Below are 56,374 nucleotides of genomic sequence, written 5' to 3' on the forward strand. Positions count from 1 at the left end.
CGGCTCCACGTGGCCAGCCACGCGTCCTGCGGCCGGCCGATCAGCAGCAGCACCGGCGGCGCGCTGAAGACCTCGTCCTTGATCTGCCGGCACAGCCCCATGCCGCCCATGGGCACGGCCTCGCCGTCCAGGACGGCGACGTCGATCCCGCCCTTGTCCAGCTCGCTCACCACCGCCGCAGGCGTAGCGCACTCCACGAACTCGACCAACGGCACATCGGGAGCCGGTCGCCTGCCGGAGGCGAGCCGCACCTGCTCGCGGGTGCCTGCGTCATCGCTGTAGACCAGCACCGTGGCGGTCGCCTGCATCGTTCCTCCGCGCGTCATTGGTCGGGTACCGATGCGGCGGATGCTACCCCCTTGAACACGCCGTCAACACCCGCTTGAACACCCCTGCGATGGGCCATCCGGGCAGTACACACGTGCCGAACACTCCGAACGGCACCCCCCGGAGTGAGGGCGGGATAAGCGACCGACATAATGTCGGTCGTGGCGACAGCAACGACAGTAGAAACCGGGCACGCGCACCCGTCGGTCAACCGGCCGAACCTCACCAGCGTCGGAACCATCATCTGGCTGAGTTCCGAGCTGATGTTCTTCGCGGCCCTCTTCGCGATGTACTTCACCCTCCGATCGGTGACCGGTCCCGACTTCTGGAAGGAGAAGGCAGACCTTCTGAACTTCCCCTTCTCGGCGACCAACACCACGATCCTGGTGCTCTCCTCCCTCACCTGCCAGCTCGGCGTGTTCGCCGCCGAGCGCGGTGATGTGAAGAAGCTCCGGATGTGGTTCATCGTCACGTTCGTGATGGGTGCGATCTTCATCGGCGGGCAGGTGTACGAGTACACCGAGCTGGTCAAGAAGGACGGGCTCTCGCTCTCCTCCGACCCGTACGGCTCGGTCTTCTACCTGACCACCGGCTTCCACGGCCTGCACGTGACGGGTGGCCTCATCGCCTTCCTGTTCGTCCTCGGTCGCACGTACGCGGCCAAGAGGTTCACTCACGAGCAGGCGACCGCCGCCATCGTCGTGTCCTACTACTGGCACTTCGTCGATGTCGTCTGGATCGGCCTCTTCGCCACGATCTACATGATCAAGTAGCCGGGCCCGCTCCCGACATTCCAGAAGCATCGACGCAGAAGATCCTGACACCGGGGTAATCCGTGAAAAAGCTCTCCGCACGACGACGCCATCCGCTGGCGGCGGTCGTCGTCCTACTCCTCGCGCTGGCGTGCACGGGGGGGCTGTACGCCGTGTTCGCGCCCGCGGACAAGGCGCAGGCCGATGAAACAGCCCAGTCCCTGACCATCGACGAGGGCAAGAAGCTCTACGCCGTGGGCTGCGCCAGCTGCCACGGCACCGGTGGGCAGGGCACCACCGACGGCCCGAGCCTCGTGGGTGTGGGCGCCGCCGCCGTCGACTTCCAGGTCGGCACCGGCCGTATGCCGGCCCAGCAGCCCGGCGCGCAGGTCCCGCGCAAGAAGGTCATCTACACGCAGGCCGAGATCGACCAGCTCGCCGCGTACATCTCCTCGCTGGGTGCCGGTCCGGCCGTCCCGACGAAGAACGAGTACAGCCCGGAGGGCGCGGACATCGCCAAGGGCGGCGAGCTGTTCCGCACCAACTGCGCGCAGTGCCACAACTTCACCGGCAAGGGCGGTGCGCTGACGCACGGCAAGTTCGCGCCGACGCTCGAGGGTGTCGACCCGAAGCACATCTACGAGGCCATGCAGACCGGCCCGCAGAACATGCCTTCGTTCCCCGACACCACGCTGTCGGAGCAGAACAAGAAGGACATCATCGCGTACCTCGACGCGGTCAACGGTGACGACACCGAGAGCCCCGGCGGTCTTGAGCTGGGCGGTCTCGGTCCGGTCAGCGAGGGCCTGTTCGCCTGGATCTTCGGACTCGGCGCGCTGATCGCGGTCGCCGTCTGGGTCGCCGCTCGGACCGCAAAGGCCAAGAAGTCATGAGTAGCCAAGACATTCCAGAAGAGAACCTGCCCGCTGAGCAGGACGCCCACGGTGCGGTAAGCGTCGCGGACGACAAGGATCCCTTCGCCGATCCCGGTCTGCCGCCCCACGAGCACCGTGTCCAGGACATCGACGAGCGGGCCGCCAGGCGGTCCGAGCGTGCGGTCGCCATGCTGTTCACGCTGTCGATGCTGGCCACGGTCGCCTTCATCGCCTCGTACGTGGCGATCCCGCACGACAAGTCGATCTACGTCTTCACGATCGGTCACATCAACGCGCTGAACTTCGCGCTGGGCCTGACGCTCGGCGTCGCGCTCTTCGCGATCGGCGCGGGCGCGGTCCACTGGGCCCGCACCCTGATGTCCGACGAGGAGATCGCCGACGAGCGTCACCCGATCGAGGCGTCGCCCGAGGTCCGTGCGAAGGTCCACGCGGACTTCAAGCAGGGCGCCAAGGAGTCCGCGATCGGCCGTCGCAAGCTGATCCGCAACACGATGCTGGGCGCGCTCACCCTGGTGCCGCTCTCCGGCGTCGTGCTCCTGCGCGACCTCGGTCCGCTGCCGGGCACCAAGCTCCGCCACACCATGTGGAAGAAGGGGCTGATGCTCGTCAACATGAACACCAACGAGCCGCTGCGCCCCTCGGACGTCGCGGTCGGGTCGCTCACCTTCGCCAAGCCCGAGGGCCTGGAGGAGCACGACCACGAGTTCCAGACCGAGATCGCCAAGGCCGCCCTGATGATCGTCCGCATCCAGCCGGACAACATCAAGGACAAGCGCGAGCTCGAGTGGTCGCACGAGGGCATCGTCGCGTACTCGAAGATCTGCACCCACGTCGGTTGCCCGATCTCCCTGTACGAGCAGCAGACGCACCACGTGCTCTGCCCCTGCCACCAGTCCACCTTCGACCTCTCCGACGGCGCCCGGGTGATCTTCGGCCCCGCCGGTCACGCCCTGCCGCAGCTGCGCATCGGTGTGAACGAGGAGGGCTACCTCGAGGCGCTCGGCGACTTCGAAGAGCCCGTCGGTCCTGCCTTCTGGGAGCGCGGATGAGCACCAACGAGACAGCCGCGAGCACTGAGCAGCGGCGCGGAAAAGCCCCGGCCGGTGAGCGCGTCGCCGACTGGGCCGACGGCCGGCTGGGGATCTACTCCCTGGCCAAGGCCAACATGCGCAAGATCTTCCCCGACCACTGGTCGTTCATGCTGGGTGAGATCTGCCTGTACAGCTTCATCATCATCATCCTCACGGGTGTGTATCTGACGCTGTTCTTCCACCCGTCGATGAACGAGGTGGAGTACCACGGCAGTTACGTCCCGCTGCAGGGACAGCTGATGTCCGAGGCGTTCAACTCGACCATGCACATCTCCTTCGATGTGCGCGGTGGTCTGCTGATCCGGCAGATCCACCACTGGGCGGCGCTGATCTTCCTCGCCGGCATGTTCGTGCACATGATGCGTGTGTTCTTCACGGGTGCGTTCCGCAAGCCGCGTGAGGTCAACTGGCTGTTCGGTTTCCTGCTGTTCGTCCTGGGCATGTTCACCGGCTTCACCGGCTACTCGCTCCCGGACGACCTGCTCTCCGGCACCGGTGTGCGCTTCATGGAGGGCGCGGTGCTGTCCGTGCCGATCGTCGGCACGTACCTGTCGTTCTTCCTGTTCGGCGGCGAGTTCCCCGGCGGCGACTTCGTGGCCCGGTTCTACTCGGTCCACATCCTGCTGCTGCCGGGCATCATGCTCGGCCTGGTGGTGGCCCACCTGATCCTGGTCTTCTACCACAAGCACACGCAGTTCGCGGGCCCCGGAAAGACCAACAACAACGTGGTCGGCATGCCGCTGCTGCCGGTCTACATGGCCAAGGCCGGAGGCTTCTTCTTCCTGGTCTTCGGTGTCATCGCGGCCATCTCGGCGATCGCCTCGATCAACCCGATCTGGTCCATGGGCCCCTACCGTCCGGACCAGGTGTCCACGGGCGCCCAGCCCGACTGGTACATGGGCTTCTCCGAGGGCCTGATCCGTGTCATGCCGGGCTGGGAGATCGACTTCTGGGGTCACACGCTCGTCCTGGGTGTGTTCATCCCGCTGATGATCTTCCCGCTGGTCCTGGTCGCGATCGCGGTCTACCCGTTCATCGAGGCCTGGGTCACCGGCGACAAGCGCGAGCACCACATCCTGGACCGCCCGCGCAACGCCCCGACGCGCACCGCCTTCGGTGTCGCGTGGATCACCTGGTACATGGTGCTGCTCATCGGTGGTGGCAACGACCTCTGGGCCACGCACTTCCACCTGTCGATCAACGCCATCACCTGGTTCGTCCGGATCGCGTTCTTCGTCGCCCCGGTCCTCGCGTTCATCGTCACCAAGCGGATCTGCCTCGGCCTCCAGCGCCGTGACAAGGACAAGGTGCTGCACGGCCGCGAGTCCGGCATCATCAAGCGCCTGCCGCACGGTGAGTTCATCGAGGTGCACGAGCCGCTCAGCCAGGACGCGCTGCACACGCTCACCGCGCACGAGCAGTACGAGCCGGTCGCGATCGGCGCCACGGTCGACGAGAACGGCGTCGAGCGCAAGGTGAAGGGTTCCGAGAAGCTGCGCGCCAAGCTGAGCAAGGCGTACTACGGCGAGGACTCCCAGATCCCCAAGCCGACCGTCGAGGAGTACAAGGAGATCACGAGCGGCCACGGCCACCACTGATCGCTGCGCTCGCCACGCGCGGAGCAAGGGCCCCCGTCCGGTCTTCGGACGGGGGCCCTTCTTCATGCCCTGAGCTGGATAGGGTGGGCTGCACGCCCTTGTGCGAACACACACCTTCTACGACACCCAGGAGCGGCCTTATGAGCGCTGTGACCCCCGCTGGAGGCGACACCGCGGCGGGCCGTTCCTGGCCCGAGGTGCTGAACGCCCTGCTGTACGGCCGGGACCAGAGCGCGGACGCCACGGCCTGGGCGATGGACCAGATCATGCGCGGCGAGGCGACCGACGCGCAGATCGCCGGGTTCGTGGTGGCGCTGCGGGCCAAGGGCGAGACCGTGGAGGAGATCACCGGCCTGGTCCGGGCGATGTACGAGCACGCCAATGTGATCGAGGTGTCCGGTCGGACCGTCGACATCGTCGGCACGGGCGGCGACGGCGCCAAGACGGTGAACATCTCCACGATGTCCTCCCTCGTGGTGGCCGGCACCGGCGCGAAGGTCGTCAAGCACGGCAACCGCGCGGCCTCGTCCGCGTCCGGTTCCTCGGACGTCCTGGAGAAGCTCGGCGTCAACCTCGACCTGACCCCGAAGCGGGTCGCCGAGGTGGCCGAGGAGGCGGGGATCACCTTCTGCTTCGCCATCAAGTTCCACCCGGCACTGCGTCACGCGGGCGCCGCCCGCGGCCAGTTGGGCATCCGCACGGTGTTCAACGCCCTCGGCCCGCTCACCAACCCGGCGAAGGTGAAGGCCCAGGCGGTGGGCGTGGCCGATCCGCTGATGGCGCCGATCGTCGCCGGTGTCTTCGCCGAGCGCGGCAACTCCTCCCTCGTCTTCCGCGGTGACGACGGCCTCGACGAGCTGACGACGACGGCCACCTCCCACGTCTGGATCGTCCGGGACGGCAAGGTCACCGAGGAGACCTTCGACCCGCGGGACGTCGGCATCGAGCTGGTTCCGGTGGAGGCACTGCGGGGCGGCGACCCGGCGCACAACGCGGAGGTCGCCCGGCGGCTGCTCGACGGTGAGACGGGCCCGGTCCGGGACGCCGTCGTCCTGAACTCGGCGGCCGCCCTCGTCGCCCTGGACCCGACCGGTGCCCCGCTCGCCGAGCAGATCCGCGCCGGCATGGCCAAGGCGGCGGAGTCGATCGACTCGGGCGCCGCCAAGCGGACGCTGGAGCGCTGGGTGGCGGCCAGCAACGCCTGAGGTCCACCGAGCGTCGTCCCGCGATCCGGACACGGGTTGCGGGACGACGATCACCTCACGTACGTTCCTGTACCAGGTCATGAGTGACAGTCATGAGGCCCCGGCCGACTGTCCGGCAACCCTCCGTCCGTGGCGGGGTGCCCCGGGTGAAGACCAGGCCGTAGGCAGCGAGGTCTACGGCAAGCGCGGGCCCCTCTCGAAACCAGGGGTCCTGGTCGTTCGAGGGAGTCTTCCGTGAGCAAGCGAATGCGATAGGGCTGCCGAGCCCCGCCTCCGCGCACCCTTTTCTCCTCTTTTCTCTTCACTGCATGCCCCTGCTTCGGCGTGCCCTCTCACGGGAGTTCCCCATGTCTGTCGCCACGTCTGTCTCCACCGCTGCCGCCGCCCAGACCATTTGTGCCCAGCTGCCCGTTCTCGGCCGGGATGTCACCGTCCCGCTCGTGACGGGCGGCGAGGTCACCTACGCGGCCCTCGACTACGCGGCCAGCGCCCCGGCTCTCCAGCGCGTCTGGGACGACGTGGCGGCGTACGCGCCGTACTACGGGAGCGTGCACCGCGGTGCCGGCTACCTCTCCCAGCTCTCCACGGACCTCTTCGAGAACGCCCGCAGGACGGTCGCGGAGTTCCTGGACTGCCGCGCCGACGACCAGCTGGTCTTCACCCGGTCGACCACGGACTCCCTGAACCTGCTGGCCCGGGCCCTCCCCGCCGACTGCCAGGTCTTCGTCTTCGAGACCGAGCACCACGCCTCGCTGCTGCCCTGGAAGGACGCCCGGGTCACCTACCTGAACGCCCCGCGCACCCCGCGGCAGGCCGTCGAGACCCTGGAGAAGGCCCTCGCCGACCGGGACCCCTATGGCCCGGCCCTCGTCTGCGTGACCGGCGCCTCCAACGTCACCGGCGAGCTGTGGCCGGTGCGCGAGCTGGCCGCCGCCGCCCACGCGCACGGCGCCCGGATCGTCCTCGACGCCGCCCAGCTGGCCCCGCACCACCCGGTGTCCGTCCAGGACCTCGACGTCGACTGGGTCGCCTTCTCCGGGCACAAGCTGTACGCGCCCTTCGGCTCCGGCGTCCTCGTGGGCCGCGCCGACTGGCTGCAGGCCGCGGACCCCTACCTCGCGGGCGGCGGCGCCAGCCGCAAGGTCACCCGGCGCGAGGACGGCGGGGTGGACGTGGAGTGGCACGAGAGCGCGGCCCGCCACGAGGCCGGCTCCCCGAACGTGATCGGCGCCTACTCCATCGCCTCGGCCTGCAAGGCGCTGACCGAGGCCGGCTTCGACACCCTGGTCGCCCGCGAGCAGCACCTGATCGAGACGGTCAAGGCCGGTCTCGCCGAGGTCCCCGAGGTCCGGATCCTCTCCCTGTTCGGCGACGACGCCCCGCGCGTCGGCGTGATCTCCTTCGTCGTCGAGGGCTGGAACAGCTCCCACTTCGCCGCCGCCCTCTCCGCCGAGTACGGCATCGGCGTCCGCGACGGCCTCTTCTGCGCCCACCCCCTCGTCCGCACCCTCCTCGGCAGCGACCCGCAGACCCAGGGCGAATGCGGTGCCCCCGAGGCCGCGCCCGGCGAGAAGTCCCTCAACGCGATCCGGGTGAGCTTCGGCGCGGGCACGCCCGACGAGCACGTCGAACGTTTCGTGACCGCCGTCAAGGAGCTGGTGCGGGACGGGGCGAAGTGGACGTACCGCACGGAGGACGGCCGCTGCGTCCCGGCGGTCTGACCTGCTGACAGCGCTGCGTATACCCTGCCTCCTCGAGAGAGTGTGCTGGACGGGGGAGCAGGAAGTGCAGGCGCTGCGCACGACGGACCCACGCAGGGTCGGCCCGTACGAGGTACGGGGCCGGCTCGGCTCGGGCGGCATGGGCGAGGTCTACCTCGCCGAGTCACGGACCGGGCTGCGGCTGGCGGTGAAGGTCGTACGGGCCGAGTACGCCCAGGACCGCACCTTCCGCGCCCGGTTCCGGCAGGAGGTGCGGGCGGCCCAGACCGTCGGCGGGGCGGGCACGTACACCGCGCGTGTGGTGGATGCCGATCCCGAGGGCGAACATCCGTGGATGGCCACGGAGTTCGTGGACGGGCCGAACCTGCGGGACGCCGTCCTCGACGGCGGGCCCCTGCCCGAACCCGCGGTACGGGTGCTGGGGGCCGCGCTCGGGGAGGCCCTGGGCGCGATCCACGCCCGCGGCATGGTCCACCGGGACCTGAAGCCCTCCAACATCCTGCTGGCGCCGGACGGTCCTCGGGTCATCGACTTCGGGATCGTACGGGCCCTCGAGGCGACGGCGATGACCCGCACCGGCGCGATCGTGGGCTCGGTCGGCTATGTCTCGCCCGAGCAGATCCGCAACGGCGGCAAGGTCGGACCGCCGAGCGACGTCTTCTCCCTGGGGGCCGTCCTCGCCTACGCGGCCAGCGGCCGCGAGCCCTTCGGCGAGGGCCAGGACTCGGTGATCCTGCTGCGCATCCTGACCCGGGACTTCGACCTGACGGGCGTACCGAAGGAACTGCTGCCGCTGGTGGAGGCCTGCCTCAGGGAGGAGCCGGGACAGCGGCCGATGCCGAAGGACGTCGTCCAAGCCGTGGGGGGTTTCCCGCGCGGCGGTCTGCGTCCGGGCTGGTACACCGCTGCCGGGCCGGGTCCCGATGCCTCTCAGGGTGGCGAGCTCTGGCTTCCGGAGCGGGAGTCGGGGGAGCGGGAGAGCCGGGTCGAGTACGTGGCGCCGGTGGCGGTGACGGAGACGGTGGTGCCCGAGGTGCTGTCGCCTCCGGTGCGGCCGTCGCGGCGCGGGCTGCTGCGCCTCGCCGTGGGCGGGGCCGTGGTCGCCGGTGCCGGGGGAGTGGGCGGCTGGTGGTGGCTCGGGGGGCCGGGCACCGAGGCCGACGCGGGGGACTCCCAGGTTCGGGGCGGGAGCGCGAGCACGCCGGGGGGCGTCGCGCGGAAGGCGTCCGTGGGCTGGACGTACGAGGACGGCGGCCCGCCGAGGGTGGCCGGGGGTGCCCTCGGGGCGCTGTCCGCCGACGGCCGGACGCTGTACTTCGCCGGGGCGGACGGGGTCCTGTGCGCCCTGGGCAGCGACGGCAAGGAGCGCTGGAAGGCGACCGTCTTCAAGGGGGCGTCCTTCGTCACCCGGCCGGTCGTCACGGCGGACGGGATCTTCATCGCCGCGGTCAACGAGGCCGCGGGCGAAACGGGCCGGCTCATCGCGGTGAGCGCCGACGGCAAGGAGATGTGGACGCAGGATCTGCCGAGCCCGTTCTTCCGTCAGCCAGCGGTGCTCGGGGGCAATGTCGTCGTAGGGTCCGCGAAAGGCACGTTCGACGGTCCGGGTGTCGTGCAGGCGTACGACGGCCGGGGCAAGGTGCGCTGGGACGCCGCGGTGGGCGGTGCGCCGTCCGAGGAACTCGTCGTGGCCGACGGCGTCCTCTATGTGCCCTGCTACGACAACCACCTCTACGCCATCGCCGACGAGGGCGCCGCCGTGCCGTTCAAGGCCGAACTGGACGGTGACGTCGGCCGTCCCGCGGTAAGCGGCGACACCGTGGTCGTCAGCACCGGGAACCAGGCGAACGAGCTGTTCGGGCTGGATCTCGCGGGCCGCCTGAAGTGGCGGGAGGCGGGCCTCGCCGGTTCCTATGTCCCGGCGAAGACGGACTCCTTCGCCTTCCTGGGGGTGACCAACGCGGGGGCCGTGCTCAAGGCCATCACGGAGGACAGGGACGTGGTCTGGAGCTACGGCGAGGGCGGGGCCTTCTCCGACCCGGTGCTGGTGGACTCCACGGTCTATGTGCGCACCGACACCGAGGTCCACGCCCTCGACCTGCGGGGCGAGCTGCTCTGGAAGGCCGAGGTGGGCCCCGACCCGGGCGTCCTGGTGACCCCTGTCGTCCACGGCCGCCGTGTCTACGCCGGCACGGACGAGGGCATCGCCGCCCTCGACGTCAGCGGTTAGTTGTCGAGGCCGATCGCGAACGCCGCCTCCAGGTCGTGCTGGGAGTACGTGCGGAACGCGACGTGGGTGTCGGTCGCCTCCACGCCCGGGATCTTGCTGATGCTGCCCGGGATGACCTCGGCGAGGTCCTCGTGCTGCCGGACCCGGACCATGGCGATCAGGTCGTAGGTGCCGGTGACGGAGAAGACCTCGCTCACGGAGTCCAGGGCCGCGATCGACTCGGCGATCTCGGGGATCCGGTCCACGCTGGTCTTGATGAGGACGATCGCGGTGATCACGGCTGTTTCTCTCCCTCGGGGGCCGCTGCTGGGGCGGCCTTCACTCTAGTCGTATGGGCGAAGCGCACCCAGGCGAAGAGGAAGCCCAGGCCGAAGCCCACCAGGTGGGCCAGATACGCCACCCCCGGGCCGTGCGAGGCCCGTCCCGCCGCCAGCCACTGCAGCGCCGCCCAGCACGGCAGGACCACCCAGGCCGGGAAGCGCAGCGGGAGGAAGAAGAGGAACGGCAGCAGGCTTGTGATCCGGGCGTCCGGGAACAGGTACAGGAACGCTCCGAGGACCGCCGAGATCGCCCCGGACGCGCCGACCAGGGACTGCTCGGAGTCGGCGTTGGCCGCCGCGTAGCCGAGCAGGGCCAGATAGCCGCAGCCCAGGTAGAAGAGCAGGAACTGCAGGCGGCCCATCCGTTCCTCGGTCAGCGCGCCGAAGACGTACAGGAAGAGCATGTTGCCGAGGAGATGGATCCAGCTGCCGTGGACGAAGAGGGCCGTGGCGGGGGTCAGGGTGGCTCTGGCGGAGCCTTCGAACAGTTCTGCGGGGACCACGCCCCAGCGGTGGAAGTAGGCGCGCTGGGCGGCGAGCAGCGCGTCGCCGGAGCCGTACGCCGGATTGAGGCCCGCCGCGGGGCCGATCAGGAAGAGCGCGCAGCACAGAGTGATGAGGCCGTAGGTCACCGGTGCCGAGGTCCACAGGGACCTGCTCGTCCGTACGGCTGCCGCGCTCCAGTTGCCGATCATGAACACAGAGCATGGCGTAAGGGGACGCAACCGGGCAGACCGCCTCGCCGCCGTGGATGCCCGAGCGACGAGTACCCGCCAGGCCGTAGGGTTACGAGCCAACACGCGCCCGGCGCGTCGCGGACAATGGAAGACCTAGAAGGAAAGAGCACAGGCACGATGACGGTTCCCCTGCCGACCGACTCGACGCGGTGGCGCTGCACCCTCTGCGGCAATCTCACGCGCTTCGACGTGACCCGCTCCTCGAAGGTCGTCGAGTACGTCCACCTCGACCTGGCCGGTGAGCCGAAGGTCGAGGAGCGCGAGGTGGTCAGTGAGACCATCGAGTCGGTGCGCTGCCGCTGGTGCAACGCGGTGGATCAGGTGGAACTCGTGGACAGGCCGGGCGCCGGCTCCTGAGGGAGCGGGGTCCGCACAGCTAGTGGGGTGTGACGGATGGTGGAGAGCGCGAGCGGGGGGCCGGGCGACGGCGCCGCCGAGGTGCTCGACCGTCCGCTGCCCGACGGTGTGCGGCGACGGGTCGTGCAGATCGTCTCCGACGGGTTCGGCGGGCTGACCGTAGGTGAACTGCCCGCACAGCTCAGACAGTACGCCCGCTTCGCACCCAACCGGCGGGCCAAGTTCGCCGGCAACGCGATGGCCGCCGCGCTGGAGACCGACCCGCTGTTCCGGCAACGGATCGGGGAGAAGTTCAGAGAGACGCAGCCGGAGCTCTCCGGCGCCCTCGACTCCGGCTCGCCGCCCCCGGCCGCGGATCCGCTCGACGTGGCGGCCGCGGCCTATGTGCTGCGCCCCACGGGCTGGGTGAAGCTCGTGACGGCGGCCGGTGAGGAGGCCCAGCGGGCCGACGCCGAGCGCGCCGACGAGGAGAGCCGCGCCGAACTGGAGCGGCTGCGCGAGGAGCTCGCCCACGCGCGTGAGCACACCCGGGCCGAGACCGAGCGGCTGCGCGTCGAGCTGGAGTCGGCGAAGAAGGAAGCCGAATCGCTTCACCGCAAGCTGCGTGCCGCGCTCAGTGACGTCAAGCGCGGCGAGGCCGCCCTGCGCAAGCTGCAGGCCGAGATGGACGCCGTGCGCACCGAGGGGCAGACGCAGGTCTCCGCAGCCGAAGTCGAGTCCCGGCGGCTCAAGGCCCGCCTGGGCGAGGCCGAGGCCGCCCTGGAGGCCACCCGGCGGGCGGCCCGCGAGGGGCGCAGCGTCGAGGACATGCGGGTGCGGCTGCTCCTGGACACCGTGCTCGACGCGGCCCAGGGGCTGCGCCGCGAACTGGCGTTGCCGCCGGTCTCCGTGCGCCCGGCCGAGACCGTCGACGCGGTCGAACCGGGACGAATGACCCCGAAGGACATCGCCGCCCGGGCCCTGTCCGAGCACGACCCCGCGATCCTGGACCAGCTGCTCGCCCTGCCCCAGGCGCACTTGGTGGTCGACGGATACAACGTCACCAAGACCGGCTATCCCCAGATGCCCCTGGAGAAGCAGCGGCTGAGGCTGCTCGGCCAGCTCTCGCAGCTCGCCGCACAGACCGGGGCAGAGGTGACCTGTGTCTTCGACGGGGCCGAGCTCGCCGCGCCGGTGCTGCTCGCGCCGCCGCGCGGGGTGCGGGTGCTGTTCTCCAAGCCGGGCGTCACGGCTGACGAGTTGATCCGCCAGCTGGTGCGCGCCGAGCCGCCGGGCCGGCCCGTCATCGTCGCCTCCACCGACCGCGAGGTCGCCGACGGGGTCGCCAAGGCGGGTGCCCGGCCTGTCGCTTCCGCGATGCTTCTCAAGCGCCTGTCCTAAACATCGAACTTCCAGGTTCGATGCCCGAATTGACGGGATCGTCACGCAACGTAGCGTCAATCGAGCATTACGGCACGTGAGTTGTGTGTAAAGAATGCATTCCGTGAGCGGTTTTTTCGCTTGAGGATTTGAATGATCACAAGAAGGTCACTAGGGTCTGGGCTCGAACCTCCGAACGGGTGATCACTCACAAGAAGGAGCTCACCTCCGTGGCGTCCCACCGTCGACCCAAGCAGCCGAGCCGCACGCGTGTGACCGTGCTGACCACCGCTGCTGCCGCTGCAGTCGCTCTGAGCGCCAACGCCGCCAACGCTGCGCCGAGCGAGAAGCCCAGCAAGGACGAGGTCAAGTCCAAGGTCGACAAGCTCTACGAAGAGGCCGAGCACGCCACCGAGGAGCTCAACGGGGCCAAGGAGAAGCAGGAGAAGCTCCAGAAGGAGATCTCCACCATCCAGGACAACGTCGCCCGCGGCCAGGAGGAGCTCAACGAGCTGCGCGAGTCCATGGGCCTGGCGGCCGCCGCCCAGTACCGCACGGGCAGCATCGACTCCTCCCTCCAGCTCTTCCTGTCGTCCGACCCGGACGACTACCTGGACAAGGCCTCCACGGCCGACCAGTTGAGCGCCCAGCAGGTCGAGGCGCTGAAGAAGATCCAGAAGAAGCAGCGCGAGCTCGCCCAGGATCGCTCCGAGGCCTCCGAGAAGCTCAAGGACCTCTCCACCACCCGTGCCCAGCTGGCCAAGAACAAGAAGGAAGTCCAGGCCAAGCTCGCCGAGGCGCAGAAGCTCCTCAACACGCTGACGGCCGCCGAGAAGGCCGCCCTCGCCGCCGAGGACGCCCGCGCCAGTCGCTCGGCCGCCGACCGTGTGGAACTCGGCAACACCGCGCCCGCCTCCGGCCGTGCCCTCGCCGCCTTCCAGGCCGCCCAGGGCAAGATCGGCTCGCCGTACGTCTACGGCGCCTCCGGCCCCTCCTCCTTCGACTGCTCGGGCCTGACCTCCTGGGCCTTCGCCCAGGCCGGTGTCTCCATACCCCGCACCTCCCAGGCCCAGGCCAGCGCCGGCACCCGCATCTACTCGCAGAGCGACCTCAAGGTCGGCGACCTGGTCATCTTCTACGCCGACCTGCACCACGTCGGCTTCTACGCGGGCAACGGCCAGATCCTGCACGCCCCGCGCACCGGCACGGTCGTCCGCTACGAGTCGATCAACAACATGCCGTTCCAGTTCGGCGTCCGGATCTGAGCCTCGTACGGCTTCAAGATCGCGACACCGTGCCGCCCGTTCGGGCGAATCGACACGACGTGAACTGACCCCACGCCCCGCCACTGACCTGCATCGGTGGCGGGGAGTCACGTTATGTGTCCGCGGAGGTCTTTGGTGGGCCCCCCGTCACGGAGCTACTGTCTGCCGCGTTTCCCCATGAGCCGTCGGCTCGCCGGGGAAGGTCCTTGTCCGCCAGCGGAAGGAGTGCGGCTTCCCGTGAGGTCCCATCGCCGCCTTGTACCGTCCGGGTTCGACCGGGGCGCGTCCGCCGCGCTCTGCGTCCTGTCAGCCACAGCCGCGATCCTCGGAGCCGTACCGGCCTCGGCCGCGCCGCACGACGACACCCGTGCCGAGGTGGACCGCCTCTACGAGGAGGCCGAGAAGGCCACCGAGGCCTACAACAAGGCCGACGAACGCGCCGACACCCTCCGCAAGGAGGTCTCCACCGCGCAGGACGGGATCGCCCGGCAGCAGGAGCGCATCAACTCCATGCGGGAAGAGCTCGGTTCGCTGGCCGGGGCCCAGTACCGCGCGGGCGGCCTCGATCCGTCCCTGGCGCTGCTGTTCTCCGAGGACCCGGACGACTACCTCGACAAGGCCGCCGCCCTGGACCGGATCAGCGCCCGCCAGGCCGGTGAGCTGAGGGACCTCCAGGAGGCGATGCGCGAGCTCACCCAGGAGCGGGTGGAGGCGGCCGGGAAACTCTCCGAGCTGGAGAAGAGCCGCAAGGCCGTCGCGACCCACAAGCGGACCGTGGAGAGGAAGCTCGCCAAGGCGCGCGAGCTGCTCAACTCCCTGCCGTCCGAGGAGCGCGCCGCCTACGACCGGGCTTCCCGCGCCGGCCGCGAGGAGATGCCCGACCTCGGGAGCGCGATGCCGCCCAACGCCCGGGCCGGTGCCGCGGTCGCCGCCGCCCGTGCCGCGGTCGGCAAGCCGTACGTCTGGGGCGCCATCGGCCCCTCCGGCTTCGACTGTTCGGGCCTGATGGTGTGGTCGTACCGCCAGGCCGGGGTCTCCCTGCCGCGCACCTCGCAGGGGCAGCGGTACGCCGGCCGGCAGGTGCCGCTCTCCCAGGCGCAGCCCGGTGACCTGGTCACCTACCGCTCCGACTCCAGCCATGTCGGGATGTACGTGGGCAACGGCCAGGTGATCCACGCGCCCTATCCCGGCGCGCCCGTGCGCTACGACCCGGTGGGCATGATGCCGGGGGCGACGGTCACCAGGGTCTGACCAACGCCTCCTCCCCGCCGTACGATCGTGAAATGGCTGGTCGAAGGCGGGCGTCGCGGCACGGCGTCATAGCGTTGCTGTGCCTGCTGCTCGCCTCCCTCGTGGCCTGCGGTGGCCGGTCCGCCTCCGACACCGCCGCGGCCGATGTCCAGCGGCTCCTGGACCGCAGGTCCGCCGCCGTGCTCGACCGGGACGCGGCGGCCTTCCGGGAGACCGGTGACCTGGACTGGTTCGAGAACGCCCGGGGCGTGCCCTTCGCGGACTGGGCGTACCGGCTGACCGACCTGCGGCGCGACGGCGCCACGGCGACCGCCGAGGCCGAGCTCAGCTACCGCATCCTGGGCTACGACAACGCCCCGGTCACCGTCGGCAGGACCCTCACCCTCGGCCTGGACGCGGGCGGGCAGTGGTACGTGGACACCGAGAAGCCCGCCGACAAGTCCGCCGAGCAGCTGTGGGACCAGGGCGCGGTGACCGTCGTGCGCGGCAGGCACAGCCTCGTCCTGGGCGCCGGGCAGCCGAGCGAGAAGCTGCACGCCTACGCCGACCTCGCGGACCGTGCCGTGCCGGCCGTGTCGGCGGCATGGGGCGGCGACTGGTCCGGGCATGTCGTGGTGCTCGTACCGACGTCCCTGGAGGGCATGGCGGGTCTGCTCGCGTCGCCCGCCTCCTCGTACCGCGGGATCGCCGCCGTCACCACCGGCGAGACGGGCGCCCCGGCGAGCGCGCCCGCGGACCGGATCATCGTCAACCCCGATGCGTACGGCGTGCTCGGGAGCGTCGGCAAACAGGTCGTGCTCACCCACGAGGCCACCCATGTCGCCACCCGCGCCCACACCACGGCCGCCACGCCGCTGTGGCTGTCCGAGGGGTACGCGGACTTCGTCGGCTATCTCGGTTCCGGCCGTACGCCCGGACAGGCGGCGCCCGAGCTGTCGGCGGCGGTGAGCGAGGGGCGGGTGCCGGAGGGGCTGCCCGGGGACGGGGACTTCGGCTTCAGCGGGAGCGCGGCCAAGCTCGCGCAGGCCTACGAGAGCGGCTGGATGGCCTGCCGGATGGTCGCGGAGCGGTGGGGCGAGGAGAAGCTGCGGGAGTTCTACAAGGCGGTGGGCGCGCACCGGCAGCGGGCCGGGGCGGTCGAGGACGCGCTGGAGCGGGTGCTGGGCACGGACCTGGACGACTTCACCGCCCAGTGGCGGGACCATCTCCGGGATCAGCTCGGCTGAGCCGCTCTATGGCTTCTTCGAGCCAGGTGCGCTCCGCCTCGCCGGTCGCGCGGGCGACCCGCAGCATGCCCGCCCGGAACAGGTCGTCCGTCTCCTCCGCACGGACCGGCTCGCCCCCGTCGTAGAAGAAGCTCGTGGGGGTGTTCAGGAACTCCAGGCGGCGGCGGAGCACGGCGGCCTGCTCGTCCGGGTCCGGCAGGTGGCGCAGGAACGACAGGACCGTGTTGAAGCGGACCTGGTCGGTGATCTCGGCCTGTCTGGGGTGGCGCAGGCGTTCCAGCAGGTCCTCGCGGCCCTCGGCGGTGAGGGAGAGGATGCGGCGGGGGGCGGCGCTCGCGCCGGGTTCCTCGTGCTGGTCGAGCTTGCCGGACTTGATGAGACGGGTGATCGCCGGGTAGAGGGCGCCGTCGCTGACCGGGCGGACATGGCCGCTGAGGGCCTTGATGCGTTCCTTCAACTCGTAGCCGTGCAGGGGCTCTTCGGCCAGGAAGCCCAGGATCGACAGCTCCAGCACTCCGGTTTCCTCCTTGTTCCCCTTGCGGGCGTCGTGAGGACATGCTATCTCTTATCGAGCTACCTCGTTTCGATGTAGCTCTGATCGAGGTAGCTCGAGTCGAGGGGGTCGCTCGTGTGTGCGGACAGTCATCGTCGGCGGCTCATAGCCCTCGCCCACCCCGTGTACTTCTCGCTCCTCGCCTCCGTCGCCGCCGGGATCATCAACACCGTCTGGGTCTCCCGGCTCGGCGGCCCGGCCGTGGCCGCCGTCGCGGTGGCGACCAACACAGAGAACGTGCTCCTCGGCGTGGCGCTGGTCTTCGGCTCCGGTACGACCGTGCTGGTCGCGCACGCCCGGGGCGCCCGGGACCCGGGGGCGCTACGGGCTGCCGTACGCGGGGGCTGGGCGGTGTTCGGGGCGGTCACGCCGGTGGTGGTCGCCGCCGGGTTCCTGCTGCGGGAGCCGCTCGCCCGGCTGGTCCTCGGCGGGGGCGCGGCGCTGCCGCTCGCCGTGGGGTACTTCGCGATCTCGATGCCTGGCATCGCCGTGTTCTTCGCCCAGCAGCTGGTCGACGGCATCCTCAAGGGCGCCGGGGACACGAGGACCCCGATGCGGCTCGCCCTCCTCGCCAACGGCCTGATCCTGGTCTGCGACCCGTTCCTCATCCACCTCTACGGCGTCCGGGGTGCCGCCGCCTCGACGGTGCTGTGCCGGTGCGTGGCGCTGGGGGCGGGTCTGGTGGCGCTGCGGCGCAACGCCCTGCTGCGCAGCGCCGCCGGGCCCGGGGTCGCCTTCTGGCGTACGCTGCGCACCGGGCTGCCCATGGCCGCCGACTTCACCGTGCGGCAGGGCGGGGCGCTGGTCCTGGTCGCGATCGTGGCGCGGCTCGGGGTGACGGCGGTGGCGGCGTACTCGATCGCGTACAAGGTCATGTACGTGGCCACGATGGGCTTCTACGCCGTCCGGCAGGCCGCTTCCATCCACACCGCGCATCTGCTGGGCGCCGGACGCGACGAGCGGCGGGCGATCGGGCGGCAGGCGGTGCTGGTCTCCGGAGGGTTCGGACTTGCGGCGGCTGTCCTGCTGGCCGCGGCCGCCCCCTGGATCATGGCCGCCTTCGGCGCCGGACCCGGCGTCGCCCACGACGGCGTGCTCTTCCTGCGCTGTGTCGGGCCCTACCTGCTGCTCATGGCCTGCTTCATCGCCCTCGGCGGGGTCTTCGAGGGCAGCGGGGGAGCACCGGTGCTGCTGCGGGTGACGCTGCTCGGGACGGCGCTCCAGCTGCCGCTGGCGTACGGGCTGTCGGGGCTGGGGCTGCCGGGGGTGTGCCTGGCGCTGGCGCTGGCCATGGCGGTGCAGTGCGCGGTGGTCGGTGCGGTGTTTCTCAGAGCCAGGCGTCAGGAGGAGACCGAGGACTTGGTGGCGCGGGCTTCGGTCTGAGGGGCGGCGATGTCCCGGGCCGGGGCGGCGCCGTCGAACGCCGTTTCCGCGGGGCGCCCGGTGGGTTTCCTGCGGCGGGCTCCGTCGGAGGGGGCGCCGGGGAGGAGGCCGCAGCCGCCGGCTCAGGGGCCGTGGGCCGGGGCCCGCGTCCAGTAGCGGCGGCGGCCGGAACCTCGCGCGTCACGGGGCCGCGGCCGTCGGACAGGCGGGTCACGTCCGCCGCGCGGACCGGGACTTCGCGGGGCCTCGGAGGGGCGGCCCTCGTGGCGGGGCGGGTTGCGCCGGCGAGAAGCGGCCCGCGTCAGGAGGAGACCGAGGTCTCCTCATCGGCGGTGAGGTTGGTCTGGACGGGCAGCGGCTTCTCCGGCTCGGCGGTCACCGTCGAGCGCCAGAGGTTCACCGCCGCCAGGACGGTCGCCGCGACCAGCAGGCCGTTGCGGAGGAAGAGCAGGGTGACGCCGAGGCCGTCGCTCGCGACGACGTTGCCGAAGTAGATCGGGAACTCCAGGACCGTCACGAAGGAGGCGACCAGGACGATCAGGGCGGGTCCTGTCATTCGCCCGGCGCGGAAGCACAGGCAGACAGCGGCCAGGCCGATCAGCCAGACCATGTACTGAGGGCTGATCACGCGGCTGGTGGTGGTGAACAGGAGGACCGCCACGAAGGCCGCGTCGGCGGCGGTGTGCGCCTGGAACCTCGTCGCCCTCAGCCGCCACAGCAGCAGCCAGCCGAAGGCGATGCCGGTGAGGGCGAGGGCGGCCGTGCTGACGATGTTCACCCAGGGGCCGAGGAACTCCACCGACCCGTAGTTGAGCAGCACCTGGCCGTCCCAGCCGTACTGCCGGGCGACATGGAAGACGAGCGAGCCCAGCGACTCCACCTCGGTGCCCCGGTCCGCCTGGAAGGTCAGGAAGGCGAACGCGCCGGGCATGGTCACCGCGAACAGGGCCGCGAGGCCGGCCGCCGTCACCGCCGCCGCCATCCAGGTGCTCCTCCTGCGGACGGCGACCAGGAGCAGCACCGGCCACACCTTGAGCATCGCCCCGAAGCCGATGAGGGTGCCCGCCACCCGGGGGTGGCGTGCGCCGGCGAGGAGGGCGGCCACCGCGACGGCGGTCACCATCACGTCGTAGCGGGCGTACACGGTCGGTCCCAGCAGCGGGACGCCCACCACCCACACCCAGGCGCCGCGCAGCGAGCTGCCGGGGCGCAGGCCCGTGTACAGGAGCATGCAGAGGACGGCCAGGTCGGCGAGGAAGGCGAGGACGAAGAAGGCGGTCGCGTACTGCAGGAACGACAGCAGCGCGGGGGAGAGGATCGCGAGGGCGGCGGCCGGCGGGTACTGCCAGGTGACGTCGTCCTGCGGGAACGTTCCGGTGCGCAGGACGTCGTACCAGCCCTGGTAGATCACCGAGACGTCGCTCGTGACGTCCGGGCCCGGGAAGACGAACACCTTCAGGACGAACAGGAGCAGCAGCAGCCTCGTCAGACCCCAGGCCACCAGCAGTCCGGCCGGAGACCGCCTCGCACCCGCAATGTCCACCGGAGCCCCTGTTCGCGTGTTGCTGTCTTTGCCGACTTTGAGATGGCCATGATGTCCCGGCCTGCTGTGAGGTTGCCATAAACGCGGCCGCGACCGGCTGTGCGGGGGTCGTGGAGCAGCGGCGGGCCCGGCTTTGGATAGGGTCGGCGGCGATGCGCACGACGATGTCCAAGACCCTGATCGTCACGAACGACTTCCCGCCCAGGCCAGGCGGTATTCAGGCGTTCCTGCACAACATGGCCCTGCGCCTGGATCCCGAGCGGCTCGTGGTCTATGCGTCGACCTGGAAGCGGGGCCGGGAGGGCGTAGAAGCCACGGCCGCCTTCGACGCCGAGCAGCCCTTCACCGTCGTACGCGACCGTACGACGATGCTGCTGCCGACGCCGGGCGTGACGCGTACGGCCACCGGACTGCTGCGGGAGCACGGCTGTACGTCGGTGTGGTTCGGGGCGGCCGCGCCGCTGGGGCTGATGGCGCCCGCCCTCAGGAAGGCGGGGGCCGAGCGGCTGGTGGCCACCACCCATGGGCACGAGACGGGGTGGGCCCAGCTGCCCGCCGCCCGGCAGTTGCTGCGGCGGATCGGGGAGGGCACGGACACCATCACCTACCTCGGTGAGTACACGCGCTCGCGGATCGCGGGCGCGCTGACGCCGGAGGCGGCCTCGCGGATGGTGCAGCTGCCGCCGGGGGTGGACGAGAAGACCTTCCATCCCGGGTCGGGCGGCGATGTCGTGCGGGCCCGGCTCGGGCTGACCGACCGGCCGGTGGTCGTCTGTGTCTCGCGGCTCGTGCCGCGCAAGGGGCAGGACACGCTCATCCTGGCGATGCCGAGGATCCTGGCCGCTCAGCCGGACGCCGTGCTGCTGATCGTCGGCGGCGGTCCGTACGAGAAGGAGCTGCGGAAGCTGGCCCAGGAGACCCGGGTCGCGGACTCCGTGCGCTTCACCGGTTCCGTCCCCTGGTCCGAGCTGCCCGCGCACTACGGCGCCGGGGACGTCTTCGCCATGCCGTGCCGGACCCGGCGGGGCGGGCTGGATGTCGAGGGGCTCGGGATCGTGTACCTGGAGGCCTCGGCGACCGGGCTGCCGGTCGTCTCCGGTGACTCGGGCGGGGCGCCCGACGCCGTCCTGGACGGTGAGACCGGGTGGGTCGTGCGGGGCGGTTCGCCGGAGGAGGCGGCCGAGCGGATCGTCGTACTCCTCGGGGACCCGGAACTGCGGAGCCGGATGGGGCAGCGGGGGCGGGAGTGGGTCGAGGAGAAGTGGCGGTGGGACCTGTTGGCGGAAAAGTTGAAGACGCTGCTATAGCCGGACGCGGATAATCCGCCGATGCTGCGTCCATGACAGCACAACTGATGCAGCGTCAGCTGACGAGACGTCAAATCCTGGGCATGGTCGCCCTCCAGACGGCCGCCGCCTCGGGTCTCACCCGCATCGGTCTACAGTCGGCACAGGCCGTGGAACCGGCCGCCGTCGACAACGCGCCCGCCATCGTGGTCGGTTCGGGCTACGGCGCCGCCGTCGCCGCCCTCCGGCTCGGTCAGGCCGGCATTCGCACGATCATGATCGAGATGGGCCGGCTCTGGAACACCCCCGGCTCCGACGGCAAGATCTTCTGCTCCACCGCCAACCCGGACCAGCGCTCCATGTGGTTCCGCACCCGCACCGAGGCGCCGCTGGCCACCTTCCTGTGGCTGGACGTCGTCAACAGGGACATCAGCCTGTATCCAGGGGTTCTGGACCGGGTGCGGTTCGCCAACATGTCGGTGTTCGTGGGGCGGGGCGTCGGTGGCGGCTCCCTGGTGAACGGCTGTATGGCGGTCACGCCGTTGAAGTCGTACTTCGCCGAGCAGTTCCCGACCGTCGACGCGAACGAGATGTACGCGACGTACTTCCCGCGCGCCAACTCCATGCTCGGCGTCAACACCGTCGACCCCGCCTGGTTCGAGTCGACGGAGTGGTACCGCTTCTCGCGGATCTCCCGCAAGCACGCCCAGAAGACCGGTCTGAGGACCACGTTCGTGCCCAGCACCTACGACTTCGCCTACATGCAGAAGGAGGCCGCGGGGACGGCCACCAAGTCGGCGCTCGCGCAGGAGGTCATCTACGGCAACAACCACGGCAAGAGGAGCCTCGACAAGACCTACCTCGCCGCCGCGCTCGGCACCGGCAACGTCACCATCAACACGATGGAGCGGGTCAGGGCCATCAGCCGGGCCGGCGACGGCTCGTACATCCTGACCGCCGACCGGATCAACGACGCCGGCACGGTCGTCGAGACCAAGCAGTACAGCTGCACCTACCTGTTCCTCGGCGGCGGCAGCCTCGGCACCACCGAACTCCTCGTCCGGGCACGGGAGACGGGCACCCTTCCCGCCCTCGACGCGAGCGTCGGCGTCGGCTGGGGGCCCAACGGCAACACCATGCTCGGCCGGGCCAACCACCTGTGGGACACGGTCGGGGCGAACCAGTCGACCATGCCGGTCATGGGCATCGACGACTGGGCCAACACCGCCAACCCGGTCTTCGCCGAGATCGCTCCTTTACCCACGGGACTGGAGCACTGGGTCAGCCTCTATCTGGCGATCACCAAGAACCCGCAGCGGGCCGCGTTCACGTACGACAGCGCCACCGACGGCGTGAAGCTCGGCTGGACCGCCGCCCAGAGCGCGGTGTCGTCGGGCATGGCCAAGAAGCTGTTCGACCGGATCAACTCGGCGAACACGACCATCTACCGGACCGATCTGTTCGGCACGCCCAGCAGGACCTTCGCCGACGACTTCACCTACCACCCGCTCGGCGGCTGTGTGCTGGGCAGGGCGACCGACAACTACGGCCGGGTGAAGGGGTATTCGAAGCTGTACGTCACCGACGGCTCGCTCGTGCCCGGCTCGATCGGGGTGAACCCGTTCGTGACGATCACGGCGCTCGCGGAAAGGACGATGGCGCGGGTCCTCGTGGAGGACACCGCGCCATGACGCTGTTTCAGAAGGCCTGCTACTTCTGGTAGATCGCCTCGATCTCGTCCGCGTAGTCCTTCGCCACCACGTTGCGCTTGAGCTTCAGGGACGGCGTCAGGTGGCCCGAGTCCTCCGTGAACTGGGAGGAGAGAATGCGGAACTTCCGCACCGATTCCGCCTTCGACACCGCGGCGTTGCCGTCGTCGATCGCCGCCTGGACCGCCGCGTTCAGGTCCGGATCGTCGACCAGCGACGCCGCGGTGACACCCTCGGGCTTGCCGTGCTCGGCGGCCCAGCGGCCCAGGAACTCCTCGTCGATGGTGACCAGCGCGCCCACGAACGGCCGCCCGTCGCCCACCACCATGCACTCCGCGACCAGCGCGTGGGCGCGGATACGGTCCTCGATCACGGCCGGGGCGACGTTCTTGCCGCCCGCGGTGACGATGATCTCCTTCTTGCGGCCGGTGATCCGCAGGTAGCCGTCCTCGTCGAGGGTGCCGATGTCACCCGTGTGGAACCAGCCGTCGGCCAGCGCCTCCTCGGTCGCGCCCGGGTTGTTCCAGTAGCCGGTGAACAGGTGCTCGCCGTGCAGCAGGACCTCGCCGTCGTCGGCGATGCGGACCACCGAGCCGGGCAGCGGCTGGCCGACCGTGCCGATCTTCTGCCGGTCCCAGGGGTTGAAGGCCGTGGCCGCACAGGACTCGGTCAGGCCGTAGCCCTCCAGGACCGTGAAGCCGATGCCGCGGAAGAAGTGACCGAGCCGCTCACCCAGCGGGGCGCCGCCGGAGATGGCGTACTCGCCCTTGCCGCCGAGGACCGCGCGCAGCTTGCTGTAGACCAGCTTGTCGAAGGCCTTGTGCTTGATCTTCAGACCGAGCGACGGGCCCGACGGGGTGTCCAGCGCCTTGCTGTACGCGATCGCGGTGTCCGCGGCCTTGTCGAAGATCTTGCCCTTGCCGTCCGCCTGCGCCTTGGCACGCGCCGAGTTGTAGACCTTCTCGAAGACCCGCGGGACGCCCAGGATCAGGGTCGGGCGGAAGCTCGCGAGCTCGTCGGTGAGGTTCTTGATGTCCGGGACGGTGCCCAGCTTGATCGGCGCCATCATGGGCGCGACCTGCACCAGACGCCCGAAGACATGCGCGAGCGGGAGGAAGAGCAGCACCGAGCACTCACCGGTGCGGAAGAGCGGACGCAGCCGCTCCACGACGTTGCCGCACTCCGCGAAGAAGCTGCGGTGGGTCAGCACACAGCCCTTGGGACGGCCGGTGGTGCCGGAGGTGTAGACGATGGTCGCCGGATCGTCGGCCTTGGCGAGCGAACTGCGCTCCTCGACGGCGGCGTCGGTGACGTCCTGCCCGAGCCTGCCCAGCTCCTCGACACCGCCGCCCTCGATCTGCCAGACGTGCTTCAGGGCGGGCAGCTGCTCGCGCACCGACTCGACGGCGGCCACATGGCCGTCCAGCTCGACGACGATCGCGGTGGCGCCCGAGTCGGAGAGGATCCACTGGACCTGCTCGGCGGAGCTGGTCTCGTACACCGGCACGGTGATCGCGCCCGCGCACCAGATCGCGAAGTCGAGCAGCGTCCACTCGTAGCGGGTGCGCGACATGAGGCCGACGCGGTCGCCGGGCTGGACACCGGAGGCGATGAGCCCCTTGGCGGCGGCGTGCACCTCCGCCAGGAAGGTCGTGGCGGTCACGTCCTGCCAGGCACCGCCCACCTTGCGGGCGATCACGGCGACGTCGGGATGCTGCGCGGCGTTTCTACGGACGATGTCCGTGAGGTTGCCGTCCGCAGGGACCTCGTACATGGCCGGAAGGCTGAACTCGCGCAAGACTGCTGCTCCTCATAGGGCGCCGGCGCCACGACGTTGTGCGATGCGACGGTGCGGTCCAAGGCTCGGGCAGGTGCTCGGGGCTCACGAGTGGTTTGTGGCCACTGGTTGAAATCCTGAGCACGACTGGACTGCCCGGACGTTACCCGCCGGTATGGCGTCTCCGACAGGGGGGTCCGGCGAGATGTTCGCTGCGTCACACGGATTGATGTCTCTTTCCGCGCACAGTAGTCGACCCATTTGATGACTAGCCAGTAACCGCAGGTCCCGTCGGCACTGTTCACGTATGCCGCACACGCCTACCCTTGATCGTCATGGCACCCACATCGGCCGGTAATCGCAGGACGCGCGTCCATGTGGTCAGTGACGTGCACGGCAACGCCCGTGACCTGGCCCGGGCCGGCGATGGCGCGGACGCCCTGATCTGCCTCGGCGACCTGGTGCTCTTCCTCGACTACGCCGACCACTCCCGAGGGATCTTCCCCGACCTCTTCGGGGTCGAGAACGCCGACCGCATCGTCGAGCTGCGCACCGCCCGCCGCTTCGAGGAGGCGAGCGCGTTCGGCGCCCGGCTGTGGGCCGGCATCGGCATGGACCGGGCGGCGGCCATCGAGAAGGCGGTACGCAAGCAGTACGCAGAGATGTTCGCGGCCTTCCCGACACCGACGTACGCCACCTACGGCAATGTCGACATGCCGCCCCTGTGGCCGGAGTACGCCGGACCGGGCACGACCGTCCTGGACGGGGAGCGGGCGGAGATCGGCGGGTGGGTGTTCGGCTTCGTCGGCGGCGGGCTGCGGACGCCGATGCGCACGCCGTACGAGATCAGCGACGAGGAGTACGCGGCGAAGATCGAGGCGGTGGGCGAGGTCGACGTGCTCTGCACGCACATCCCGCCGGAGGTCCCGGAGCTGGTCTACGACACCGTCGCGCGCCGCTTCGAGCGGGGGAGCCGGGCGCTGCTGGACGCGATCCGGCGCACGCGCCCCCGCTACGCGCTGTTCGGTCACGTCCACCAGCCCCTGGTCCGGCGGATGCGGATCGGGGCGACCGAGTGCGTCAACGTGGGGCACTTCGCGGGGAGCGGCAGACCCTGGGCCCTGGAATGGTGAGGTGGGCGGTGAAGTCGGGCGCTCACGTGCGCGGTAGCCTTCACGCTGCACACACGTACGCAAGACCACCTTGTGAGCAGACCTGCTTTACCGGCCCGCATCTGGAGGAGCCACGGCGATGGCGGAACACACCAGCTCGAGCATCACGATCGAGGCGGCACCGGCCGACGTCATGGGGGTGATCGCCGACTTCGCCCGCTACCCGGACTGGACCGGCGAGGTGAAGGAGGCGGAGGTCCTCTCCACCGACGCGTCCGGCCGTGCCGAGCAGGTGCGGCTCGTCATGGACGCCGGGGCGATCAAGGACGACCAGGTTCTGGGATACACGTGGACCGGGGAGAACGAGGTGTCCTGGACCCTCGTCAAGTCCCAGATGCTGCGGTCGCTGGACGGGTCGTACATCCTCAAGCCGACGGGGGCCGGGGCGACCGAGGTCACCTACCTGCTGACCGTGGACGTCAAGATCCCGATGCTGGGGATGATCAAGCGCAAGGCCGAGAAGGTCATCATCGACCGGGCGCTGGCGGGCTTGAAGAAGCGGGTGGAGTCGGGGGCGAAGTAGGGATTCACCGCCTGGGGATCTACCGTTCACTCCCATGCGCACCCTCCTGATCACCGGTCCCGGTGGTGGCGGTCGTACGACCGTTGCCGCCGCCACCGCCCTCGCCGCCGCCCGTGACGGCGTACGCGCTCTCGTCCTGAGCGCCGATCGCACCGACACCCTCGGTGCGGTCCTCGGTGCGGCCACGGGCCCGGTCCCCGTGGAGGTCCGGGACGGGCTCACCGCCTGGCGGCCCGACGCCACCGCCGGTTTCCGGGACGACCTCGCGGGCTTCCAGGAACGTGCCGCCAACGTGCTCGACCTTCTCGGGGCCTCCCGGCTGGACGCCGAGGAGGTGACCCCCCTCCCCGGCGCCGAGGAGCTCACCCTCCTGCGGGCCCTGCGCGACGCGGCACTCTCCGAGCGCCACGACCTCCTCGTCGTGGACCTCCCGCCCACCCCGCAGGCCCTCGCCCTCCTCGCGCTCCCCGAGGAACTGCGCCGCTATCTGCGCCGCCTCCTTCCCCCCGAGCGCCAGGCGGCCCGGGCCCTGCGCCCCGTGCTCGGGCGACTGGCCGGCGTCCCGATGCCCTCGGAATGGCTGTACGAGACCGCCGCGCGCTGGGACATGGAGCTCGGCGCGGTCGAGGCGGTCCTCGCGGACCGGGACACCGTCGTACGGCTGGTCGCCGAGCCCGGTCCGGCCGGTGCCGACGCCGTGCGCGCCGCGGGGCTCGCCCTCGCTCTGCGCGGACTGCGGACCGATGTGCTGGTGGCCAGCCGGGTGCTGCCGGGAGAGGCGGGGGACGGATGGTTCGCCGGGCTGGCCGCACAGCAGCGCAAGGGTCTGGAGGAGTGGCAGGAGACGTACGACGTACGACCGGTCCGGCACCTCGGCCATGACCCGCGCGGCACGGACGACCTCGCCGCCCTCGCCGTTCCCGGTGCCGCCGGCACCACCTCCGTCGTCGAGTGGCCGGTCGAGGACCGCCTCGCCGACGACGGTGTCCTGGTCTGGCGCATCCCCCTGCCCGGGGCCGTACGCGACGAGCTCGACCTCATCCGCCGCGGCGACGAACTCGTCGTCACCGCCGGGCAGTTCCGCCGGATCGTGCCGCTGCCGTCCGCGCTGCGCCGGTGCACCGTCGCCGGGGCCGCGCTGCGGGACGGGGAGCTCGCCATCCGGTTCGCGCCGGACCCGGATCTCTGGCCGCAGACCCCGTGAACCCGGTGCGCCCGTTCGGGTAACGTCGTAGGGACGAACCGTAGTCAGGAGTCCGTCATGAGCGAAGAGCTCCCCCCGTCAGAGGCCGCCGATCGCGAGGCCGGCGACGAGGTGCGGGCGACCGACGCCGACGCCTGGGCGACGGCGTGTGCCGAAGACCTCGCGGCGGAGAAGGCCCGCCGTCGCGCCGAGTACGGCCCGCCCCCGGGCGCGGCCGCCGAGGAACTGCGCAAGCTCGTCGACGCCGTCACCGACAAGCTGTCGTCCCTCCAGTCACCCCTGTTCGGAGCCGTCGCCGGTACGGCCGCCCAGCAGGTGGTGCACCAGGTCGTCCAGCAGGCCAAGGCCGCCGTCGAGCCCGTCATCGAACGCAACCCGGACGTCTTCGACCACCTGGCGGCCGCGGGCAACGAACTGCTCGCCGCCTACCGCTCCGCCGTCCAGGCCCAGGAACAGCGCTGGACCAACCGGAGCACCGATCCGAGGGACCTGGAGGAGCGCCGCCAGGACCGGGGCGATGACCCTGGTCCGGGGGAGCGCATCGACCTCGACTAGAGCCCCCTCGGGTACGGTGGGCCGTAGCGGGGCTCGACCGAAACTGAGGGATTCATGGGACTCACCATCGGCGTCGACATCGGCGGCACGAAGATCGCGGCCGGCGTGGTCGATGAGGAAGGCAACATCCTCTCGACCCACAAGGTGCCGACCCCGGGCACGCCCGAGGGCATCGTGGACGCCATTGCTTCCGCCGTAGAGGGCGCTCGTGCCGGGCACGAGATCGTCGGCGTGGGCATCGGCGCGGCCGGTTACGTCAACCGGCAGCGCTCCGAGGTCTACTTCGCGCCCAACATCCACTGGCGCAACGAGCCGCTGAAGGAGAAGGTCGAGGCCCGCGTGGGCCTCCCGGTCGTCGTCGAGAACGACGCCAACGCGGCCGCGTGGGGCGAGTACAAGTTCGGCGCCGGCAAGGGCCACCGCAACGTCATCTGCATCACGCTCGGCACCGGCCTCGGCGGCGGCATCATCATCGGCAACAAGCTGCGCCGCGGTCACTTCGGCGTCGCCGCCGAGTTCGGCCACATCCGGATGGTCCCGGACGGCCTGCTGTGCGGCTGCGGCTCGCAGGGCTGCTGGGAGCAGTACGCCTCCGGGCGCGCGCTCGTCCGGTACGCCAAGCAGCGCGCCAACGCGACCCCCGAGAACGCCGAGATCCTTCTCGGCCTCGGCGACGGCAGCCCCGACGGCATCGAGGGCAAGCACATCTCCATGGCCGCCCGCCAGGGCGACCCGGTCGCCGTCGACTCCTACCGCGAGCTCGCCCGCTGGGCCGGCGCCGGCCTCGCCGACCTCGCCTCCCTCTTCGACCCCTCCGCGTTCATCGTCGGCGGCGGCCTCTCGGACGAGGGCGAACTGGTCCTCGACCCGATCCGCAAGTCCTACAAGCGCTGGCTGGTGGGCGGCAACTGGCGCCCGGTGGCGGATGTGATCGCGGCCCAGCTGGGTAACAAGGCCGGGCTGGTGGGCGCGGCGGACTTGGCGAGGGAACCCGATCCGATCATGTAACTGAGGCCTGAGGTGTCCTACCCAGGGGCGCGGGGCTGCATCAACATGCGGCTCCGCCGCGTGAGCGCGACAAGCCACAACGCAGCGGCAGTCGCACATGTACCTCGCGCCCCGAGTCATTGGGCGTAAATTACCCGCATGCTGCCCCAGAGTTCAGCCCTCATCCGAGTCCTGAGCTACAACATCCGCTCCATGCGAGACGACACGGATGCGCTGGTCAGGGTGATCCGCGCGTGCGCACCGGACCTTGTACTGGTGCAGGAAGCCCCCCGTTTCTTCCGCTGGCGCAAGAAACTCGCCCGCCTGGCCCGCGCAGCAGACCTCGTCATCCTCACCGGCGGAGCCACAGCCGCAGGACCGGCGATCCTGTGCAACCTCCGCACCACCGTCGAGCGCACGGAAGACGTCCTGCTGCCGCTCACTCCGGGACAGCACAGGCGCGGTTTCGCCACTGCCGTCGTCACTCTCGGCGGCGCCCGCCTCGGCGTGCTGAGCTGCCACCTCAGCCTCCAGAAGGGCGAGCGCTACGAACAGGCCGGCCTGCTCCTCGACCGCGTCGCCGGCATGGGCGTAGAGCACGCCGTCGCAGGCGGCGACCTCAACGAACGCCCCGGCGGCCGCACCTTCACCCGGCTCACGAGCACCCTCCAGGACTGCTGGGCCGTGGCACCCGACGGCGGCGAACACACCTGGACCCGTACCGAACCCCATCAGCGCATCGACGCGATCTTCGCGACGAAGGGCATCGAGGTGCTCGGCTGCGGTGTACCGCTCGACCTCCCCGAGACGGATTTGAGGGCGGCCACGGACCACCTTCCGGTCCTGGCCACCCTCAAGGTCCCCGTCGGCTAGACGACCGCACCCCGCCCGGGGTCGTCGTCCTCGTCCTCGTCCGTCCGCATGCGCGCCACCAGCGTCGCGAACCCGCCCAGGAAGCCGCCGATCCCGAGGGTCGCGAGCCACCAGGTCATGTCCCAGCTGAGCAGCATCGCCAGCAGAAGCAGCAGCGGTCCGCCGAGAACCGCCAGCCACGCGAACTTGGCCGTGGTGTCGGCGGCCGGCAGCGGCGGCGGCTCCGGCGGGACGAAGTGGCCCTCGTCGTCCTCCTCGAAGTCGTCCTCGGACGGCTCCGGCATCGTGTAGTCGCGCGGCCCGACCCCGGGCGCGAAGGAGACCGAGCTGCCCAGCGGCTTCGCCGACGCCGGCTTCTCGTCCTCCTCCTCCTTCTCCTCCTCCTTCTTCTCCTTCTTCTCCTTCGGCTTCTCGTCGTTGGTGTCGGGCTCGAGCAGCGCCAGGTCCTCCACCGACTTGAACGGCTTGGCGCCCGGTGGGTCCTTCGGCTCATCGCCGTACCCGGCGACGATCGCCTCCCAGGCCGCCGCCTCGTCGAAGGGGACGCCCTGCTCTTCCGGTTCGCGGTCCTCGCGATCGGAGTCGTGCTCAGCCACGTGCGGCCGTCCCTTCCTTGCCGATACCGGTCGCGAGCCGGCCGATGAACGCGAAGCTCTCCTCGAAGATCCGCTCCGCGTCATGGTCCAACGTCGCCACGTGGTAGCTCTGTTCCAGCACGATCTCCGTTACGTCCGTGGAGGACACCCGGCTCAGCACGCGCGCGGAGTCGGCCGACGGCACCACATGGTCCTCGGCGCTGCGCAGGAGCAGCAGCGGCTGGGTGACCTGCGGGAGCTCACCGTCGACGAGGCGGAAGAACTGGCGCAGGGAGTGCGCCGAGTGCAGCGGCACCCGGGTGTAGCCGAGCTCATGAGCGCCCTCCTTCTTGATGTCGTCGGCGATCCCCGGCGTCGACCGCAGCAGATGGCGCGCCACCGGAAGGGCGTACGGGGCGAGGCCGTGCATACGGTTCGCCGGGTTGACGACCATCACTCCGCTGATCTCGTCGCCGTGCTTGGCGGCCAGCCGCAGGGCCAGCGCGCCGCCCATGGACAGGCCGGCCACGAACACCTCGGTGCAGCGCTCGCGCAGGGTGCGCAGCTCGCGCTCCACCTCCGCGTACCAGTCCTGCCAGCCCGTGAGTGCCATGTCCTGCCAGCGGGTGCCGTGCCCCGGAAGGAGGGGCAGCGACACCGTCAGACCGCGCTCGGCGAGATGCTCCGCCCAGGGGCGCAGCGACTGCGGGGAACCGGTGAAGCCGTGGCAGAGGAGGACCCCTGTCTCCCCGCCCTCGTGGCGGAACGGCTCGGCTCCGGGGAGGACCGGCACCTTCGGTCTCCTGTTCATGAGAAGGGTGTGAACGAGTCCAGGTGAGGTTCACCGTACGCGACCGCACTGACACCGACCAGGGTCGTCGGGGCCTTTGGCGGTGCTCCGGGTTAAGGTCTGATCGACAGACACAGGAGGCACGGGGTTGTTGTACGGAACGATGAAGGTCGCCATCGGCGGGCCGCTGAAGGTCGCCTTCAGGCCCTGGGTGGAAGGCCTCGAGAACATCCCCGACGAGGGCCCCGCGATCCTGGCGAGCAACCACCTGTCCTTCTCGGACTCGTTCTTCCTGCCCGCGGTCCTCGACCGCAAGGTCACTTTCATCGCCAAGGCGGAGTACTTCACCACACCGGGGCTGAAGGGCCGTCTGACGGCCGCCTTCTTCAAGGGCGCGGGCCAGCTCCCCGTGGACCGCTCCGGCGCGCGCGGCGCGGGTGAGGCGGCCATCAAGGCGGGCATCGAGGTGCTGGAGCGCGGTGAGCTGTTCGGGATCTACCCGGAGGGCACGCGCTCGCCCGACGGCCGCCTCTACCGGGGCAAGCCGGGCGGCCTCGCGCGCGTGGCGCTCGCCACCGGCGCGCCGGTCATCCCGGTCGCGATGATCGACACCGAGAAGATCCAGCCGCCCGGGCAGGTCATGCCCAAGCTGATGCGGCCGGGCATCCGCATCGGCGAACCGCTGGACTTCACCCGGTACCAGGGCATGGAGCACGACCGTTTCGTGCTGCGCGCCGTGACCGACGAGGTCATGTACGAAATCATGAAGCTCTCCGGCCAGGAGTACGTGGACATGTACGCGACCGCCGCCAAGCGGCAGATCGCGGACGCGGCGAAGGCCGAGAAGGAAGCGGAGAAGGCGGCGAAGGCCGCCCTCGCGAAGGCCGAGAAGGAACGCTCCGAGTCCTAGCTGGGGCTTCGGGGGGGGCAGGGAGTGAGCTGGAGGGCGCGGCGGTGCCGAGACCGTGAGCGCGCGGAGGCCCGAAGGGCTGAGCACGGTCACGGTCTCGGCACCGGCTCGGGCGCCCGGAGGCGAACGACCAAAAATAGGGGGTGGGCGCGGGTATGGCCAGGCGTGAGCGTGTGATGAGGATGTCGGTGGAGCTGCCGCTGTGGCGTGCGCTCACCGGCTACCGGGTGCTGACCATGCTGTACGCGGTCGGGCTGTTCGCCACCAACTACGAGAACTACGACCGCGCGGGCATCGCCTACGCCTACTACGCCGTCCTGATCGTCTGGACGCTGGCCACCCTGCCCCGGGTCCAGAACGAGGCCGCCTGCACCAAGCGCTTCCTCGCCATCGACCTCGGCATCGCCCTCACCGGCATCCTCCTGACCCCGCTGGCCGTCAACGAGCACCACATCGACACCGGCGGCGCCACTCTGCCGTCGATATGGACCGCAGGGTCGGTCCTGGCGTACGCCCTCAAGGGCGGCTGGCGCTGGGCCGCGTTCGCCTCCACCCCGGTCGCCGTCGCCAACCTGATCGAACGCGGCCAGCCGGCCCGGGACACCGTCCACAATGTGATCCTCGTCTGGGTCGCCTCCATCGCCATCGGCTACGTCGTCGAGGTCGCCCGCGCCTCCGAGCGCACCCTCGCCCGCGCCCTGGAGATCGAGGCCGCGACCAGGGAACGGGAGCGGCTCGCGCGGGACATCCACGACAGCGTGCTCCAGGTGCTCGCCATGGTGCAGCGCAGGGGCGCGGTCATCGGCGGCGAGGCGGCCGAGCTGGGCCGGATGGCGGGTGAGCAGGAGGTCGCGCTGCGCACGCTGGTCTCCGGAGGACTGACGCGCGTCTCCTGGGCGTCGGAGGACGCGGCACAGGGGGCTGTCGTACGCATCGTGGACGAAGAGGACGAGCCGGAGCCCGAGGGGCCCGTCGATCTCCGCGCGCTGCTCGCCCCGTACGCGGCCGCCAAGGTCAACCTCGCCGAGCCCGGGGCCCCGGTGGAGCTGTCCCCGGCCGCCGCGAAGGAGCTGGCCGCCGCGGTGGGGGCCGCCCTGGACAACGTACGGAAGCATGCGGGGCAGGACGCGCGTGCGTGGATCCTTGTCGAGGACGAGCCCGACGAGGTGATCGTGACCGTGCGGGACGACGGGCCCGGTATCCCCGAGGGGCGCCTCGCGCAGGCCGAGGGGGAGGGGCGGATGGGGGTCGCCCTGTCGATCCGGGGGCGGTTGCGTGAGCTCGGCGGCAGCGCCGAACTGATCTCCGTGCCCGGGCAGGGCACCGAGGTCGAACTGAAGGTACCGAAGGTCTCACGGGGGAAGGCAGGAAAACGATGAGTGAGCAGCAGGGCCCGATCAAGGTGATGGTGGTCGACGACCACCCCATGTGGCGCGACGCGGTCGCCCGCGACCTGGCCGAGTCCGGCCTGGACGTGGTGGCCACCGCGGGCGACGGCGAGCAGGCCGTACGCCGTGCCAAGGCCGCCGGACCCGATGTGCTCGTGCTCGATCTGAACCTGCCGTTGAAGCCGGGGGTGCAGGTCTGCAAGGAACTCGTCGGCCACAACCCGGCGTTGCGGGTGCTCGTGCTGTCGGCGAGCGGCGAGCACGCGGATGTGCTGGAGGCCGTGAAGTCGGGGGCGACCGGCTATCTGCTCAAGTCCGCCTCGACGGAGGAGCTTCTCGACGCGGTGCGGCGCACGGCCGTCGGCGACCCCGTCTTCACACCCGGCCTCGCCGGACTCGTCCTCGGTGAGTACCGGCGCCTCGCCTCCGAGCCCGCGCCCGCCCCGGACACCGACCAGCCCAAGGCGCCCGAGCTCACCGACCGGGAGACCGAGGTGCTGCGGCTGGTGGCCAAGGGGCTGAGCTACAAGCAGATCGCCGAGCGGCTGGTGATCTCGCACCGGACCGTCCAGAACCATGTGCAGAACACTCTCGGCAAGCTGCAACTCCACAACCGCGTGGAACTCGTTCGGTACGCCATAGAGCGTGGGCTTGACGACGAGTAAAGCAATGGGCCGCTGTTTCACCGGAATTGCCCTTCCCGCCCATCCCTGTGTGACCTGGATCACCATTAGCGTGACTCCCACAGGCAACCGCGGCGAAGGGACATTTCCATGCGGGTCGGAGTACTGACCGGAGGCGGCGACTGCCCCGGGCTCAACGCCGTCATCCGGGGCATCGTCCGCAAGGGCGTGCAGGAGTACGGCTATGACTTCGTCGGCTTCCGGGACGGCTGGCGGGGGCCACTGGAGAACGACACCGTCCGTCTCGACATCCCCGCCGTACGCGGCATCCTGCCCCGCGGCGGCACCATCCTCGGCTCCTCGCGGACCAACCCCCTGAAGGCCGAGGGCGGCATCCGGCGCATCAAGGAGAACCTCGCCAAGCAGGAGGTCGAGGCGCTCATCGCCATCGGCGGCGAGGACACCATGGGGGTCGCGGCGCGGCTCACCGACGAGTACGGGGTGCCCGTCGTCGGCGTACCGAAGACCATCGACAACGACCTGTCCGCCACCGACTACACCTTCGGCTTCGACACCGCCGTCGGCATCGCCACGGAGGCCATCGACCGGCTGCACACCACCGCCGAGTCGCACATGCGGGTCCTGGTCTGCGAGGTCATGGGCCGGCACGCAGGCTGGATCGCCCTCCACTCCGGCCTCGCCGGCGGCGCCAACGTCATCCTCATCCCCGAACAGCGCTTCGACGTCGACCAGGTGTGCGCCTGGATCACCTCCCGCTTCAAGGCCTCGTACGCCCCGATCGTGGTCGTCGCCGAGGGGGCCATGCCGAAGGACGGTGACGTGGTCCTCAAGGACGAGTCGCTCGACTCGTTCGGGCACGTCCGGCTGTCCGGCGTCGGCGAGTGGCTGGCCAAGGAGATCGAGAAGCGGACCGGCAAGGAGGCCCGGACGACCGTCCTCGGGCACATCCAGCGCGGCGGCACCCCGAGCGCCTTCGACCGCTGGCTGGCCACCCGGTTCGGTCTGCACGCCATCGAGGCGGTACGGGACGGCGACTTCGGCAAGATGGTCGCGCTGCGCGGCACGGACATCGTGCGGGTGCCGATCGCGGAGGCGACGGCGAAGCTGAAGACGGTCGACCCGAAGCTGTACGAGGAAGTCGGGGTGTTCTTCGGCTGAGGCTTCCTTCGAGGCTTCCCTGGACCGGCGCCGGACCGGCGCGCATGGGTTATGGGCCGTATATTCGGCCCATAACCCACCAGAAGGGGAGCCCTTTCGTGGAGATCCTGGCCTTCGGAGTGCAAGCGGACGAGAAGCCCCTGATCGAGCGGGCCTTCCAGGGCCACCACGAGGTCCGCTGCCTGGACGTCTTCCTCAACGAGGACACCGCCCCCATCGCCGCCGGGTACGAGGCCATCTCCACCAGCGTCAACGCCGAGCTCGGCGCCCGTGTCCTGGAGGTCCTCGCCGCCGGCGGCACGCGGATGATCGCCCAGCGGTCCACCGGGTTCAACAACATCGACCTCAAGGTGGCGGAGCGGCTCGGCATGACGGTCGCCCGGGTCTCGTACTACTCGCCGTACTCCGTCGCCGAGTTCGCCTGGACCCTCGCCATGGCGGTCAACCGCCGTATCGTCCGCGCCGCCATCCGCACCCGCGACTTCGACTTCCGCCTGGACGGCCTGATGGGCCGCGACATGTACGGCCGCACCGTCGGCGTCCTCGGCACCGGCAAGATCGGCGAGGCGTTCACCCGGATCGCCCATGGCTTCGGCATGAAGCTGCTCGGCTGGGACGTCGCCGAGAACCCGGCCTGCAGGGAACTCGGCATGACATACGTTTCCAAGGAGCAGCTTCTCGCCGAGTCCGACCTGGTCACCCTGCACGTCCCGCTGATGCCGGAGACGCAGCACCTCATCGACGCCGACGCCCTGAAGGCCATGAAGGACGACGCGATCCTGGTGAACTCCAGCCGCGGTGGCCTGATCGACACCGCCGCGCTCGTCACCGAACTGCGCGCCGGCCGCTTCACGGGCGTCGGCCTCGACGTCTACGAGGCCGAGGCGGGCCTGTTCTTCCTCGACAAGTCCCTCGAAGCCATCGAGGACGACACCCTGGCCCGCCTGGTCACCTTCCCGAACGTCCTGGTCACGTCCCACCAGGCGTACTACACCGAGGACGCCGTCGGCCAGATCGTCGACGCCACGGTGAAGAACGTTCTCGACTACAGGGCCGGCCGCCGCTCCGAGAACGTGCTCGTCCCCCGCAGCTGACCCATCAACTCCCGTACGACCGCTGCCCCGTTCAGCGACAGCACCGACTCCGGGTGGAACTGCACCCCCGCGAACCCGGCTCCGCGCAGCGCATGCACCTCACCCGACCCGCTCCGGCTCACCTCGACCCCGTGCGCGCCGAGCTCCGCCGCCGTCTCGTCGTCGCAGTACGCCACGAAGCTGTTGTAGAACCCGACCGTCTCCTGGCGCCCGAACAGATCGATCGTCGTCTGCGCCCCCTGGTACGGCACTTCCTTCCGTACGATCTCCAGCCCCAGCTCCGCCGCCACCAGCTCGTGTCCGAGGCAGACCCCGAGCACACCGTGCCGGTTCTCGCGGATGACGTGCGCGGTCAGGTCTCGCAGGAAGCTCATCTTCGGGTCGGTCAGGTCGGAGGGGTCACCCGGGCCGGGGCCCAGGACGACCGGTCCCTCATGCGCGAGGACCGCCTCCCGCAGCCCCGCTTCGTCGTAGCGCCGGACGGTCACCTCAAGGCCGCTCGACCGCAGTACGTGCGCCAGCATCGCCGTGAACGTGTCCTCCCCGTCGACGACCAGCGTGTGCCCGCTCGGCTCCGCGTCCTTCCCGGGGGCTTCCTGCATCCGCAGCCAGAACGGCGCGAGCGACGACCGGCGCCCGTCCAGCGCGGCACGCACGCGTGGGTCGTCGGCGAGACGCACGCGCGCGTGCTCCGCACGGGGCCGGGACGGCCGTACCCCGAGTGCCGCCAGCACCCCCGCCGCCTTCGCGTGGGTCTCGGCCACCTCGCCCGCCGGGTCCGAGCCGCGGACGAGGGTCGCGCCGACCGGCACGCGCAGCCGTCCGTCCGCATCGATGTCCGCCGTACGGATCAGGATGGGGGAGTCCAGTGTCTGCGCCCCGCCGGAATCCCGGCCCAGCAGCGCCAGCGCACCCGCGTAGTACCCCCGCCCCCCGACCTCGTGCCGCTCGATGACCCGGCAGGCGTTCTGCACCGGCGACCCGGTGACGGTCGCCGCGAACATGGTCTCCCGCAGCACCTCCCGCACATCCAGCGAGGACTTGCCGCGCAGCTCGTACTCGGTGTGCGCGAGATGCGCCATCTCCTTCAGCCGCGGCCCGATCACCACCCCGCCCATGTCGCCGACCGTGCACATCATCTTGAGCTCCTCGTCGACGACCATCGACAGCTCCTCGATCTCCTTGGAGTCGGCGAGGAAGTCCAGCAGGTGCTCGGGGGTGGGGCCTTCGGCCGGGTAGCGGTACGTCCCGCTGATCGGGTTCATCACGACCGTGCCGCCGGACATCCGCACGTGCACCTCGGGGCTCGCCCCGACCAGGGTCCGGTCGCCGGTGTGGACGACGAACGTCCAGTACGCACCCCGCTCGCCTTCGAGCAGCCGCCGGAACAGCGCCAGGGCGTCGGCGCGTCCGAACCCCGGGATCGCACCCTCGTACGTCCGCCGGATCACGAAGTTCGCGCCCTCGCCCTGTCCGATCTCCTCGCGCAGGACACGTCCGACGATCTCGGCGTACTCCTCGTCACCGACGTCGAAGCCACCGCCCTCGACACGCACCCCGTGCGCCGGGAGCTGCTCCAGCGCTTCGGCGAGCGGGATGTCGTACGACTCCTCGGGGGTCAGCACCGCGAGGGGTGTGCCGTCGTCGCGGACGTCGAAGCCGCGCTCGCGGATCTGTCGGAAGGGGATCAGGGCGAGGCCCTCGTCGGGCAGGTCGGCGAGGCGGTCGTACGTGGTGACCGGGCCGAGGAGCAGCTCGACGGTCTGCTCGTCATGGCCCGGTGTGCGGCGGCGCAGCAGGGCGAACGGGCGGGGATCGTCGAGCAGGTCGGTCAGATGCATGGGTCCGGTGTCCTTCTCGGTCGGAACTCACTGGGAATTCACTGGGAGGAACGGGCCCCGGAAACGCCGAAGGCCGCCCCTCGGGCGGCCTTCGCGAAGTCTTGCGTACGCGCAGTCAGTGGGCCGCCGGATGAGCGGTCCACCACCAGTTCTGGATCGTGTTCTGGGTCGAAAGCGCGAACATGCGACGCACCCTACCCCATGTCCGCACCGTGTACCCCGTGTCTCATTTGCTGGGCATGCGGCAGGAGCCACGACACGACCCCGTAATGTTGAGGCCGTGACCGTGAACGCTAAGACCAGCGCGAGCGCTGGCAACACCTGGCGAGACCTGCCCGCGGCGCAGCAGCCCGAGTACCCCGACCTTGAGGCTCTGCGCGCAGTCGTTGCGGACCTCGAGTCGTATCCGCCGCTCGTCTTCGCGGGCGAGTGCGACCAGCTGCGCGCCCGGATGGCGGCCGTCGCCAAGGGAGAGGCGTTCCTCCTCCAGGGCGGCGACTGCGCCGAGGCCTTCGACGCGGTGAGCGCCGACCACATCCGCAACAAGCTCAAGACGCTGCTGCAGATGGGCGCGGTGCTGACGTACGCCGCCTCGGTGCCGGTCGTGAAGGTCGGGCGGATCGCCGGCCAGTACTCCAAGCCGCGCTCCAAGCCGACCGAGACCCGCGACGGCGTCACCCTGCCGACCTACCGCGGCGACTCCGTCAACGGCTTCGACTTCACCGAGGCCGCCCGCGTCCCGGACCCCGAGCGGCTGAAGCGGATGTACCACGCGTCCGCCTCCACGCTCAACCTGGTCCGCGCCTTCACCACCGGCGGTTACGCCGACCTGCGCCAGGTGCACGCCTGGAACCAGGACTTCGTGAAGTCGTCCCCGTCCGGCCAGCGCTACGAGCAGCTCGCGCGGGAGATCGACAACGCGCTGAACTTCATGCGGGCCTGCGGCACGGACCCGGAGGAGTTCAAGACGGTCGAGTTCTACGCCTCCCACGAGGCGCTGCTCCTCGACTACGAGTCGGCGCTGACCAGGGTCGACTCCCGTACGGGCCGGCTGTACGACGTCTCGGGCCACATGGTCTGGATCGGTGAGCGCACCCGGCAGCTGGACGGCGCGCACATCGAGTTCGCCTCGAAGATCAGCAACCCGATCGGGATCAAGCTGGGCCCGACGACGACGGCCGAGGACGCGCTGCAGTACATCGAGCGCCTCGACCCGGACCGTGAGCCGGGCCGTCTCACCTTCATCGTGCGGATGGGCGCGGACAAGGTCCGCGACAAGCTGCCCGAGCTGGTCGAGAAGGTCACCGCCTCGGGCGCGACCGTGGCCTGGGTGACGGACCCGATGCACGGCAACACCTTCGAGGCGGCCTCGGGGCACAAGACCCGTCGCTTCGACGACGTGCTCGACGAGGTCAAGGGCTTCTTCGAGGTCCACAAGTCGCTGGGCACCCACCCGGGCGGCATCCACGTGGAGCTCACCGGTGACGATGTCACCGAGTGCGTGGGCGGCGGCGACGAGATCTTCGTCGACGATCTGCACCAGCGCTACGAGACGGCCTGCGACCCCCGGCTCAACCGCAGCCAGTCGCTTGACCTGGCGTTCCTCGTGGCCGAGATGTACAGGGACCAGTAAGGGTTCTGCCCATTACAGGGATATGACGTGGGGCGCGGATCACATACGATCCGCGCCCCACGGCACTTTTGCGGCCCCTTGGCGGCGGGTAAGGTTAGGTTAGCCTCACCGATCATCGGGACGGCACGACTTATCGATCCCGTGGGGAGGTGGACCGCGTGTATGTCTGCAGTTGCTTCGGCATCACCGAGCAGCAGGTCAAGAAACACGCGGCGGACGGCGCCTGCACCCCCCGTCAGATAGCCTCCGCCTGCAAGGCCGGCACCGACTGCGGTTCCTGTGTGCGGCGCATTCAGGCGCTGCTCGGCCGGGGTGCCTGTCCGCGCCGTGAGCTCGCGGACCAGGGGCAGCCGGTCCTCGCCGAGCTGGACGAGGCGGCCTAGCTCTCCGGCTGCTCGATCAGCTGTGCGATGTAGAGCGCCTCGCCGAGCTTCTCCAGAAGCTCCAGCTGGGTGTCGAGGTAGTCGATGTGGTGCTCCTCGTCCTCGAGGATCGACTCGAAGATGTTCGCGGACGTGATGTCGCCCTTGGCGCGCATCACCTCGATACCGCGCTTGAGGCGGTCGATCGCCTCGACCTCGATCTGCCGGTCGGCCTCGAACATCTCCTTGACCGTCTGTCCGACCCGGACATGGAACAGCCGCTGGTAGTTCGGGAGCCCCTCCAGGAACAGGATCCGGTCGGTGAGCACCTCGGCGTGCTTCATCTCGTCGAACGACTCATGGCGCGTGTACTTCGCGAGCTTCGTCCAGCCGAAGTTCTCCTGCATCTTCGCGTGCAGGAAGTACTGGTTGATCGCGGTGAGCTCGCCGGTGAGCTGCTCGTTGAGGAATTCGATGACCTCGGGGTCGCCCTGCATCGCAGAGGCTCCTTCCGATTCGAGGGACTGGCAGGTTGCGCCGCATCCTTGCATCGGCAACGAAGATCGTCCAGTAAGTCTTCACTTAGTAAGTAAGTGCATGCTTAGTCCAATTTGGACCTATTTGGGATCTGGTTGGTCATGTGCACTGCCCCGGGTCTGTCAGGATGGAGTCATGGGTCAGCCGGTGGAACGCGAGTCAGGAGAAGCGGCACACTCCGAGCTTCCGCCGGGGCAGCGAGTGCAGCGCGGCTGGCCGGTCACGCACTACGGCCCGGTCCCCAAGTTCCGCCCCGAACGCTGGGAGTTCCGTGTCTTCGGCGCCACCGCCGACGGTGAGAAGCACTGCTGGAACCACGACGAGTTCACGGCCCTCCCGTACACCACCGTCGAGGCCGATCTGCACTGCGTCACGAAGTTCAGCATGCTCGGCGCGGAGTGGGGCGGCATCCCCGCCCGGACCATCCTGGAGATCGCCCCGCCGGCCCCGGACGTCACCCATGTGATGGTGTGGGCCGAGTACGGATTCAGCTCCAACCTGCGCCTCGCGGACTTCGCCGCCGACCGCACGATCTTCGCCACCCACAAGGACGGCGAGCTGCTGACCGCCGAGCACGGCTTCCCGCTCCGCCTCGTCGTCCCTCATCTGTACGCCTGGAAGGGCCCCAAGTGGGTCCGCGGCGTGGAGTACATGACGGCCGACCGCCGCGGCTTCTGGGAGGAACGCGGCTATCACAACATCGGCGACCCCTGGAAGGAACAGCGCTACTCCTACCAGGAGGGGCCGGGGGACGGACCCGAGCTGTAGCCGCGTGTTCATCGCGTCCGGCCACAGGACGATCATGCCGTTGTCGACCAGTTCCATGGCGGCGATCGACAGGGTGTCCGCGGCCGGCGCCACGACGGTAAGCTCGGGACCTGGTACTACGACAACTGCACGGGGAGCCCTGCATGGCCGTCTTCAACGTGATCTTCTCGGAGGCCGCAGCGCGGGTTCGCGACAGCCTGCCGGACGACCGCCTTGAGGTGCTTCAGCGAGGCCTCGCCATAGTGGCCAAGGACCCCCGTACCAAGATCTCCTCGCCGATCTCCGGTGACGAGAACACGCGCTCCCTGGCGCTGACCCACACCATGGCAGTGGAGTACGTGATCAGCGACGGGCTGCTGATCGTGCTCGTGGTCCACCTGGTCGACACCTCCCACGTGCTGTTCGAGACCGAGGACTGACGTTCCGGAGCCCGCGTCAGCTCGGCCGAAGTTTCTTCAGGCGCTCCACATCCGCCGCATGCCCCTCCTTGCCGCCGGGCGTCTCGATGATCAGCGGTACGCCCTCGGTGGCGGGGTGGGTCATCAGCGCCCGGAACGGATCCTCGCCGATGTGGCCGGCGCCGATGTTCTCGTGCCTGTCCTTGTGGGCGCCGACCACGTCCTTGGAGTCGTTGGCGTGGATCAGCTTCAGCCGGCCCTCGCCGACGGTGTCCACCAGCAGATCGAGGGTCTGGTGCATGCCGGACGGGCCGGTCAGATCGTGGCCCGCCGCGAAGATGTGGCAGGTGTCGAGGCAGATCCCCAGCTTGGGATGGGCGTCCAGAGCCTCGAAGTACGGCCCGAAGTCCCAGGTCCGCGAGCAGAGCGAGGCACCCTGTCCGGCGGTCGACTCCAGGAGCAGGAACGGGTCGTCGTCATGGGTGAGCTCGTCGAGAAGCGGCAGCATGTACTCCCGGACCTGCTTCAACGCCACGGAACGGTCCCGCCCGCCGGTCGCGCTGCCCGTGTGCACGACCACGCCGAGCGCTCCGATCTCCCGCCCGCGCCGCAGCGAGTGCCGCATGCTCTCCACCGACTTCTCCACGGTCGCCTCGGTGTGCGAGCCGAAGTTGATCAGATACGGGGCATGGACGTACGCCGGGATCGACTCCGCCTCGCACGCCGCGCGGAACTCCTCGTCCTGCCGCGGGTTGCCGGCGGGCGTGGCCCAGCCGCGCGGGTTGGCGACGAAGACCTGCACGGTCTCGGCCTTCAGGTCACGGGCGTAGGTCAGGCCGACGGAGTTCAGACCGCCGGCCACGGGGACGTGGCCGCCGACGGGGTTGCGCTGAGTCATCACCCGTTCAGGGTGTCATGCGGCGCGGGGTGCCCCGCCGGCGGATGGCGGTCAGGCCGGTCGGCGGGCTCGGTGGTGCCCGGTCAGCGGATCTCGATGGTGATGGTCGAGCCCTTGGGAGCGGTCTGACCGCCCTCCACGGACTGGCTTTTGACCGTGTCACCGAAGAGCCCGAGGATGCCCCGGTCCTCGTCGACCTCGAAGCCGGCGGCCTCCAGCTCGGCCTTCGCGTCGTCGACCTTGTCGCCGACCACGTCCGGGACCTCGACCATCTCAGGGCCCTTGGAGATCGTCAGCGTCACGGTGTCGCCCTCGGCGGCCTCGCTGCCCTGCTCCGGGGTCTGTGCGGCGACGAGACCCTTGTCGTACTCGGAGTTGACCTGCTCGGTGGCGACCTTCACCTTCAGGCCCGCCTCCTCCAGGTCGGCCTTGGCGTCCTCCAGGCTCTCGCCGGTGACCTCCGGGACGTCCACCGGGCTGCCCTTGCTGACGACCAGGGCGACGGCCGCGCCCGAGCGGAGCGTGGTGCCCGGCTCCGGGTCGGTGCTGATCACCATGCCCTTGATGACGTCGTCGCTGAACTCCCGGGTCACCATGCCCGCCTGGAGGCCGTCGTTCTTGAGCCGCTCCCTCGCCTTGTCGAGCCGCAGGCCCTTCAGGTCGCCCAGCTGCACGGTCTCGGGACCCTTGGAGATGGTCAGGGTCACCGAGTCGTTGGAGCGGATGCGGGTGCCGACGGTCGGGTCCGAGTTGATGACCCGGCCGCGCTTGACGGTGTCGCTGTACTCCCGCTTCACCGTGCCCACTTCGAGGCCGGCCGCCTCCAGCCGGTCCTCGGCCTGTGCCTCCGTCTTTCCGATCAGCGCCGGGACCTTGGTGAACTGACCGGAGTTGATGTACCAGACGCCGGCGCCCACGCCGAGGATCAGCAGGAGGGCGACGACGATCGCGAGCGGCCCGCGCGGGGGGCCCGAACGGCGGCGCCGGGGCGGAGGGGGCGGCGGGGTCTCGAACCGGCTTGTGCGGTTGAGGCCGGGCTCGCCCTCGGGCTCGTTGACCGGCAGCGGCCTCGGCACGGTCAGCGAGCGCGGGATCACGCTCGTGCGGTCCTCGGCGTTGCTGTGCTGGGTGGTCAGCGCCTGCGGCGGGACCATGTCCAGCTGGTCCGCGCCGAGCGCCGCACGCGCCTCGCGGGCCTGGGCGAGCAGCGCCACCGCGTCATGGGGGCGGAGGTCCGGGGCACGGGCGGTCGCCGACGCCACCAGCTCGTCCAGCTCGAACGGCAGCCCCGGCACGATCGCCGAGGGCGGTGGCACGTCCTCGTGGAGATGCTTGTAGAGCACGATCGCGGGGGACTCCCCGTCGTGCGGCTTCTCGCCGGTCAGCATCTCGTACAGCACGACACCGCACGCGTACACGTCGACGCGGGCGTCGGCGGCGCCCGGCTGCTCGATCTGCTCGGGGGCGAGATAGGAGACGGTGCCGAGCACGGCACCGCTGGTGTTGGTGACGGTGTCGACGGACCGGACCAGACCGAAGTCGGCGACCTTGACCCGGCCGTCGTCCCCTATCAGCACGTTCTCCGGCTTCATGTCCCGGTGCACGAACCCCGCGCGGTGCGCGGCGCCGAGCGCGGCCAGGACCGGCTCCAGGATGTCGAGCGCGGCCCGCGGCTGCAGCGCCCCGCGGTCGCGCAGCACGTCCCGCAGGGTGCAGCCGGCCACGTACTCCATGGCGAGATAGACGTACGACCCGTCGGTGCCCTGGTCGAAGACCTGCACCACATTGGGGTGGGCGAGCCGGGCGACGGACTTGGCCTCGCGGATGAACCGGTCGACGAAGGTGCCGTCGGCGGCGAGGCCCGGGTGCATCACCTTCAGCGCGAGCACGCGGTCGAGGCGGGTGTCCACGGCCCGGTAGACCGTGGCCATCCCGCCGACCGCGATCCGCGCGTCCACGCGATAGCGGCCGTCGAGCACCTGCCCGACCAGAGGGTCCTGAAGGGTCGTATCCACGCAGGTGAGTGTACGAGCCGAGACTGACAGGGCCGGGGGTTCGGGCGAGATCGGGGCGGGACTGAAGCCGTCCTGTGACGGACGTCGCAACGACTTTCGGCCTGCCTCGAACGTGCGTTCAGGACGAGACGGGCGAGGCGGACGCGACGGGCGGGCCGGGTCAGAACGCCGGGCGTTCCGGGTCGAGCCGCGCCAATCCCGTGGTGGGGGACGAGGCTTCGGCGAAATGGCGCTTGGGGATGCGCCCCGCCCGGTACGCCAGCCGGCCCGCCTCCACCGCGTGCCGCATGCCGTGCGCCATCAGCTCCGGCTCCTGCGCCCGGGTCACCGCTGAGGCGAGCATCACACCCGCGCACCCCAGCTCCATCGCCAGCGCCGCGTCCGACGCCGTGCCCGCTCCCGCGTCCAGGATCACCGGCACGCGCGCGTGATCGACGATCAGCTGGAAGTTGTGCGGGTTGCGGATGCCGAGCCCGGAGCCGATGGGGGAGCCCAGCGGCATGATCGCCGCGCAGCCCACGTCCTCCAGCTTGCGGGCCAGAACCGGATCGTCGTTGGTGTACGGCAGCACCGTGAAACCGTCGTCGACCAGGGTCTCGGCCGCGTCCAGGAGCTCGATGGGGTCCGGCAGCAGGGTGCGCTCGTCGGCGATGACCTCCAGCTTGACCAGGCCGGTGCCGAGGGCCTCGCGCGCGAGGCGGGCCGTCAGCACGGCCTCCCCGGCGGTGAAACAGCCCGCCGTGTTCGGCAGCACCTGGATGCCCAGCCTGGTCAGCACCGACAGGACGGAACCGTGCACGTTCGGGTCCACGCGCCGCATCGCGACCGTCGTCAGCTCGGTGCCCGAGGCGATCAGCGCCCGCTCCAGCACATCCAGGCTGGGCGCCCCGCCGGTGCCCATGATCAGACGGGACGAGAACGTCGTACCGCCGAGGACGAAGGGATCGTCGGCCATGGGTCAGCCTCCTTGGACGGCGGTGAGGACCTCGACGCGGTCTCCCTCGGTCAGGGACGTCGACGACCACTGTCCGCGCGGGACGACGGTTTCGTTGAGGGCGGCGGCCACTCCGGAGGGCGCCGGGGTGAGGGTGCGTACGACGGTGTCGAGAGCCGTGCCGGGAGCGAACTCCCGCGGCTCCCCGTTGACGGAGATGTTCATGCGGGCTGCTCCGTGAGGTGCGTGGCGAGGCCGGTGGCCCGGCGCCCGGCGGCGAATCGCCTCGGCGTGAACGGGCGGACCTCGTCCGGCAGTTCGCCGGTGGTCAGTACGTCGGCCATCGCGTCGCCGGTGACGGGCGTGAGCAGTACGCCGTTGCGGTAGTGGCCGGTCGCGAGGAGAAGCCCCGGCAGCTCGGTCGGACCGAGCAGCGGCGCGTTGTCCGGGGAGCCGGGGCGCAGTCCCGCGCGGGTCTCCGTGAGCGGCAGCTCGGTGATGCCCGGCACCAGTTCATGGGCGTCGCGCAGCAGCTCGTACACCCCGCCCGCGGTCACCGTGGTGTCCCAGCCCAGCTCCTCGCTGGTCGCGCCGATCACCAGCTCGCCGTTCTCGCGCGGCACCAGGTAGACATGGCTGCCGCGGACCATGGCGCGCACGGTCCGGTTCAGGAAGGGCGCGAACCGCTGCGGCACGGTCAGCCGCAGCACCTGGCCCTTCACGGGGCGCACCGGTGGCAGTACGTCGTCGGGGACCCCGGCGAGACGGCCGCTGAGGCTGCCCGCGGCGAGGACGACCTGGCCGGCGGCCAGCCGGGTGCCGCCGGTCGCCGTGAGGCCGGCGGCCCGGTCCCGTACGAGGTCCAGGCGCTCGGCCCAGAGCCGATGGAAGACCACGCCCGCGTGCTCGCACGCCGCCATGAGGGCCTTGATCAGCCGCCGGGGGTCGATCTGGTGGTCGCCGTCGACCCGCAGCCCGCCGCGCACGCCCGGCGCGAGCATCGGCTCCAGGCGCCGGCACTCCCGCCCGGACAGCCACTCCGACTCCAGGCCCGACTCCCGCTGCAGGGCGTGGAGTTCGCGCAGGTGGGAGCGGTCGTCGGAGTCCAGCGCGACGGCGAGTGTGCCGCAGCGGCGGTAACCGAGGTCCTGGCCGGTCAGCTCGGTCAGTTCCGCTGCGAACTGCGGATAGCGGCGGGCCGAGGCGAGGTTCAGGCCCAGCAGGGTCTGCTCGCCGTAGTGCAGTTCCGTGACGGCGGCCAGCATCCCGGCGGCCACCTGGGCGGCCCCGCCGCCCGGTTCGGGGTCCACGACGGCCGTGGCGAAACCGCGCTGCGCGGCCCGCCAGGCCGTGACGAGGCCGATGATTCCGCCCCCGACGACGAGGACGTCTGACGTACGTGAGGACATGGGCGTCCAGCCCCTCCCTTCGCCGGCATGACCCGGATCAGGTTCGTACGGTCGGAGGCCGCCAGCCTCCCTCTCAGCCCGGTGCGTCCGGGCTCCCGCGAGTGCTCTACGTTGGCCACCCTAGCCCGACGTCGTATGTCTCAGTAAGGGAGCCTCTCTCGGTGGCACGCTCGCTCGACGGTCTCGTCCTCGCCCCCGTCGCCGACCAGGCCCCAGGTCAGGTGGGTACCCGGACCCGGTTCACGTACCACGAGAAGGACGGCGAGATCTGGGCCGAGTACACGGGCGGGGACGTCGTGCGCGGGCATCTCGTGGGTACCCGGACGGGGGACCGGCTCGACTTCCGGTACGTCCAGCTCAAGCACGACGGGACGACCTCGTCCGGGCACTGCGTGTCCACGGTCGTGGAGCTGCCCGACGGCCGGGTCCGGCTCCAGGAGACCTGGGAGTGGGAGTCGCAGAGGGGCAGCGGGACGAGCGTTGTGGAGCAGGTCACGGTGCAGAGCCGCTGACTGACAATTTGTCAGTTGTCTATGGTGATCCGGTGAGCGAGCAGCAGACGACGAGGTCGCAGCGGCGAGTGGTCGTGGTCGGCGCGGGCATGGCCGGCGTACAGACCGCGGTCGCCCTGCGCGAACAGGGCTTCACCGGCACCGTGACGCTGATCGGCGCGGAGCCCCACCAGCCGTACGACCGGCCGCCGCTGTCCAAGGCCGTACTGCTCGGCAAGGCCGAGGGCTCCGCCTTCGACGTCGACTTCGAGGCGCTCGGCATCGAACTGCAACTCGGCCGCGAGGTGCTGGGCGTCCGCTCCGACGCCCATCTGCTCGACACGGTGGACGGGCCCGTCCCGTACGACGTCCTGGTCCTGGCCACCGGCGCCGAACCGATCCGGCTGCCCGGCACGGAGGGCGTCCCCGGCGTCCATCTGCTGCGCACCCTCGACGACGCCGAGCGGCTGCGGCCCGTGCTCGCCCGGCAGCACGACATCGTGGTCGTCGGCGCGGGCTGGATCGGCGCCGAGTTCGCCACCGCCGCGCGCGAGGCGGGCTGCGCGGTGACGGTCGTGGAGGCCGCCGACCGGCCGCTCGCGGGGGCGCTGCCCGCGGACGTGGCCGCGCCGATGACCTCCTGGTACGAGGACGCGGGAGCGGTGCTGCGCACCCACGCGCGCGTGGCGGGCATCGAGCCGGGCTCGGTCGTCCTCGACGACGGCTCGCGACTGCCCGCCGACGCGGTGGTCGTCGGCATCGGGGCCCGCCCCGCCACGTCCTGGCTGACCGGCTCGGGCATCGACTTGGGCGCGCACGGCGAGGTCGTCGCCGACGACCGGCTGCGCACCTCCGCGCCGGACGTCTACGCGGTCGGCGACTGCGCCTCCTTCCCCTCGGGACGGTACGGCGAGCGCCTGCTGGTCCATCACTGGGACAACGCGCTCCAGGGCCCGCGCACGGTGGCGGCGAACATCATCGGCGAGACCCCCGGGATCTACGACCCGGTCCCGTACTTCTGGTCCGAGCAGTTCGGCCGCTTCGTCCAGTACGCCGGCCATCACACGTCCGCCGACACGGTCCTGTGGCGCGGCGACCCGTCCGGCCCGGCCTGGACGGTCTGCTGGCTGCGCGAGAGGCGCCTGGTCGCCCTGCTGGCGGTGGGCCGGCCACGGGATCTGGCCCAGGGGCGGCGGCTGATCGAGGCGGGGACGGAGCTGGACCCGGAGCTTCTCGGGGACCCGGCGAAGCCGCTGAAAGCGGCGGTGGCGTAGGAGGCGGCGTAGGGTTCGGGTCCGGTCGGAACCCCAGGTCGGACGGCCCTGGCTTCCGACTGTCAGTGCGGGATGGCAGGCTTGTTGTCGTGACCGAGATTGACGCAAAGATCGATGCTCTCGTCCCCGCCTGGCTCACCCTCCCCGACATCGCGGAAATCCTCGATGTCGAGGTGACGCGTGTGCGGCAGCTGGTCAAGGAGGGCCAGCTCATCGCCGTACGCCGTGGTGAGAACCGTGCCCTGCACGTCCCCGCCGCCTTCATCGACGGGGCCGAGAAGAAGGTGGTCAAGGGCCTCACCGGAACCCTGACGCTCCTTCGGGACGACGGCTTCACCGACGAAGAGATGCTGGAGTGGCTCTTCACCCCCGACGACAGCCTGCCGGGCACCCCGGCCCAGGCGCTCAGCGAGAACCGCGGCACGGAGGTGAAGCGGCGGGCGCAGGCGCTGGCGGTGTGAGACGGGCCGGGGGCGGGGGCTTGCTGGAGTAGGGGCCGGATTCAGGTTCCGGGCTTGGCCCTTGGGCCTGGGCCTGGGCTTCGGGCCTTGGGCCGCGCGGCCGGGCCCCAGGGCCCGGGTTCTGGTGCTCAGGCTGCGGGCCCTCGACCGCGCGGCGCCCACAACCGGCCTCCCGCACGCGAGATCGCGGGCCTGCGCCTCGATCCGTTCCGCCGCGAGGTCTACCGTGGCTTCGGCCGGGATTCCGGGGCCGGGTGCCGGGCCTTGCGCGGCCGGGCCACGGGGTCGGGGTCTGCCCTCGACTTCGCGCGGATAGCACTGGGGTCGGGATTCATGGGCTCGGCCTGGGGGTCCGGGATCCGGGGCGGACGGGGGCGCGGCTGTGGGGTCGTGGTCGTGGGGCCGCCGAGGCAATTCGCGCCCTGGGTCCGTGGTCCGGGACGCGTGCGGGTGGACCGGGGCCGATGGGCTGGGCCCAGGACTCCGGCCTGTGTGCAGGGTGTGGCCGCGGGGCTGGACTCGTGGGACCGCCGAGGCAATTCGCGGATGTGGCTCCAGGGATCACTCCGGTGACCTGTGGGTTTGCCGGAGAAGCTGGGACGGATCCGTCGATCGCCGCCCCGGGGCCGGGCACGGGCCGTCGGACCGGGCGGCGGCGCCCCCGCCCTTGCCAACCCGCCCTCGCTCCTGCCCCCCGACCCTGGCTCCTGGCACTGGCCCCTGCCCCCGCCCCGCCGCCAGCGCCCGCCGCAGGCCCCTGTCCCTCACCTGTGATTCACTACCGCCCGCCGAGGCCGACCGCACTCGACCCCGGCCCGTACGCCACCGACACCGGGGGACACCGTCATGCCCGACACCGCACGCACCCAGCTCGCCGACGCCCGCGTCTACCTGTGCACGGACGCCCGTAAGCGGCAGGGCGACCTGCCGGAGTTCCTCGACGCCGTGCTGGCCGGCGGGGTCGACATCGTGCAGTTGCGGGACAAGAGCATGGAGGCCGCCGAGGAACTGGAGCATCTGGAGGTCTTCGCCGACGCCTGCGCCCGGCACGGAAAGCTGCTCGCGGTCAACGACCGGGCCGATGTCGCCCACGCCGCCCGCGCCGACGTGCTCCACCTCGGCCAGGGCGACCTGCCCGTCCCCGCCGCCCGTGCGATCCTCGGCGACGACGTCCTCATCGGGCGCTCCACGCACGCCGAGCGGGAAGCCGCCGCGGCGGCCGCCCAGGAGGGCGTCGACTACTTCTGCACCGGTCCGTGCTGGCCGACCCCCACCAAGCCCGGCCGTCACGCACCCGGCCTGGACCTGGTCCGGTACACCGCGGGCCTGGGCACCGACCGCCCCTGGTTCGCCATCGGCGGCATCGATCTGGGCAACCTCGACGAGGTGCTGGAGGCGGGCGCCCGGCGGGTCGTCGTCGTACGGGCCATCACGGAGGCGGACGATCCGGGGGCCGCGGCCGCGGAGTTCGCGAAGCGGCTCCGGAACCGGGCGTGAACCAGGCGTGACGGACCCCGCCTGTCCGATGGGTGGACAACAAATCGACAAAATGGGCAAATTTCCCTGATCTGGTTGGGTGGCCGCCGCCCCCTGGCTAACCTGCGGGTATGGCCCTCGGAACCGCATCCACCAGGACGGACCGCGCACGTACCGTGCGCGACATGCTCGCGACGGGCAAGGCGACGTACTCCTTCGAGTTCTCGGCGCCGAAGACCCCCAAGGGTGAGCGGAACCTGTGGAGTGCGCTCAGGAGGGTCGAGGCGGTCGCCCCGGACTTCGTCTCCGTGACGTACGGAGCCGGCGGTTCCACCCGCGCGGGCACGGTCAAGGAGACCCAGCAGATCGTCGCGGACACCACACTGACGCCGGTCGCCCACCTCACCGCGGTCAACCACTCCATCGCCGAACTGCGCAACATCATCGGCCAGTACGCCGACGCCGGGATCCGCAACATGCTCGCCGTGCGCGGCGACCCGCCCGGTGACCCCATGGGCGACTGGGTCGCGCACCCGAGCGGTCTGACCTACGCCGCCGAACTCGTCCAGCTCATCAAGGAGTCGGGCGACTTCTGCGTAGGTGTCGCGGCCTTCCCGGAGATGCACCCGCGCTCCGCGGACTGGGACACCGACGTGGCGCACTTCGTCGACAAGTGCCGCGCCGGGGCCGACTACGCCATCACGCAGATGTTCTTCCAGCCGGAGTCCTACCTACGGCTGCGTGACCGGGTCGCCGGGGCCGGGTGCGAGACTCCGGTCATTCCCGAGATCATGCCGGTGACCAGCGTGCGGATGCTGGAGCGGCTGCCGCAGCTCAGCAACGCCGCCATCCCCTCCGTCCTGAAAGAGCGGATCGTCACAGCCAAAGACGATCCGGCCGCTGTACGCTCCATTGGCATCGAGTTCGCCACGGAGTTCTGTGCGCGGCTGCTGGCCGAGGGAGTGCCCGGGCTGCACTTCATCACGCTCAACAACTCCACGGCGTCGCTGGAAATCTACGAGAACCTGGGCCTGCACCACCCATCGCAGGCCTAGACCGGCCGCACGGATATACGACACACTGCGTAGCGGTCACTGGGAGAGGGGCGTACATGGGCTGGACGGTCCTCTACATCGCGTTCGGAATCGTCGCGCTGTGGTTGCTCGGCGAGGTGCTGCTGCAGTACAAGGCGCGGCTGCGCTGGCGGCTGCTCGCTTTCGCCGGCTTCCTGGGCGTGGTTCTCGGTGTGCTCATCCCGTCGGTGATCGTCATCGGCCTAGGGGCCGCTGCCTTCGCGGTCGGCCAGACCTACGTCACCCTCTCCTTCCGCCGCGGCTTCGCCGAGGGCTGGGCGGTCAACCCGCCGGCCGCCCTTGAGGGCCTCACCGGCGGCAAGCGCCTCGGCCGCCGGGAACGCGGCCGCGAGGAGCCGACCTTGGAGGTCTCCGACCTCGAGGCGAGGGACCCCGGTTACGGCCACGAGGACGACTACGCCCCGGCGTCGGCCACGGCCGGTTACGGCCAGGACGACTACGACCGCGACGACGTCTTCACCCCCGCCCGCCCCGCCGCGGCCGCCGAGACCACCGCGGTCTACGAGCCGCAGCCCCTGCCCGACGACACCGGCTCCTACGGCATATACCGCGACAACAACGCCTACGCCGCCGGCGACGGCACCTACGCCGGCCAGGACCAGTACGCGACGGCCGCCCAGGGCGCCGACCAGTCCTACGGATACGACGGCACGTACACCGGCTACGACCAGCAGAACTACGGCTACGACACTTCCGGCGGCCAGCAGCAGTACGCCGCCTACTCCGACCCGTACATCGGCACCCAGACCTACGGCGGCTACGACACCTCCTACGGCGGTCAGCAGCAGTACGGCCAGCAGGCCTACGGCCAGGACCAGTACGGCAACGCCACGTACGGCGGCGAGACCCCGGCCGGCGGCGTCTGGGTCCCGCAGCAGCGCACCGACGAGACGTACGGCGGCGAACTCCCGCCGGAGCAGCAGTACCCCTACCAGGGCAACGGTCAGCAGGGGAACGGGTACGACGAGCAGTACCGCTTCTGACCGGGCGGGCGCGGCGGGGGACGCGAGGGGCGAGGGACGCGGGCCCCGCGTGGATGCGGGCGTCACTCGCGACGCGGCCGCCGGTGACCACATCCACGTGGCCGTGACCGGAAGCCGCAGCCGTCACTGACCGGGTGGCGCCGTCAGCGCGCGCCCCGTGTCACCGAGTCCCGGAGTGGCACCGAACCCCGGCGGTCACTGAGAGCCCCGGAACTCCGGACCCTCCACGATCAGCCCCGCCACCAGCGCGCCCGACATCCCGGCGTGCGGGAGGCCGCCGCCCGGGTGGGACCAGCCGCCCACGGTGAACAGGCCCGGTATCTCCGTCCGGTTGGACGGGTGCAGGAAGGTGCCCTCAGCCGCGGCCAGCGCGGGTGCGGGGACGCCACCGCCCTCGGCGCCCGTCTCCTCCCGCGTGTGCACCGGCGTACGGACCTCGCGCCACAGGGTCCGCCCGCGCAACCCCGGGACCGCGCGCTCGGCGGCGGCGACCATCCGGTCGGCGAAGGCGTCGGCGGCACCGGCGGCCGTCCAGTCGTACCGCGTCTGGGACGGCACCGTCGCCGTGAGCACCACGGACTCGTGTCCCTCGTCGGGGCGCAGCGCCGGGTCGTCCGGACGGTCGATCCGGACGGTCGGGTCCGCGGGCGGCTCGCCCAGCCCGAAGGCGCCCAACTCGGCCTCCCGGTCCGGGGTGTGCACGACCGTGCGATGCGCGGCCCCGGCCTCACGGGCCCCGCGCAGCGCCAGACAGACCACGACCCGGCCCGGGGACATGCCCTCGGGGCTCGGGCTCACGGCCTCGGCGCCGTACAGCTCACGCCCGCGCGTCAGATCGCCCAGTCGCCAGGGTCCGGTGCCGACGACGAAGTCCGCCTCCGCCACCGTCCCGTCGGCCAGCTCGAGACCCGCCGCCCGGCCCTCCTTCTCCAGCACCCCCGCGACCTCGGCGCCGAAGTGGAACTCCACCCTGCGCGCCACGCACCGCTCGTACACCGCGCGCGCCAACTCCCGCAGGCCGCCCCGGACATACCAGGTACCGAAGGCGTGCTCCATGTACGGCAGCACCGCAGCGCTCGCCGGGGCGACCCGGGGGTCCAGACCGTATGCGAGCGCGTGGCTCTCCAGCAGGGCGACGAGCCTCGGGTCGCGCAGCTCCCAGGCGCCGACCTCGGCGAGCGTGCTGGCCCGGCGGGTGCGCAGCAGCTTCTTGTGGGGGACCGACGGATAGGGCTCACGGCCGGCCAGCACCGACCAGTTGGGCCAGAGGGGCTCTTCCAGGAGCGGTCTGCGGGTGCGGTCCCAGGCCTCTCGGGCCCGGACCAGGAAGTCGCCCCAGCGGTCGCCGGCGCCGGAGCCCAGTGCCTCGTCCAGCGCCGAGACGACGCCCGCGCGAGAGGCGTTCGGCAGCGACACCTGCGTGCCGTCCGCGAAGACGTGCCGCGACGACGGGTCGACCTGGACCAGCTCGACGACCGACTCCAGCGGCTCCTTGCCGGTCTTGATGAACAGATCGCGGTGGACCGCGGGCAGCGGGAGGAGCCCCGGGCCGGTGTCGAAGGCGAACCCGTCGCGCTCGAGACGGCGCACCGCACCGCCGTACGTCTCCGTACGCTCGTACACCGCCACCCGGTGGCCCGCGACGGCCAGCCGGGCAGCGGCCGCCATCGCGCCCATCCCGGCGCCGATCACCGCAATCCGTGCCATGCCTGCGACTTTATCCGCCGCCACTGACAGTCCATGCCGGGGCCGGGGGGCGGGGGCACCGCTGAGGTCGACGGGAGTGCGTCGACCTGGCGTCGGGCAGCACGACCGGCCCGCCGGGGTTCACCAGCCCGGTGGGTGGCCCGTCCGGCCCGCGAGCCGTTTCTCCTCCCGCCGTTGGGCCCGGCGGCGCAGGAACCTTCGGATCCGGGAGATCAGGAAGACGAGTATCACCAGGCCGCCGATGAGCAGTACGGCCGCGATGATCGCCGCCGCCTGCGGATTGAATATGGCGAACGTGATGATCCCGCCGACCCCGAGATCCTCGGCCAGGCTCACGATCACATTGCTGAACGGCTCAGGCGAGCTGTTGACCGCCATCCGCGTCCCGGCCTTGACGGCATGGCTGGCCAGCGCCGTCGAACCGCCGAGGAGACCCGCGGCCACGTCGTTGAGCGAGCCGCTCTGCCCGGCGAGCACGGCCCCGACCCAAGCGCCTGCGGCAGGGCGGATCACCGTGTGGACCGAGTCCCACGCCGAGTCGACGTACGGGATCTTGTCCGCGACCGCTTCGCACAGGAACAGCACGCCCGCTGTGACGAGGACCTCAGGGCGCTGGAGCGTCTCGGGGACGTCGTCGCTCACTCCGGTGGCGCCGAAGACGCCGAGGAGCAGCACGACGGCGTACGCGTTGATTCCGCTGGCCCAGCCGCTGGTGAAGACGAGAGGGAGTACCGACACGGACGCGATCGTAACCACTGGGCAACGGGGCGTCCTGGGTCTGAGTGCGTACTTCTGAGTATGCGTACCTAGTGGGTGAGATGAGTACGCGCGCGGATGGGGGCCGACCTGCGCGAACGAGAGAGTGGAGCCACGGAGAAGGGGAACGGCTCCGGAACCGGCGACACGGGGCGCCGGAATCGGAGCCGCCCCCGATCCGCTCCTTCCGCCGACGCGAGTCGGCGGGAGCGAGGCACGGGGGACCCGGGGGAACGACCGAACGGGGGTCCAACGGGGGAACACAGGGGGTACGGGGGAACACGGGGGAACACGGGGGAACACGGGGGAAACGGGGGAGCACGAGAAGGCGCCGGTTCGAGGTGGCCCGCGGGGGACGCGGCCACATCGGACCGGCGCTTTCGTCTGTCTACGCGCGCGTACCCGCGTTTCCAGAGCCCACCACCGTCTCAGCCACGGCCGCTCACCCGCCCCTGCAGCAGCCGGGACAGCGCCGAGTGCACATCGTCCAAGGTGCGCTCCGGCTGGAACGCTTTCCAGTCCAGCGCGGCCACCAGCACCATGCCGACCAGCGCGGACGCGGTCAGCGAGACATCGATCGCCTCGTGGAACTCGCCGTTCTCGATGCCCTCGACCAGCACGCCCTCGACGACCGCCACCGCCTGCTGGCGCACCACCATGAGCGTGGACTGCCAGGCCCGGTTGGTGCGCCACAGCTCGGCCACGTACAGCTGGGTGAAGGCCGGATAGCGGTCGATGAAGACCAGGCCCGCCCGGATCATCGCGTCCAGGGCGTCCGTCTTGCTGCCGCCCCCCGCCTCGGTCCGCTCCGCCGCCTCCTTCAGGGAGGCGGTCAGCAGTCCCACACCGTGCCGCAGCAGCTCCTCGAAGAGGACCGA

The 56,374-nt window shown here is 70.6% G+C and carries 55 protein-coding genes, 1 pseudogene and 2 riboswitches (2 of these 58 only partly in view); of the genes and pseudogenes, 37 read left to right on the forward strand and 19 right to left on the reverse strand.

Translation table 11 applies throughout. The features are described from left to right. A protein-coding gene (locus PH203_RS02555) for a hypothetical protein (protein ID WP_289915547.1) crosses the window boundary here: on the reverse strand, positions 1-308 show its 5' portion. 94 nt of this gene lie to the left of the window's left edge; only the first 308 of its 402 coding nucleotides appear in the window; it begins with the start codon at positions 306-308; its stop codon lies beyond the left edge, outside the window. 171 nt (positions 309-479) lie between these two features. Here PH203_RS02555 and PH203_RS02560 point away from each other — a divergent pair, with 171 nt between their 5' ends. The 7 genes from PH203_RS02560 (at position 480) to PH203_RS02590 (ending at position 9,820) form a co-directional block, all read left to right on the forward strand. Then, complete coding sequence (locus PH203_RS02560; protein WP_289915548.1) at positions 480-1,100, forward strand: heme-copper oxidase subunit III; 621 nt, start codon at positions 480-482, stop codon at positions 1,098-1,100. 62 nt (positions 1,101-1,162) lie between these two features. Further along, positions 1,163-1,972 (forward strand): c-type cytochrome, encoded by an 810-nt coding sequence (locus tag PH203_RS02565; protein ID WP_289915549.1) that lies wholly within the window; start codon positions 1,163-1,165, stop codon positions 1,970-1,972. After that, positions 1,969-3,024 (forward strand): Rieske 2Fe-2S domain-containing protein, encoded by a 1,056-nt coding sequence (locus tag PH203_RS02570; protein ID WP_289915550.1) that lies wholly within the window; start codon positions 1,969-1,971, stop codon positions 3,022-3,024. Before PH203_RS02565 ends, PH203_RS02570 begins: the two co-directional genes overlap by 4 nt. Then, the gene (locus PH203_RS02575; protein ID WP_289915552.1) at positions 3,021-4,664 is read left to right on the forward strand and encodes a cytochrome bc complex cytochrome b subunit; all 1,644 of its coding nucleotides are present in this window, start codon (positions 3,021-3,023) and stop codon (positions 4,662-4,664) included. The genes PH203_RS02570 and PH203_RS02575 overlap by 4 nt, the downstream gene beginning before the upstream one ends. A 140-nt stretch (positions 4,665-4,804) precedes the next feature. Then, positions 4,805-5,869, forward strand: coding sequence for an anthranilate phosphoribosyltransferase (gene trpD, locus PH203_RS02580; RefSeq protein ID WP_289915553.1), 1,065 nt, complete (start codon positions 4,805-4,807; stop codon positions 5,867-5,869). 75 nt (positions 5,870-5,944) lie between these two features. Beyond that, positions 5,945-6,061, forward strand: a riboswitch (SAM riboswitch). A 155-nt stretch (positions 6,062-6,216) separates the two neighbouring features. Next, positions 6,217-7,590, forward strand: coding sequence for an aminotransferase class V-fold PLP-dependent enzyme (locus PH203_RS02585; RefSeq protein ID WP_289915555.1), 1,374 nt, complete (start codon positions 6,217-6,219; stop codon positions 7,588-7,590). A 64-nt stretch (positions 7,591-7,654) separates the two neighbouring features. Further along, a complete protein-coding gene (locus PH203_RS02590) occupies positions 7,655-9,820 on the forward strand; it encodes a serine/threonine-protein kinase (RefSeq protein ID WP_289915557.1) in 2,166 nt (721 codons plus the stop codon). On the opposite strand, the gene PH203_RS02595 is transcribed toward PH203_RS02590, so the two are convergent. After that, the gene (locus PH203_RS02595) at positions 9,817-10,098 is read right to left on the reverse strand and encodes an Lrp/AsnC ligand binding domain-containing protein (protein WP_059197589.1); all 282 of its coding nucleotides are present in this window, start codon (positions 10,096-10,098) and stop codon (positions 9,817-9,819) included. The genes PH203_RS02590 and PH203_RS02595 overlap by 4 nt on opposite strands. Further along, on the reverse strand, positions 10,095-10,835 hold the full coding sequence (locus PH203_RS02600; protein ID WP_289915564.1) for a rhomboid family intramembrane serine protease: 741 nt from the start codon (positions 10,833-10,835) through the stop codon (positions 10,095-10,097). Before PH203_RS02600 ends, PH203_RS02595 begins: the two co-directional genes overlap by 4 nt. Before the next feature lie 159 nt (positions 10,836-10,994). Here PH203_RS02600 and PH203_RS02605 point away from each other — a divergent pair, with 159 nt between their 5' ends. From PH203_RS02605 to PH203_RS02625, 5 genes are all read left to right on the forward strand, one after another. Continuing rightward, positions 10,995-11,234: a hypothetical protein gene (locus PH203_RS02605; protein WP_289915566.1), complete on the forward strand. Its 240-nt coding sequence runs from the start codon at positions 10,995-10,997 to the stop codon at positions 11,232-11,234. Between the two features lie 36 nt (positions 11,235-11,270). Further along, positions 11,271-12,614, forward strand: a complete 1,344-nt coding sequence (locus tag PH203_RS02610; RefSeq protein WP_289915568.1) for an NYN domain-containing protein — start codon at positions 11,271-11,273, stop codon at positions 12,612-12,614. Positions 12,615-12,823: 209 nt separating this feature from the next. Then, positions 12,824-13,858 (forward strand): NlpC/P60 family protein, encoded by a 1,035-nt coding sequence (locus PH203_RS02615; RefSeq protein ID WP_289915570.1) that lies wholly within the window; start codon positions 12,824-12,826, stop codon positions 13,856-13,858. 237 nt (positions 13,859-14,095) lie between these two features. Beyond that, on the forward strand, positions 14,096-15,109 hold the full coding sequence (locus PH203_RS02620; protein ID WP_289915571.1) for a C40 family peptidase: 1,014 nt from the start codon (positions 14,096-14,098) through the stop codon (positions 15,107-15,109). 32 nt (positions 15,110-15,141) lie between these two features. Next, positions 15,142-16,335 carry a hypothetical protein gene (locus PH203_RS02625; RefSeq protein WP_289915573.1) on the forward strand — a complete coding sequence of 398 codons (1,194 nt, stop codon included), beginning with the start codon at positions 15,142-15,144 and terminating at the stop codon, positions 16,333-16,335. Here the strand turns inward: PH203_RS02625 and PH203_RS02630 are convergent. After that, entirely contained in the window at positions 16,292-16,849 is a 558-nt protein-coding gene (locus PH203_RS02630; protein ID WP_289915574.1) for a PadR family transcriptional regulator, read from the reverse strand. The two genes, PH203_RS02625 and PH203_RS02630, sit on opposite strands and share 44 nt — an antisense overlap. A gap of 114 nt (positions 16,850-16,963) precedes the next feature. On the opposite strand from PH203_RS02630, the gene PH203_RS02635 reads away from it, so the two are divergent. Continuing rightward, positions 16,964-18,271: an MATE family efflux transporter gene (locus tag PH203_RS02635; protein WP_289915576.1), complete on the forward strand. Its 1,308-nt coding sequence runs from the start codon at positions 16,964-16,966 to the stop codon at positions 18,269-18,271. Between the two features lie 301 nt (positions 18,272-18,572). On the opposite strand, the gene PH203_RS02640 is transcribed toward PH203_RS02635, so the two are convergent. Continuing rightward, positions 18,573-19,814, reverse strand: coding sequence for a glycosyltransferase family 87 protein (locus PH203_RS02640; protein WP_289915579.1), 1,242 nt, complete (start codon positions 19,812-19,814; stop codon positions 18,573-18,575). A 164-nt stretch (positions 19,815-19,978) separates the two neighbouring features. Here PH203_RS02640 and PH203_RS02645 point away from each other — a divergent pair, with 164 nt between their 5' ends. Both PH203_RS02645 and PH203_RS02650 read left to right on the forward strand, forming a co-directional pair. Continuing rightward, positions 19,979-21,121 carry a glycosyltransferase family 4 protein gene (locus tag PH203_RS02645; protein ID WP_289916606.1) on the forward strand — a complete coding sequence of 381 codons (1,143 nt, stop codon included), beginning with the start codon at positions 19,979-19,981 and terminating at the stop codon, positions 21,119-21,121. Positions 21,122-21,204: 83 nt separating this feature from the next. Further along, positions 21,205-22,791 (forward strand): GMC oxidoreductase, encoded by a 1,587-nt coding sequence (locus tag PH203_RS02650; protein ID WP_289916608.1) that lies wholly within the window; start codon positions 21,205-21,207, stop codon positions 22,789-22,791. A 19-nt stretch (positions 22,792-22,810) separates the two neighbouring features. Here PH203_RS02650 and PH203_RS02655 read toward each other — a convergent pair whose 3' ends face one another. Continuing rightward, complete coding sequence (locus PH203_RS02655; protein ID WP_289915581.1) at positions 22,811-24,607, reverse strand: AMP-dependent synthetase/ligase; 1,797 nt, start codon at positions 24,605-24,607, stop codon at positions 22,811-22,813. A gap of 314 nt (positions 24,608-24,921) precedes the next feature. Between PH203_RS02655 and PH203_RS02660 the strand changes: the two genes are divergently transcribed. The 6 genes from PH203_RS02660 to PH203_RS02685 all read left to right on the forward strand — a co-directional run bounded on the left by PH203_RS02660 (position 24,922) and on the right by PH203_RS02685 (position 29,900). Next, the gene (locus tag PH203_RS02660) at positions 24,922-25,719 is read left to right on the forward strand and encodes a metallophosphoesterase (RefSeq protein ID WP_289915583.1); all 798 of its coding nucleotides are present in this window, start codon (positions 24,922-24,924) and stop codon (positions 25,717-25,719) included. Positions 25,720-25,837: 118 nt separating this feature from the next. Next, the gene (locus PH203_RS02665; protein ID WP_289915585.1) at positions 25,838-26,281 is read left to right on the forward strand and encodes an SRPBCC family protein; all 444 of its coding nucleotides are present in this window, start codon (positions 25,838-25,840) and stop codon (positions 26,279-26,281) included. 34 nt (positions 26,282-26,315) lie between these two features. Continuing rightward, positions 26,316-27,485 (forward strand): ArsA-related P-loop ATPase, encoded by a 1,170-nt coding sequence (locus PH203_RS02670; protein WP_289915587.1) that lies wholly within the window; start codon positions 26,316-26,318, stop codon positions 27,483-27,485. Positions 27,486-27,542: 57 nt separating this feature from the next. Beyond that, positions 27,543-28,040: a DUF5304 domain-containing protein gene (locus PH203_RS02675; RefSeq protein WP_289915592.1), complete on the forward strand. Its 498-nt coding sequence runs from the start codon at positions 27,543-27,545 to the stop codon at positions 28,038-28,040. 54 nt (positions 28,041-28,094) lie between these two features. Next, positions 28,095-29,048 (forward strand): ROK family glucokinase, encoded by a 954-nt coding sequence (locus PH203_RS02680; protein WP_289915594.1) that lies wholly within the window; start codon positions 28,095-28,097, stop codon positions 29,046-29,048. Between the two features lie 138 nt (positions 29,049-29,186). Beyond that, a complete protein-coding gene (locus tag PH203_RS02685) occupies positions 29,187-29,900 on the forward strand; it encodes an endonuclease/exonuclease/phosphatase family protein (protein ID WP_289915596.1) in 714 nt (237 codons plus the stop codon). Here PH203_RS02685 and PH203_RS02690 read toward each other — a convergent pair. Further along, positions 29,897-30,496 (reverse strand): hypothetical protein, encoded by a 600-nt coding sequence (locus PH203_RS02690; protein WP_289915599.1) that lies wholly within the window; start codon positions 30,494-30,496, stop codon positions 29,897-29,899. The genes PH203_RS02685 and PH203_RS02690 overlap by 4 nt on opposite strands. Further along, complete coding sequence (locus PH203_RS02695; protein ID WP_289916610.1) at positions 30,489-31,268, reverse strand: alpha/beta fold hydrolase; 780 nt, start codon at positions 31,266-31,268, stop codon at positions 30,489-30,491. The genes PH203_RS02690 and PH203_RS02695 overlap by 8 nt, the downstream gene beginning before the upstream one ends. Positions 31,269-31,428: 160 nt before the next feature. Between PH203_RS02695 and PH203_RS02700 the strand changes: the two genes are divergently transcribed. The 5 genes from PH203_RS02700 to PH203_RS02720 all read left to right on the forward strand — a co-directional run bounded on the left by PH203_RS02700 (position 31,429) and on the right by PH203_RS02720 (position 36,459). Beyond that, positions 31,429-32,175 (forward strand): lysophospholipid acyltransferase family protein, encoded by a 747-nt coding sequence (locus PH203_RS02700; protein ID WP_289916611.1) that lies wholly within the window; start codon positions 31,429-31,431, stop codon positions 32,173-32,175. A gap of 155 nt (positions 32,176-32,330) precedes the next feature. Further along, positions 32,331-33,554 carry a DUF5931 domain-containing protein gene (locus tag PH203_RS02705; protein ID WP_289915601.1) on the forward strand — a complete coding sequence of 408 codons (1,224 nt, stop codon included), beginning with the start codon at positions 32,331-32,333 and terminating at the stop codon, positions 33,552-33,554. Next, positions 33,551-34,228 carry a response regulator transcription factor gene (locus PH203_RS02710; protein ID WP_289915604.1) on the forward strand — a complete coding sequence of 226 codons (678 nt, stop codon included), beginning with the start codon at positions 33,551-33,553 and terminating at the stop codon, positions 34,226-34,228. Before PH203_RS02705 ends, PH203_RS02710 begins: the two co-directional genes overlap by 4 nt. Before the next feature lie 108 nt (positions 34,229-34,336). After that, positions 34,337-35,365 carry a 6-phosphofructokinase gene (locus PH203_RS02715; protein WP_289915606.1) on the forward strand — a complete coding sequence of 343 codons (1,029 nt, stop codon included), beginning with the start codon at positions 34,337-34,339 and terminating at the stop codon, positions 35,363-35,365. A gap of 98 nt (positions 35,366-35,463) precedes the next feature. After that, on the forward strand, positions 35,464-36,459 hold the full coding sequence (locus PH203_RS02720) for a 2-hydroxyacid dehydrogenase (RefSeq protein WP_289915608.1): 996 nt from the start codon (positions 35,464-35,466) through the stop codon (positions 36,457-36,459). On the opposite strand, the gene PH203_RS02725 is transcribed toward PH203_RS02720, so the two are convergent. Next, complete coding sequence (locus PH203_RS02725) at positions 36,411-38,300, reverse strand: anthranilate synthase family protein (RefSeq protein ID WP_289915611.1); 1,890 nt, start codon at positions 38,298-38,300, stop codon at positions 36,411-36,413. The two genes, PH203_RS02720 and PH203_RS02725, sit on opposite strands and share 49 nt — an antisense overlap. A 115-nt stretch (positions 38,301-38,415) precedes the next feature. Further along, positions 38,416-38,484 (reverse strand): trp operon leader peptide, encoded by a 69-nt coding sequence (locus tag PH203_RS49605; RefSeq protein WP_171144442.1) that lies wholly within the window; start codon positions 38,482-38,484, stop codon positions 38,416-38,418. A gap of 96 nt (positions 38,485-38,580) precedes the next feature. On the opposite strand from PH203_RS49605, the gene PH203_RS02730 reads away from it, so the two are divergent. Both PH203_RS02730 and PH203_RS02735 read left to right on the forward strand, forming a co-directional pair. Then, entirely contained in the window at positions 38,581-39,933 is a 1,353-nt protein-coding gene (locus PH203_RS02730; protein WP_289915613.1) for a class II 3-deoxy-7-phosphoheptulonate synthase, read from the forward strand. A 158-nt stretch (positions 39,934-40,091) separates the two neighbouring features. Continuing rightward, a complete protein-coding gene (locus PH203_RS02735) occupies positions 40,092-40,316 on the forward strand; it encodes a (2Fe-2S)-binding protein (protein WP_289915615.1) in 225 nt (74 codons plus the stop codon). On the opposite strand, the gene bfr is transcribed toward PH203_RS02735, so the two are convergent. Continuing rightward, positions 40,313-40,792 (reverse strand): bacterioferritin, encoded by a 480-nt coding sequence (gene bfr, locus PH203_RS02740; protein ID WP_079308696.1) that lies wholly within the window; start codon positions 40,790-40,792, stop codon positions 40,313-40,315. The two genes, PH203_RS02735 and bfr, sit on opposite strands and share 4 nt — an antisense overlap. Before the next feature lie 175 nt (positions 40,793-40,967). Between bfr and PH203_RS02745 the strand changes: the two genes are divergently transcribed. Together PH203_RS02745 and PH203_RS02750 are read left to right on the forward strand one after the other, a co-directional pair. Beyond that, the gene (locus PH203_RS02745; RefSeq protein ID WP_289915620.1) at positions 40,968-41,600 is read left to right on the forward strand and encodes a sulfite oxidase-like oxidoreductase; all 633 of its coding nucleotides are present in this window, start codon (positions 40,968-40,970) and stop codon (positions 41,598-41,600) included. A 143-nt stretch (positions 41,601-41,743) separates the two neighbouring features. Next, a complete protein-coding gene (locus PH203_RS02750) occupies positions 41,744-42,019 on the forward strand; it encodes a hypothetical protein (RefSeq protein ID WP_289915622.1) in 276 nt (91 codons plus the stop codon). A gap of 16 nt (positions 42,020-42,035) precedes the next feature. Here the strand turns inward: PH203_RS02750 and PH203_RS02755 are convergent, their stop codons facing one another. From PH203_RS02755 to thiO, 5 genes are all read right to left on the reverse strand, one after another. Further along, positions 42,036-42,896, reverse strand: a complete 861-nt coding sequence (locus PH203_RS02755) for a deoxyribonuclease IV (protein ID WP_289915624.1) — start codon at positions 42,894-42,896, stop codon at positions 42,036-42,038. A gap of 83 nt (positions 42,897-42,979) precedes the next feature. Further along, positions 42,980-44,911: a Stk1 family PASTA domain-containing Ser/Thr kinase gene (gene pknB, locus PH203_RS02760; RefSeq protein ID WP_289915626.1), complete on the reverse strand. Its 1,932-nt coding sequence runs from the start codon at positions 44,909-44,911 to the stop codon at positions 42,980-42,982. 160 nt (positions 44,912-45,071) lie between these two features. After that, positions 45,072-45,866 carry a thiazole synthase gene (locus PH203_RS02765; RefSeq protein WP_289915627.1) on the reverse strand — a complete coding sequence of 265 codons (795 nt, stop codon included), beginning with the start codon at positions 45,864-45,866 and terminating at the stop codon, positions 45,072-45,074. Positions 45,867-45,869: 3 nt separating this feature from the next. After that, the gene (gene thiS, locus PH203_RS02770) at positions 45,870-46,070 is read right to left on the reverse strand and encodes a sulfur carrier protein ThiS (RefSeq protein WP_289915629.1); all 201 of its coding nucleotides are present in this window, start codon (positions 46,068-46,070) and stop codon (positions 45,870-45,872) included. Next, on the reverse strand, positions 46,067-47,254 hold the full coding sequence (gene thiO, locus PH203_RS02775) for a glycine oxidase ThiO (protein WP_289915633.1): 1,188 nt from the start codon (positions 47,252-47,254) through the stop codon (positions 46,067-46,069). The genes thiS and thiO overlap by 4 nt, the downstream gene beginning before the upstream one ends. Continuing rightward, positions 47,252-47,363, reverse strand: a riboswitch (TPP riboswitch). It overlaps the preceding gene by 3 nt. A gap of 52 nt (positions 47,364-47,415) precedes the next feature. On the opposite strand from thiO, the gene PH203_RS02780 reads away from it, so the two are divergent. The 7 genes and pseudogenes from PH203_RS02780 (at position 47,416) to PH203_RS02810 (ending at position 53,033) form a co-directional block, all read left to right on the forward strand. After that, positions 47,416-47,766: a hypothetical protein gene (locus PH203_RS02780; protein WP_289915635.1), complete on the forward strand. Its 351-nt coding sequence runs from the start codon at positions 47,416-47,418 to the stop codon at positions 47,764-47,766. A 68-nt stretch (positions 47,767-47,834) separates the two neighbouring features. After that, complete coding sequence (locus PH203_RS02785) at positions 47,835-49,019, forward strand: FAD-dependent oxidoreductase (RefSeq protein WP_289916615.1); 1,185 nt, start codon at positions 47,835-47,837, stop codon at positions 49,017-49,019. Positions 49,020-49,108: 89 nt separating this feature from the next. Then, on the forward strand, positions 49,109-49,480 hold the full coding sequence (locus PH203_RS02790) for an Rv2175c family DNA-binding protein (RefSeq protein ID WP_289915638.1): 372 nt from the start codon (positions 49,109-49,111) through the stop codon (positions 49,478-49,480). 115 nt (positions 49,481-49,595) lie between these two features. Beyond that, positions 49,596-49,708: pseudogene (locus PH203_RS02795) on the forward strand (response regulator transcription factor); the annotation flags it as partial. Positions 49,709-50,326: 618 nt separating this feature from the next. Beyond that, positions 50,327-50,977, forward strand: a complete 651-nt coding sequence (thiE, locus tag PH203_RS02800; protein ID WP_289915640.1) for a thiamine phosphate synthase — start codon at positions 50,327-50,329, stop codon at positions 50,975-50,977. Positions 50,978-51,087: 110 nt separating this feature from the next. Further along, positions 51,088-52,011: a methylenetetrahydrofolate reductase [NAD(P)H] gene (gene metF, locus PH203_RS02805; RefSeq protein WP_289915641.1), complete on the forward strand. Its 924-nt coding sequence runs from the start codon at positions 51,088-51,090 to the stop codon at positions 52,009-52,011. A gap of 56 nt (positions 52,012-52,067) precedes the next feature. Beyond that, positions 52,068-53,033 carry a hypothetical protein gene (locus PH203_RS02810; RefSeq protein ID WP_289915643.1) on the forward strand — a complete coding sequence of 322 codons (966 nt, stop codon included), beginning with the start codon at positions 52,068-52,070 and terminating at the stop codon, positions 53,031-53,033. A gap of 195 nt (positions 53,034-53,228) precedes the next feature. Here the strand turns inward: PH203_RS02810 and PH203_RS02815 are convergent, their stop codons facing one another. The 3 genes from PH203_RS02815 to PH203_RS02825 all read right to left on the reverse strand — a co-directional run. Continuing rightward, the gene (locus tag PH203_RS02815) at positions 53,229-54,740 is read right to left on the reverse strand and encodes an NAD(P)/FAD-dependent oxidoreductase (RefSeq protein WP_289915646.1); all 1,512 of its coding nucleotides are present in this window, start codon (positions 54,738-54,740) and stop codon (positions 53,229-53,231) included. Between the two features lie 120 nt (positions 54,741-54,860). Continuing rightward, positions 54,861-55,478 carry a DUF4126 domain-containing protein gene (locus tag PH203_RS02820; RefSeq protein WP_289915648.1) on the reverse strand — a complete coding sequence of 206 codons (618 nt, stop codon included), beginning with the start codon at positions 55,476-55,478 and terminating at the stop codon, positions 54,861-54,863. A 446-nt stretch (positions 55,479-55,924) separates the two neighbouring features. Beyond that, a protein-coding gene (locus tag PH203_RS02825; RefSeq protein ID WP_289915649.1) for a TetR/AcrR family transcriptional regulator crosses the window boundary here: on the reverse strand, positions 55,925-56,374 show its 3' portion. The gene runs 168 nt beyond the window's last position; the window shows 450 of its 618 coding nt (coding positions 169-618); its start codon lies off the right edge, out of view; its stop codon occupies positions 55,925-55,927.

The sequence above is a fragment of the Streptomyces sp. S.PB5 genome (assembly GCF_030403745.1).
Lineage (GTDB): Bacteria > Actinomycetota > Actinomycetes > Streptomycetales > Streptomycetaceae > Streptomyces.

Bases quoted from the DNA above. Each gene is read 5' to 3' on its own strand.
- PH203_RS02560 (WP_289915548.1), top strand. From the start codon at position 480: ATGTCGGTCGTGGCGACAGCAACGACAGTAGAAACCGGGCACGCGCAC.
- PH203_RS02570 (WP_289915550.1), top strand. From the start codon at position 1,969: ATGAGTAGCCAAGACATTCCAGAAGAGAACCTGCCCGCTGAGCAGGAC.
- PH203_RS02575 (WP_289915552.1), top strand. From the start codon at position 3,021: ATGAGCACCAACGAGACAGCCGCGAGCACTGAGCAGCGGCGCGGAAAA.
- trpD (WP_289915553.1), top strand. From the start codon at position 4,805: ATGAGCGCTGTGACCCCCGCTGGAGGCGACACCGCGGCGGGCCGTTCC.
- PH203_RS02585 (WP_289915555.1), top strand. From the start codon at position 6,217: ATGTCTGTCGCCACGTCTGTCTCCACCGCTGCCGCCGCCCAGACCATT.
- PH203_RS02600 (WP_289915564.1), bottom strand. From the start codon at position 10,835: ATGATCGGCAACTGGAGCGCGGCAGCCGTACGGACGAGCAGGTCCCTG.
- PH203_RS02605 (WP_289915566.1), top strand. From the start codon at position 10,995: ATGACGGTTCCCCTGCCGACCGACTCGACGCGGTGGCGCTGCACCCTC.
- PH203_RS02610 (WP_289915568.1), top strand. From the start codon at position 11,271: ATGGTGGAGAGCGCGAGCGGGGGGCCGGGCGACGGCGCCGCCGAGGTG.
- PH203_RS02625 (WP_289915573.1), top strand. From the start codon at position 15,142: ATGGCTGGTCGAAGGCGGGCGTCGCGGCACGGCGTCATAGCGTTGCTG.
- PH203_RS02645 (WP_289916606.1), top strand. From the start codon at position 19,979: ATGTCCAAGACCCTGATCGTCACGAACGACTTCCCGCCCAGGCCAGGC.
- PH203_RS02650 (WP_289916608.1), top strand. From the start codon at position 21,205: ATGGTCGCCCTCCAGACGGCCGCCGCCTCGGGTCTCACCCGCATCGGT.
- PH203_RS02660 (WP_289915583.1), top strand. From the start codon at position 24,922: ATGGCACCCACATCGGCCGGTAATCGCAGGACGCGCGTCCATGTGGTC.
- PH203_RS02665 (WP_289915585.1), top strand. From the start codon at position 25,838: ATGGCGGAACACACCAGCTCGAGCATCACGATCGAGGCGGCACCGGCC.
- PH203_RS02670 (WP_289915587.1), top strand. From the start codon at position 26,316: ATGCGCACCCTCCTGATCACCGGTCCCGGTGGTGGCGGTCGTACGACC.
- PH203_RS02675 (WP_289915592.1), top strand. From the start codon at position 27,543: ATGAGCGAAGAGCTCCCCCCGTCAGAGGCCGCCGATCGCGAGGCCGGC.
- PH203_RS02680 (WP_289915594.1), top strand. From the start codon at position 28,095: ATGGGACTCACCATCGGCGTCGACATCGGCGGCACGAAGATCGCGGCC.
- PH203_RS02685 (WP_289915596.1), top strand. From the start codon at position 29,187: ATGCTGCCCCAGAGTTCAGCCCTCATCCGAGTCCTGAGCTACAACATC.
- PH203_RS02700 (WP_289916611.1), top strand. From the start codon at position 31,429: ATGAAGGTCGCCATCGGCGGGCCGCTGAAGGTCGCCTTCAGGCCCTGG.
- PH203_RS02705 (WP_289915601.1), top strand. From the start codon at position 32,331: ATGGCCAGGCGTGAGCGTGTGATGAGGATGTCGGTGGAGCTGCCGCTG.
- PH203_RS02710 (WP_289915604.1), top strand. From the start codon at position 33,551: ATGAGTGAGCAGCAGGGCCCGATCAAGGTGATGGTGGTCGACGACCAC.
- PH203_RS02715 (WP_289915606.1), top strand. From the start codon at position 34,337: ATGCGGGTCGGAGTACTGACCGGAGGCGGCGACTGCCCCGGGCTCAAC.
- PH203_RS02725 (WP_289915611.1), bottom strand. From the start codon at position 38,300: ATGCATCTGACCGACCTGCTCGACGATCCCCGCCCGTTCGCCCTGCTG.
- bfr (WP_079308696.1), bottom strand. From the start codon at position 40,792: ATGCAGGGCGACCCCGAGGTCATCGAATTCCTCAACGAGCAGCTCACC.
- PH203_RS02745 (WP_289915620.1), top strand. From the start codon at position 40,968: ATGGGTCAGCCGGTGGAACGCGAGTCAGGAGAAGCGGCACACTCCGAG.
- PH203_RS02750 (WP_289915622.1), top strand. From the start codon at position 41,744: ATGGCCGTCTTCAACGTGATCTTCTCGGAGGCCGCAGCGCGGGTTCGC.
- PH203_RS02755 (WP_289915624.1), bottom strand. From the start codon at position 42,896: ATGACTCAGCGCAACCCCGTCGGCGGCCACGTCCCCGTGGCCGGCGGT.
- PH203_RS02765 (WP_289915627.1), bottom strand. From the start codon at position 45,866: ATGGCCGACGATCCCTTCGTCCTCGGCGGTACGACGTTCTCGTCCCGT.
- thiS (WP_289915629.1), bottom strand. From the start codon at position 46,070: ATGAACATCTCCGTCAACGGGGAGCCGCGGGAGTTCGCTCCCGGCACG.
- thiO (WP_289915633.1), bottom strand. From the start codon at position 47,254: ATGTCCTCACGTACGTCAGACGTCCTCGTCGTCGGGGGCGGAATCATC.
- thiE (WP_289915640.1), top strand. From the start codon at position 50,327: ATGCCCGACACCGCACGCACCCAGCTCGCCGACGCCCGCGTCTACCTG.
- metF (WP_289915641.1), top strand. From the start codon at position 51,088: ATGGCCCTCGGAACCGCATCCACCAGGACGGACCGCGCACGTACCGTG.
- PH203_RS02810 (WP_289915643.1), top strand. From the start codon at position 52,068: ATGGGCTGGACGGTCCTCTACATCGCGTTCGGAATCGTCGCGCTGTGG.
- PH203_RS02815 (WP_289915646.1), bottom strand. From the start codon at position 54,740: ATGGCACGGATTGCGGTGATCGGCGCCGGGATGGGCGCGATGGCGGCC.